This is a genomic window from Georgenia sunbinii, from assembly GCF_036421875.1.
GTDB lineage: Bacteria > Actinomycetota > Actinomycetes > Actinomycetales > Actinomycetaceae > Georgenia_B > Georgenia_B sunbinii.
In genome coordinates, this window is the sequence record NZ_JAZGOL010000003.1 from 570612 (window position 1) to 627632 (window position 57021).

The 57021-nt window shown below is 72.0% G+C and carries 54 protein-coding genes, 1 tRNA gene and 2 riboswitches (2 of these 57 running past the window's edge); of the genes, 18 read left to right on the plus strand and 37 right to left on the minus strand.

All coding sequences use genetic code 11. The annotated features are described in order from the left end of the window. From atpA to V2J52_RS10505, 8 genes are all read right to left on the minus strand, one after another. On the minus strand, window positions 1–398 hold the 5' portion of the coding sequence (gene atpA / locus V2J52_RS10470; RefSeq protein WP_331227628.1) for a F0F1 ATP synthase subunit alpha. It extends 1237 nt beyond the left edge of the window; 398 of the gene's 1635 nt are visible here — the first part of the coding sequence; its start codon is at window positions 396–398; its stop codon lies beyond the left edge, outside the window. 60 nt (window positions 399–458) lie between these two features. Continuing rightward, window positions 459–1274: a F0F1 ATP synthase subunit delta gene (locus V2J52_RS10475; RefSeq protein ID WP_331227629.1), complete on the minus strand. Its 816-nt coding sequence runs from the start codon at window positions 1272–1274 to the stop codon at window positions 459–461. Next, window positions 1274–1843 carry a F0F1 ATP synthase subunit B gene (locus tag V2J52_RS10480; RefSeq protein ID WP_331227630.1) on the minus strand — a complete coding sequence of 190 codons (570 nt, stop codon included), beginning with the start codon at window positions 1841–1843 and terminating at the stop codon, window positions 1274–1276. The genes V2J52_RS10475 and V2J52_RS10480 overlap by 1 nt, the downstream gene beginning before the upstream one ends. Next, window positions 1843–2046 (minus strand): ATP synthase F0 subunit C, encoded by a 204-nt coding sequence (gene atpE, locus V2J52_RS10485; RefSeq protein ID WP_491062088.1) that lies wholly within the window; start codon window positions 2044–2046, stop codon window positions 1843–1845. Before atpE ends, V2J52_RS10480 begins: the two co-directional genes overlap by 1 nt. A gap of 95 nt (window positions 2047–2141) precedes the next feature. Beyond that, window positions 2142–3008 (minus strand): F0F1 ATP synthase subunit A, encoded by an 867-nt coding sequence (gene atpB / locus V2J52_RS10490; protein WP_434056418.1) that lies wholly within the window; start codon window positions 3006–3008, stop codon window positions 2142–2144. Window positions 3009–3202: 194 nt separating this feature from the next. Further along, window positions 3203–3649: a Cg1360 family ATP-synthase-associated protein gene (locus tag V2J52_RS10495; protein WP_331227632.1), complete on the minus strand. Its 447-nt coding sequence runs from the start codon at window positions 3647–3649 to the stop codon at window positions 3203–3205. Next, complete coding sequence (locus tag V2J52_RS10500) at window positions 3646–4752, minus strand: MraY family glycosyltransferase (protein WP_331227633.1); 1107 nt, start codon at window positions 4750–4752, stop codon at window positions 3646–3648. Before V2J52_RS10500 ends, V2J52_RS10495 begins: the two co-directional genes overlap by 4 nt. Continuing rightward, window positions 4749–5567, minus strand: coding sequence for an L-threonylcarbamoyladenylate synthase (locus V2J52_RS10505; RefSeq protein WP_331227634.1), 819 nt, complete (start codon window positions 5565–5567; stop codon window positions 4749–4751). The genes V2J52_RS10500 and V2J52_RS10505 overlap by 4 nt, the downstream gene beginning before the upstream one ends. A 51-nt stretch (window positions 5568–5618) precedes the next feature. Between V2J52_RS10505 and V2J52_RS10510 the strand changes: the two genes are divergently transcribed. Next, the gene (locus V2J52_RS10510; protein ID WP_331227635.1) at window positions 5619–5993 is read left to right on the plus strand and encodes a VanZ family protein; all 375 of its coding nucleotides are present in this window, start codon (window positions 5619–5621) and stop codon (window positions 5991–5993) included. On the opposite strand, the gene prmC is transcribed toward V2J52_RS10510, so the two are convergent. From prmC to V2J52_RS10560, 10 genes are all read right to left on the minus strand, one after another. Beyond that, the gene (prmC, locus tag V2J52_RS10515) at window positions 5941–6921 is read right to left on the minus strand and encodes a peptide chain release factor N(5)-glutamine methyltransferase (protein WP_331227636.1); all 981 of its coding nucleotides are present in this window, start codon (window positions 6919–6921) and stop codon (window positions 5941–5943) included. The two genes, V2J52_RS10510 and prmC, sit on opposite strands and share 53 nt — an antisense overlap. Continuing rightward, window positions 6914–8011: a peptide chain release factor 1 gene (gene prfA / locus V2J52_RS10520; RefSeq protein WP_331227637.1), complete on the minus strand. Its 1098-nt coding sequence runs from the start codon at window positions 8009–8011 to the stop codon at window positions 6914–6916. The genes prmC and prfA overlap by 8 nt, the downstream gene beginning before the upstream one ends. Window positions 8012–8149: 138 nt before the next feature. Then, a complete protein-coding gene (rpmE, locus tag V2J52_RS10525) occupies window positions 8150–8368 on the minus strand; it encodes a 50S ribosomal protein L31 (protein WP_331227638.1) in 219 nt (72 codons plus the stop codon). A 153-nt stretch (window positions 8369–8521) separates the two neighbouring features. Beyond that, a complete protein-coding gene (gene rho / locus V2J52_RS10530) occupies window positions 8522–10627 on the minus strand; it encodes a transcription termination factor Rho (protein WP_331227639.1) in 2106 nt (701 codons plus the stop codon). 201 nt (window positions 10628–10828) lie between these two features. Beyond that, a complete protein-coding gene (thrB, locus tag V2J52_RS10535) occupies window positions 10829–11731 on the minus strand; it encodes a homoserine kinase (RefSeq protein ID WP_331227640.1) in 903 nt (300 codons plus the stop codon). A 1-nt stretch (window position 11732) separates the two neighbouring features. Further along, window positions 11733–12809 carry a threonine synthase gene (gene thrC / locus V2J52_RS10540; protein ID WP_331227641.1) on the minus strand — a complete coding sequence of 359 codons (1077 nt, stop codon included), beginning with the start codon at window positions 12807–12809 and terminating at the stop codon, window positions 11733–11735. Further along, on the minus strand, window positions 12809–14113 hold the full coding sequence (locus V2J52_RS10545; RefSeq protein WP_331227642.1) for a homoserine dehydrogenase: 1305 nt from the start codon (window positions 14111–14113) through the stop codon (window positions 12809–12811). Before V2J52_RS10545 ends, thrC begins: the two co-directional genes overlap by 1 nt. An 86-nt stretch (window positions 14114–14199) precedes the next feature. After that, window positions 14200–15570 carry a diaminopimelate decarboxylase gene (lysA, locus tag V2J52_RS10550; RefSeq protein WP_331227643.1) on the minus strand — a complete coding sequence of 457 codons (1371 nt, stop codon included), beginning with the start codon at window positions 15568–15570 and terminating at the stop codon, window positions 14200–14202. Continuing rightward, the gene (gene argS / locus V2J52_RS10555; RefSeq protein WP_331227644.1) at window positions 15567–17243 is read right to left on the minus strand and encodes an arginine--tRNA ligase; all 1677 of its coding nucleotides are present in this window, start codon (window positions 17241–17243) and stop codon (window positions 15567–15569) included. The genes lysA and argS overlap by 4 nt, the downstream gene beginning before the upstream one ends. A gap of 81 nt (window positions 17244–17324) precedes the next feature. Next, entirely contained in the window at window positions 17325–18233 is a 909-nt protein-coding gene (locus V2J52_RS10560) for a flagellar basal body-associated FliL family protein (RefSeq protein WP_331227645.1), read from the minus strand. A 212-nt stretch (window positions 18234–18445) separates the two neighbouring features. Between V2J52_RS10560 and V2J52_RS10565 the strand changes: the two genes are divergently transcribed. Continuing rightward, a tRNA-Arg gene (locus V2J52_RS10565) sits at window positions 18446–18518 on the plus strand. Between the two features lies 1 nt (window position 18519). Here V2J52_RS10565 and V2J52_RS10570 read toward each other — a convergent pair. The 6 genes from V2J52_RS10570 to V2J52_RS10595 form a co-directional block, all read right to left on the minus strand. Next, the gene (locus V2J52_RS10570; RefSeq protein ID WP_331227646.1) at window positions 18520–19110 is read right to left on the minus strand and encodes a TetR/AcrR family transcriptional regulator; all 591 of its coding nucleotides are present in this window, start codon (window positions 19108–19110) and stop codon (window positions 18520–18522) included. Window positions 19111–19183: 73 nt separating this feature from the next. Next, a complete protein-coding gene (locus V2J52_RS10575; RefSeq protein ID WP_331227647.1) occupies window positions 19184–19972 on the minus strand; it encodes a glycerophosphodiester phosphodiesterase family protein in 789 nt (262 codons plus the stop codon). Between the two features lie 47 nt (window positions 19973–20019). Further along, window positions 20020–21426: a peptidoglycan DD-metalloendopeptidase family protein gene (locus tag V2J52_RS10580; RefSeq protein ID WP_331227648.1), complete on the minus strand. Its 1407-nt coding sequence runs from the start codon at window positions 21424–21426 to the stop codon at window positions 20020–20022. Between the two features lie 157 nt (window positions 21427–21583). Continuing rightward, window positions 21584–22537 (minus strand): M23 family metallopeptidase, encoded by a 954-nt coding sequence (locus V2J52_RS10585; protein ID WP_331227649.1) that lies wholly within the window; start codon window positions 22535–22537, stop codon window positions 21584–21586. A gap of 120 nt (window positions 22538–22657) precedes the next feature. Beyond that, window positions 22658–23707, minus strand: a complete 1050-nt coding sequence (locus V2J52_RS10590) for a hemolysin family protein (protein WP_331227650.1) — start codon at window positions 23705–23707, stop codon at window positions 22658–22660. Continuing rightward, window positions 23704–25020 (minus strand): hemolysin family protein, encoded by a 1317-nt coding sequence (locus tag V2J52_RS10595; RefSeq protein ID WP_491062089.1) that lies wholly within the window; start codon window positions 25018–25020, stop codon window positions 23704–23706. Before V2J52_RS10595 ends, V2J52_RS10590 begins: the two co-directional genes overlap by 4 nt. Window positions 25021–25239: 219 nt before the next feature. On the opposite strand from V2J52_RS10595, the gene V2J52_RS10600 reads away from it, so the two are divergent. From V2J52_RS10600 to V2J52_RS10615, 4 genes are all read left to right on the plus strand, one after another. Next, window positions 25240–25977 carry a response regulator transcription factor gene (locus V2J52_RS10600; protein ID WP_331227652.1) on the plus strand — a complete coding sequence of 246 codons (738 nt, stop codon included), beginning with the start codon at window positions 25240–25242 and terminating at the stop codon, window positions 25975–25977. Between the two features lie 13 nt (window positions 25978–25990). Further along, a complete protein-coding gene (locus V2J52_RS10605) occupies window positions 25991–27106 on the plus strand; it encodes a sensor histidine kinase (protein WP_331227653.1) in 1116 nt (371 codons plus the stop codon). Window positions 27107–27283: 177 nt separating this feature from the next. After that, window positions 27284–31105: a multifunctional oxoglutarate decarboxylase/oxoglutarate dehydrogenase thiamine pyrophosphate-binding subunit/dihydrolipoyllysine-residue succinyltransferase subunit gene (locus V2J52_RS10610; protein WP_331227654.1), complete on the plus strand. Its 3822-nt coding sequence runs from the start codon at window positions 27284–27286 to the stop codon at window positions 31103–31105. 106 nt (window positions 31106–31211) lie between these two features. Then, the gene (locus V2J52_RS10615) at window positions 31212–31805 is read left to right on the plus strand and encodes a GDSL-type esterase/lipase family protein (RefSeq protein ID WP_331227655.1); all 594 of its coding nucleotides are present in this window, start codon (window positions 31212–31214) and stop codon (window positions 31803–31805) included. A gap of 227 nt (window positions 31806–32032) precedes the next feature. On the opposite strand, the gene V2J52_RS10620 is transcribed toward V2J52_RS10615, so the two are convergent. The 5 genes from V2J52_RS10620 to V2J52_RS10640 all read right to left on the minus strand — a co-directional run bounded on the left by V2J52_RS10620 (window position 32033) and on the right by V2J52_RS10640 (window position 38578). Beyond that, window positions 32033–34165, minus strand: a complete 2133-nt coding sequence (locus tag V2J52_RS10620) for an HNH endonuclease signature motif containing protein (protein ID WP_331227656.1) — start codon at window positions 34163–34165, stop codon at window positions 32033–32035. A gap of 300 nt (window positions 34166–34465) precedes the next feature. After that, window positions 34466–35737 (minus strand): MFS transporter, encoded by a 1272-nt coding sequence (locus V2J52_RS10625; protein WP_331227657.1) that lies wholly within the window; start codon window positions 35735–35737, stop codon window positions 34466–34468. Further along, window positions 35734–36609: a bifunctional methylenetetrahydrofolate dehydrogenase/methenyltetrahydrofolate cyclohydrolase gene (locus V2J52_RS10630; protein WP_331227658.1), complete on the minus strand. Its 876-nt coding sequence runs from the start codon at window positions 36607–36609 to the stop codon at window positions 35734–35736. Before V2J52_RS10630 ends, V2J52_RS10625 begins: the two co-directional genes overlap by 4 nt. Then, window positions 36606–37898 (minus strand): serine hydroxymethyltransferase, encoded by a 1293-nt coding sequence (glyA, locus tag V2J52_RS10635; RefSeq protein ID WP_331227659.1) that lies wholly within the window; start codon window positions 37896–37898, stop codon window positions 36606–36608. Before glyA ends, V2J52_RS10630 begins: the two co-directional genes overlap by 4 nt. A 57-nt stretch (window positions 37899–37955) precedes the next feature. After that, window positions 37956–38044, minus strand: a riboswitch (ZMP/ZTP riboswitch). A gap of 30 nt (window positions 38045–38074) precedes the next feature. Beyond that, complete coding sequence (locus tag V2J52_RS10640) at window positions 38075–38578, minus strand: GNAT family N-acetyltransferase (RefSeq protein WP_331227660.1); 504 nt, start codon at window positions 38576–38578, stop codon at window positions 38075–38077. Window positions 38579–38656: 78 nt separating this feature from the next. On the opposite strand from V2J52_RS10640, the gene purU reads away from it, so the two are divergent. The 7 genes from purU (at window position 38657) to V2J52_RS10675 (ending at window position 45018) form a co-directional block, all read left to right on the plus strand. Then, on the plus strand, window positions 38657–39508 hold the full coding sequence (gene purU / locus V2J52_RS10645) for a formyltetrahydrofolate deformylase (RefSeq protein WP_331227661.1): 852 nt from the start codon (window positions 38657–38659) through the stop codon (window positions 39506–39508). A 191-nt stretch (window positions 39509–39699) separates the two neighbouring features. After that, a complete protein-coding gene (locus V2J52_RS10650) occupies window positions 39700–40326 on the plus strand; it encodes a rhomboid family intramembrane serine protease (protein ID WP_331227662.1) in 627 nt (208 codons plus the stop codon). A 73-nt stretch (window positions 40327–40399) separates the two neighbouring features. Next, window positions 40400–41587: an ROK family transcriptional regulator gene (locus V2J52_RS10655; RefSeq protein WP_331227663.1), complete on the plus strand. Its 1188-nt coding sequence runs from the start codon at window positions 40400–40402 to the stop codon at window positions 41585–41587. 236 nt (window positions 41588–41823) lie between these two features. Continuing rightward, window positions 41824–41961 carry a hypothetical protein gene (locus V2J52_RS10660; protein WP_331227664.1) on the plus strand — a complete coding sequence of 46 codons (138 nt, stop codon included), beginning with the start codon at window positions 41824–41826 and terminating at the stop codon, window positions 41959–41961. Window positions 41962–41985: 24 nt separating this feature from the next. Further along, window positions 41986–43089, plus strand: a complete 1104-nt coding sequence (locus tag V2J52_RS10665) for an ABC transporter substrate-binding protein (RefSeq protein WP_331227771.1) — start codon at window positions 41986–41988, stop codon at window positions 43087–43089. Between the two features lie 173 nt (window positions 43090–43262). Beyond that, window positions 43263–44111, plus strand: a complete 849-nt coding sequence (locus tag V2J52_RS10670) for a carbohydrate ABC transporter permease (protein WP_491062182.1) — start codon at window positions 43263–43265, stop codon at window positions 44109–44111. Window position 44112: 1 nt separating this feature from the next. Beyond that, the gene (locus V2J52_RS10675) at window positions 44113–45018 is read left to right on the plus strand and encodes a carbohydrate ABC transporter permease (RefSeq protein ID WP_331227666.1); all 906 of its coding nucleotides are present in this window, start codon (window positions 44113–44115) and stop codon (window positions 45016–45018) included. On the opposite strand, the gene V2J52_RS10680 is transcribed toward V2J52_RS10675, so the two are convergent. Then, a complete protein-coding gene (locus tag V2J52_RS10680; protein WP_331227667.1) occupies window positions 45008–45223 on the minus strand; it encodes a hypothetical protein in 216 nt (71 codons plus the stop codon). The two genes, V2J52_RS10675 and V2J52_RS10680, sit on opposite strands and share 11 nt — an antisense overlap. Before the next feature lie 145 nt (window positions 45224–45368). On the opposite strand from V2J52_RS10680, the gene V2J52_RS10685 reads away from it, so the two are divergent. The 3 genes from V2J52_RS10685 (at window position 45369) to V2J52_RS10695 (ending at window position 48573) form a co-directional block, all read left to right on the plus strand. Next, window positions 45369–45890, plus strand: a complete 522-nt coding sequence (locus V2J52_RS10685) for a flavin reductase family protein (RefSeq protein WP_331227668.1) — start codon at window positions 45369–45371, stop codon at window positions 45888–45890. 545 nt (window positions 45891–46435) lie between these two features. Beyond that, on the plus strand, window positions 46436–47212 hold the full coding sequence (locus V2J52_RS10690) for an ABC transporter ATP-binding protein (RefSeq protein WP_491062082.1): 777 nt from the start codon (window positions 46436–46438) through the stop codon (window positions 47210–47212). Beyond that, window positions 47212–48573 carry an FtsX-like permease family protein gene (locus tag V2J52_RS10695; protein WP_331227669.1) on the plus strand — a complete coding sequence of 454 codons (1362 nt, stop codon included), beginning with the start codon at window positions 47212–47214 and terminating at the stop codon, window positions 48571–48573. Before V2J52_RS10690 ends, V2J52_RS10695 begins: the two co-directional genes overlap by 1 nt. A gap of 146 nt (window positions 48574–48719) precedes the next feature. Here V2J52_RS10695 and V2J52_RS10700 read toward each other — a convergent pair whose 3' ends face one another. The 4 genes from V2J52_RS10700 to V2J52_RS10715 form a co-directional block, all read right to left on the minus strand. Next, the gene (locus V2J52_RS10700; protein WP_331227670.1) at window positions 48720–49703 is read right to left on the minus strand and encodes a malate dehydrogenase; all 984 of its coding nucleotides are present in this window, start codon (window positions 49701–49703) and stop codon (window positions 48720–48722) included. 31 nt (window positions 49704–49734) lie between these two features. After that, window positions 49735–50952 carry an NADP-dependent isocitrate dehydrogenase gene (locus V2J52_RS10705; protein WP_331227671.1) on the minus strand — a complete coding sequence of 406 codons (1218 nt, stop codon included), beginning with the start codon at window positions 50950–50952 and terminating at the stop codon, window positions 49735–49737. 124 nt (window positions 50953–51076) lie between these two features. Then, window positions 51077–52378, minus strand: coding sequence for a hemolysin family protein (locus tag V2J52_RS10710; RefSeq protein WP_331227672.1), 1302 nt, complete (start codon window positions 52376–52378; stop codon window positions 51077–51079). Between the two features lie 26 nt (window positions 52379–52404). Further along, complete coding sequence (locus V2J52_RS10715) at window positions 52405–52671, minus strand: hypothetical protein (protein WP_331227673.1); 267 nt, start codon at window positions 52669–52671, stop codon at window positions 52405–52407. Between the two features lie 23 nt (window positions 52672–52694). Between V2J52_RS10715 and V2J52_RS10720 the strand changes: the two genes are divergently transcribed. After that, the gene (locus tag V2J52_RS10720; protein ID WP_331227674.1) at window positions 52695–53975 is read left to right on the plus strand and encodes an NAD(P)/FAD-dependent oxidoreductase; all 1281 of its coding nucleotides are present in this window, start codon (window positions 52695–52697) and stop codon (window positions 53973–53975) included. A gap of 20 nt (window positions 53976–53995) precedes the next feature. On the opposite strand, the gene purH is transcribed toward V2J52_RS10720, so the two are convergent. The 3 genes from purH to purN form a co-directional block, all read right to left on the minus strand. Next, window positions 53996–55630: a bifunctional phosphoribosylaminoimidazolecarboxamide formyltransferase/IMP cyclohydrolase gene (gene purH, locus V2J52_RS10725; protein ID WP_331227675.1), complete on the minus strand. Its 1635-nt coding sequence runs from the start codon at window positions 55628–55630 to the stop codon at window positions 53996–53998. A gap of 26 nt (window positions 55631–55656) precedes the next feature. Further along, window positions 55657–55750, minus strand: a riboswitch (ZMP/ZTP riboswitch). A 4-nt stretch (window positions 55751–55754) separates the two neighbouring features. Continuing rightward, window positions 55755–56357 carry a DUF6434 domain-containing protein gene (locus tag V2J52_RS10730; protein WP_331227676.1) on the minus strand — a complete coding sequence of 201 codons (603 nt, stop codon included), beginning with the start codon at window positions 56355–56357 and terminating at the stop codon, window positions 55755–55757. Continuing rightward, window positions 56350–56964, minus strand: a complete 615-nt coding sequence (purN, locus tag V2J52_RS10735) for a phosphoribosylglycinamide formyltransferase (protein ID WP_331227677.1) — start codon at window positions 56962–56964, stop codon at window positions 56350–56352. The genes V2J52_RS10730 and purN overlap by 8 nt, the downstream gene beginning before the upstream one ends. A 39-nt stretch (window positions 56965–57003) precedes the next feature. On the opposite strand from purN, the gene V2J52_RS10740 reads away from it, so the two are divergent. Further along, on the plus strand, window positions 57004–57021 hold the beginning of the coding sequence (locus V2J52_RS10740; protein ID WP_331227678.1) for a hypothetical protein. 420 nt of this gene lie beyond the right edge of the window; only the first 18 of its 438 coding nucleotides appear in the window; the start codon lies at window positions 57004–57006; its stop codon lies off the right edge, out of view.

Below are 57021 nucleotides of genomic sequence, written 5' to 3' on the forward strand. Positions count from 1 at the left end.
AGCGCGCGCCGTCCCTCGGCCTCGATCTCGCCAAGACCGTCGATCGGGACGCCGGTGGGGTCGACGACCCGGCCGAGGAACTTGTCACCGACGGGCGCGGAGAGCACCTCGCCGGTGCGGTGGACCGTCTGGCCCTCCTCGATCCCGGTGAACTCGCCGAGGACGACGACGCCGATCTCCCGGACATCGAGGTTGAGCGCCAGGCCCATCGTGCCGTCCTCGAAGCGGAGCAGCTCGTTGGCCATGGTGCCGGGCAGGCCCTCGACGCGGGCGATGCCGTCACCGGCCACGGTGACGCGGCCGACCTCTTCACCCACCGCCTCGGACGGCTGGTAGGAGTCGACGAAGCTGTCCAGCGCCGCCCTGATCTCCTCGGGCTTGATCGTCAGCTCGGCCATGTGTGGTTCCTTCTCCTTGGCGACCTGTGTCGCAGTTCGTCTGTGAGTGTCTGGTGAGGCTCAGCCGGAGAACCGGCGTCGGGCGTCCTGCAGGCGGGACAGCATGGTGGCGTCGATGATCTCGTCACCGATCTGCACCCGCAGCCCCCCGACGACCCGGGGGTCGATCGCCACGTTGACGTGGACCTCGCCGCCGTAGCTGCGGCCGAGGATCTGAGCCAGTCGCGCCTCCTGCGCCTGGCTCAGCGGCGACGCCGCGGTGACCGTGGCGACGCGCTGCTCGCGGCGTCGGGCAGCGATCTCGCCGATGCTCCGTAGTGCGCTGCCGAGGGTGCCGCGGTGCGGCGAGCTCACCTGGCGGTTGACGAGCAGCTGGGTCGCCGGCAGCGCGCGGCTGCCGATGAGCGACCCGATCAGGGCGATACGCCGCTCAGCGCTCGCCTCGGTGTCGGCAAGCGCCGCCCGAAGGTCTCGGCTCGAGGCGAGCAGCCGCTCGGTGCGGAACAGCTCCTCCTCCACCTGCAGCAGCGTGCCCTGCGACTGGGCGGCCGCGAGGATCGAGGTCGTGCCCAGCTCCTCCACCGCCGTCGCGAGGTCGCTCTCCTGGGACCAGCGCGACCGCACCATGCCGGACACGAGGTCGAGGACCTCGGCCGCCACCTTGCCCTCGAGGAGGGACCCGATGAGGCGGGCCTTGGCCTCGCCGTCCCGGGAGGGGTCGGACAGCGCCCGACGCAGCGAGCCAGAGCCACGCAGCGTGTCCGCGAGGCCGTACAGCTGCGTGCCGAACTCCTCGGCACGCGCACCGGCGTCCCGCAGGACAGGCTCGAAGCGCTCGCTCGCGGCGGTCAACGCCGCCTGGCTGCTCGCTCGCATCACGCCTCCGTCACCTCGGAGACCGCACCGACCACCGGGGTCTGGGCGTCGAGCTCGTCGAGGAAGCGGTCGATGACCCGACCACGACGCTCGTCGTCGGCGAGAGACTCGCCCACGATGCGCTCGGCCAGCGTGGTCGCCAGCGATCCGACGTCCCGACGCAGCGAGGCGGAGGCCTGCTGGCGGTCGGCCTCGATCTGCCGGTGGGCGCTCTCGAGCACCCGCGCGGCCTCGGCCTGAGCCTGGCCCCGCTTCTCGGCGATGATCGCCTTGCCGTCCTCCTGGGCCTGCTCGCGCACGCGCGACGCCTCGACCCGGGCGTCGGTGAGCTCGCGCTCGATCTCGCCGCGCAGGGTCGCGGCCTCGGCGCGGGCCGTCTCGCCCGCCTTGAGGCCACCCTCGATCTTCTCGGTCCGCTCGTCGAGGACCTTGGTGAAGGCCGGGATGACGAACTTGACGAAGACGAGCGCGACGACGGCGATGCTCACCGCCGACCAGATGATGTCGTAAACCGCGGGGATGAGGACATGGTTGTCCCCGGCCGCGTGGACGAGGGCCGTGGGGATCATCAGAAGACGAAGCCGGCGGCCAGACCGATGAGCCCGAGCGCCTCGACGAGGGCCATACCGATGAACATGTTGATCCGCAGGGGACCGGCGATCTCAGGCTGGCGTGCCGTCGCCTCCTGCGTCTTGGCCACGAGGATGCCCATGCCGATACCCGGGCCGATGGTGGCCAGGCCGTATCCGATGGTGGCGATGTTGCCGGTGATCTCCAAGGGGGTTCCTTCCGTTGGGGTCCCGGGCTACTTGCCCGGCACGTTCAGGGGGTGGGGCGGCCGCGTTGTGCGACCGCACCGCGATCAGGTCAGTGCGCTTCCTCCGAGAGCTGGATGTACACCGCGGTCAGCAGGGTGAAGACGTAGGCCTGCAGGACCGCGATGAAGATCTCGAAGAAGGTGAAGGCGACGCCGCCGACCAGGGTGATGACGCCCAGGCCCTTCATGGCGCCGGACGCCTCGAGGAAGAGGTAGTGCGTCGCCCCGAAGGCCAGCACGAGCAGCAGGTGGCCGGCGACCATGTTCGCCAGCAGACGGATGGTCAGCGTGGCCGGGCGCAGGATGAAGGTCGAGAGGAACTCGATCGGCGTCAGGATGATGTAGAGCACCTTCGGCACGCCCGGGGGGAACAGCGAGGCCTTCAGGTACCCGCCGACGCCCTGCGAACGGACCCCGGCCGCGATGAACGCGACGTAGGCGATGAGCGCGAACAGCAGCGGGATGCCGATGACCGACGAGCCGGCGATGTTGAGGCCCGGGATGACGCCGGTGATGTTCATCGCGAACACCCCGAAGAAGATCACGGTCAGCACGGGAGTGGCACGGCGGCCGCTCTCCTTGCCGAGCACCTCCTCACTGATCTGCACCCGGACGACGTCCAGCGCCATCTCGGCAGCGCCCTGGAAACGACCGGGGACGAGCTTGGCGCGACGGGCGGCCAGCCAGAAGACGGTCACCAGGACGAGCGTGGCGATGACCCGCACCAGCATGATCCGGTTGAACTCGAAGACCGTGCCTTCGAACAGGATCGCGGGCGGGAAGAACTCTCCGAGGGTCGGAGCGTGGAACCCCTCGCCCTCGGCGGTGGCGGTGCTAGCACCGGCAGCCAGGGGGAGGAGGGTCGCGACGGCAGACAGGACGAACCCCCAGGATGAGTAGTCAGGATCTCGACGGATTTCACTTGCTGGCTCCGACGGACCGCAATGTCAGGATCGGCACCAAGCCTAACGTATGGCGGGCCCAAGTCCCCACCACCGCCGACACCGGTGGTGTGCCCGCAGGCTCCGTCGACCGCTCACCGAGAGCCCGACGGCCTCGCGCCGTGACCACGCGGGCACGCGTCGTCGGGCGCTGGGGTGGCGCGATGCTCTCAGTCTTGCGGGTCCTGGCCCGGCGGCCGCGCCTGCGACGGGTCCACGTGCGGCACCCGCGCGTGCAGCGCGGCACTCATCTCGATCGCCAGCGACCCCATGATCGCCAGCGCCAGTGTGATGAAGAACACGAGCGGGTCGTAGAAGTCACGGTCGCGCACGACCACCAGCACGACGAACACGATGATGATCTTCAGCAGCCAGCTGCCGACGAACGCGGCGCTGGCGACGTGCAGCGGCCGGTCGGCCGTCAGCCGCATGACCACGGTCGTGGTGAGCGCGAAGAACGCGACGATCCCGGTACCCATGAGCCCGCCCCACAGCCCCGGCATGCCCGCGGAGAGGTAGCCCACCAGCCCCCCGCCGACGCCGAGGACGACGAGGAGGACCACGAGGTGCCGCAGCACGGTGGTGAACATGGCACGCAGTGGCGAGTCGATGGTCATGCGGGGTTCTCCTGTCGGCGGCGGCGCCGCGCGGGGTGGACGACGGTGATGAGCAGGGCGATGACGACGCCGCCGGCGGCGACCGGCAGCACGACGCGGGCCTCGGCGACCGCCAGCGCCGCAGCACTGAAGGCGATGACGGCGGTCCACAGGTACATGACGAGCACCGCGCGGCGGTGGCTGTGCCCCCACGCCAGCAGCCGGTGGTGCAGGTGCATCCGGTCCGGCTTGAACGGGGACTGCCCGGCACGCAGCCGCCGGAAGACGGCCAGCGTCATGTCGAGCAGCGGCAGGATGAGGACGGCGACCGGCAGCAGGATCGGCAGGAACGCGGGCAGCACCTGCCCGGCGGAGAAGGTGGCCGGGTCGATCTGGCCGGTCACCGTGATCGCCGCGGCCGCCACGGTGAGGCCGAGGAACATCGAGCCGGAGTCACCCATGAAGATCCGCGCCGGATGAAAGTTGTGCGGCAGGAAGCCGATACAGGCACCGACGACGGCAGCCATCATCACCGCGGCGAGGCTCGAGTAGTCCCCCGGTGTCGCGGTCCGCGTCAGCAGGTAGGTGTAGGCGAAGAACGCCAGCCCGCCGATGCCGATCATGCCCGCGGCCAGACCGTCGAGGCCGTCGACGAAGTTCACCGCGTTGATCGCGACGACGACGACGAGCACGGTGGCGACGAGGGAGAGCCGCGCGGAGCCGATCGTCAGCCCGAAGACGGGGAAGGTGATGAGCTGGACGCCCTGCCAGGCAATGAGCACCGCGGCGAGGATCTGGCCGGCGAGCTTGGTCATCCAGTCGAGGTCCCAGATATCGTCCGCGACGCCGAGCAGGCACACGAGGGCGGCGCCGCCGAGGATCGCCCACGGCTGTGCGGAGCTGAACACGCCGTCGAGGAAGGGCACGCGGGACGCGACGAGCAGCGCGACGGCGAAGCCGGCGAGCATCGCGACCCCGCCGAGCCGTGGGGTGGGGACGGTGTGCACGTCACGGCTGCGGACCGGGGTGAGCGCATTGCTCACCCGAGCGAGGAAGAGCGCCAGCGGGGTCGCGACGAACGTCACCGTGGCTGCGACGAGCATGACGAGCAGATAGACCCTCACCGGTCGTCGGCACCGCCCTGCCCTGGCAGGTCGGGGTGGGCCGATGGCTCGGCGGCGGAGCCACTCTCCGGCACGGCGGCGTCAGCCGCGGTCTCGTCGGGCGCGTCGGCCGCGGTCTCGTCGGGCGCGTCGGCCGCGGTCTCGTCGGGCGCGTCGGCTGCGGTCTCGTCGTCCTCGGTCGGCGCCAGCTCGGGAGCGACCTCGGCCAGCTGCGCCAGGCTCAGCGCTCCCTCGCGCACGATCCGCAGCACCTCTCCGGTCGCGTCGATGATGGTCGACGGCACCGAGCCCGAGGTGGGCCCGCCGTCGAGGTAGACCGAGACGGCGTCGCCGAGCGCGGTGGCCGCCTCGAGCACGGTGGTGGCGGCCGGCCGGCCGTTGCGGTTGGCGCTGGAGACGGCCAGCGGCCCGGTGCGCGCGAGCAGCGCCAGCGCGGTCTCCTCGTCCGGCATCCGCAGCGCGACCGTGCCACCGGTATCACCGAGGTCCCAGGCGAGCGTCGGCTGCGCGCGGCAGATGATCGTCAGCGGCCCGGGCCAGAACGCCTCGATGAGCCGGTGGACGACGTCGGGAAGGTCGGTCGCCAGTCCGGGCAACGTCGCCGAGGAGGCCACCAGCACCGGCGGCGGCTGGTGACGGCCGCGGCCCTTGGCAGCGAGCAGCGCCGCGACCGCTTCGGGGTCGAAGGCGCCGGCCGCGACGCCGTAGACGGTGTCGGTCGGCAGCACGACGAGGTCGCCGTGGGACAGCGCCGTGGCCGCCTCGTCGAGCCCCTGGTCACGGGTGTCGTCACTGGTGCAGTCGTACACGCTCACGTATCGGATCCTCCCACGCGCCACCCCCGGTGGGTGACATGCTCGTCTGCCATGCGGTCCATCACCCGTGGCGCCGTTCTCGTCGCCTCCGTCGTCGTCCATCTTGCCGTGCTGTACGCGCCGCGGGTACCGGCGACCGACGTCGCCGGCCTGCCGGGCGCGGACAAGGTCGGCCACGTCGTGGTGTTCGCGCTCGTCGTCACCGCCGCGCTGTGGGCCGAGATACCCGCGCGCATCGTACTGCCGGTGCTGCTGGGCCACGCGGTCGTCAGCGAGCTGCTGCAGCACCTGGTGCTGGCGGGCCGCTCCGGCGACCCGTGGGACGTCCTCGCCGACGTCGTCGGCGTCGCGCTGGGGTGGGTGGCGTGGCGGCTCATCTTGGCGGTGCGACGCGCCGGGCGAGGACCATCCGGTCCCGGCCGGTGAGGTCGCGCGCCGTCCGGACGTCCTCGAAGGCACCCGTCGCGAGGCACATCTCGCGCGCCTCGGCGGCCTGCACCTCGGCGTGCTCCATGACGAACGTGCCCCCGGGAACGAGCAGGCGGGCGGCGGTGGCGACGACGGCGCGTGGCACCTCGAGGCCGTCGCTGCCGCCGCCGTAGAGCGCGAGCTGCGGGTCATGGTCGCGAACCTCGGCCTCGCGTGGCACCGCCCCCGGCGGGATGTACGGGGGGTTGGCAACGACGACGTCGACGGTGCCGTCGAGCTCCGGCAGCGCGGTCCCCGCATCACCGAGCACGAGCGTGACCGCGGGCGCATGGTCGGCGACGTTGGCGGCAGCGACGGCGGCGGCCTCCTCGCTCAGCTCCACCGCCCACACCCGGGAGCCGGGGACCTCGGTCGCCACCGCGAGCGCGATCGCCCCGGAGCCGGTGCACAGGTCGACCACGCGCGGCGCCGTGGTGCGCCGGGCGGCGACGATGGCCTCCTCGGCGACGAGCTCGGTCTCCGGGCGGACGATGAACGCGCCGGGGGTGGCCCGCAGGCGCAGGTGCCGGAAGAACATCTCGCCGGTGATGTGCTGCAGCGGCTCCCGCCGCCGTCGGCGCTCGACGAGCTCGGCGTAGCCGGCGATCTGCGTCGGTGTCGGCCGACCGGCCGTCACGAGGTGCCGGCCGAGGAGGTGCTCGGCGAGGAGCCGTGCGTCGTGCTGCGGTGACGGCACCCCCGCCTCGGCAAGGAGGTCGCCCGCCCCCCGGACCACCCCCCGCCACGACACCCCCACCCCCGCCCCGGCCCCTGCCCCATCGCCGACAGCGGGGTTGTCCGCGACAGCGGGGTTGTCCGCGACAGCGGGGTTGTCCGCGACAGCGGGGTTGTCCGCGCTGGGGTGGCGGACCGAGGGGTCAGGCATTCTGGTCGGCGGCCGCGGCGAGCCGGTCCGCGGCGTCGAGCTCGACGGCGGAGGCAATGAGCGCGGCGAGGTCACCGTCGAGGACGTGGTCGAGGTTGTAGGCCTTGAACCCGGTGCGGTGGTCGGCGATCCGGTTCTCCGGATAGTTGTAGGTACGGATCCGCTCGGAGCGGTCCACGGTGCGCACCTGCAGCCGGCGGGACGCCGAGGCGGCCGCCTGGGCCTCCTCCTGGCGGGCGGCGAGCAACCTCGCACGCAGCACCCGCATCGCCTGCTCCCGGTTCTGCAGCTGGGACTTCTCGTTCTGCATCGACACCACGATCCCGGTGGGCTCGTGGGTGATACGGACCGCTGAGTCGGTGGTGTTGACGCTCTGACCGCCGGGCCCGGAGGACCGGTAGACGTCGATCCGCAGGTCGTTGGCGTCGATCTCGATCTCACCGGGATCGTCGACCTCTGGCAGCACGAGCACCCCGGCTGCCGAGGTGTGGATCCGCCCCTGGGACTCGGTCACCGGCACCCGCTGGACCCGATGGACCCCGCCCTCGTACTTGAGGTTGGCCCAGACGCCGTCGGCCGGGTCCTGCAACGCGCCGCGGGACTTCACCGCGACGGAGACGTCCTTGTAGCCGCCGAGGTCGGACGCGGTGGCGTCGAGCAGCTGGGTGCTCCAGCCCTGCCGCTCTGCGTAGCGCAGGTACATCCGCAGCAGGTCGCCGGCGAACAGCGCCGACTCCTCGCCGCCCTCCCCCGCCTTGATCTCCAGGATGACGTCGCGCGCGTCGTCCGGGTCGCGCGGCACGAGAACCTCACGCAGCTCGTCGGCGGCAGTCTGGACCACCTCGCGCAGCTGCGGCAGCTCGTCGGCGAAGGACTGGTCGACCTCCGCCAGCTCGGCCGCCGCCTCGGCGTCGTCGCTGGCGCGGCGCCAGGCAGCGAACGCCGCCACGATCCGGGACAGCTCGGCGTAGCGCCGCCCGAGCCGCTTGGCACGGCCGGCGTCGGCGTGGATGGCAGGGTCGGCGAGCTCCTCCTCGAGCTGCGCGTGCTCGGCGAGCAACGGCTCGACCGCACCGAAGTCCTCAGTCATGGCGACCGCTTCTCCCTGTCATGTCAGTCCGTCCGGAACCACCGTCGCACCGGTCCACCGGGCCGGGATGCAACAACGCCGGCGAGACCTGGACCTGACACTGGTGTCGGCCCGGTCCCGCCGGCGCTGTGAAGGTCGCTACTTGCTCGCGGCCCGCTTGCCGTAACGCTGCTCGAAGCGCGCCACGCGGCCACCGGTGTCGAGGATCTTCTGCTTGCCCGTGTAGAACGGGTGGCAGGCGCTGCACACGTCAGCGTGCATCTCGCCGCTGGTGACGGTCGACCGGGTCTCGAAGGTGTTTCCACAGGTACAGGTGACCGTGGTGGCCACGTACTCGGGGTGAATTCCCTGCTTCATGCTGTCTCCTTGGGGTGCTGTGCCGCCGGGTCGGACGTGATGACCACGCCCGTGAACCGGCGAGCCGACGGTCCATCTTGGCAGAACCACGCGCTGCCGGAAAATCTTCCCGGTCACGAGGGGCAGTGACGCTCCCCACTCCCGGCCGTGAGATCAGTCGCTGCCCATGCCGGGCGTCGTCTTCTGCACGGTGAGCAGGAACTCGGCGTTCGAGCTCGTGTCGCGCAGCTTGCCCATGAGCAGCTCGATCGCCTGCTGCTGGTCGAGCGCCGCCATCACTCGGCGGAGCTTCCACATGATCTTCAGCTCCTCGGCGGACAGCAACCACTCCTCGCGGCGGGTACCGGAGGCATTGATGTCCACCGCCGGGAAGATCCGCTTGTCCGCGAGCGAGCGGGACAGCCGCAGCTCCATGTTCCCGGTGCCCTTGAACTCCTCGAAGATGACCTCGTCCATCTTCGAGCCGGTCTCCACCAGCGCGGAGGCCAAGATCGTCAGCGAGCCGCCGTCCTCGATGTTGCGGGCCGCACCGAAGAACCGCTTGGGCGGGTAGAGCGCGGAGGCGTCCACCCCGCCGGAGAGGATCCGGCCCGACGCCGGCGCGGCGAGGTTGTAGGCCCGCGACAACCGGGTGATGGAGTCGAGGAGCACGACGACGTCCTGCCCGAGCTCGACCAGACGCTTGGCACGCTCGATGGCGAGCTCCGCGACGATGGTGTGGTCGGTGGCCGGCCGGTCGAAGGTGGAGGCGATGACCTCACCCTTGACCGTGCGCTCCATGTCGGTGACCTCCTCCGGCCGCTCGTCGACGAGTACGACCATGAGGTGGACCTCGGGGTTGTTCGTCGAGATGGCGTTGGCGATCTGCTGCATGATGATCGTCTTGCCCGCCTTGGGCGGCGCGACGATCAGGCCGCGCTGCCCCTTGCCGATGGGCGCGACGAGGTCGATGACCCGGGCGGCCGTGGCCGAGGCAGCCGTCTCCAGCCGCAGGTGCTCCTGCGGGTAGAGCGGGGTGAGCTTGGCGAACTCCGGGCGCTGCCGCATCCCGTCGACGGGTGCTCCGTTGACGGTGTCCAGGCGCACCAGCGCGTTGAACTTCTGGCGCTGCTGCTGCTGAGACTCGCCCTCCTGCGGCTGGCGGACCGCACCGCTGACGGCGTCACCGCGGCGCAGGCCGTACTTGCGGACCTGGTTGAGCGAGACGTAGACGTCGTTCGGCCCCGGGAGGTAGCCGCTGGTACGGACGAAGGCGTAGCTCTCGAGGACGTCGAGAATTCCGGCGACGGGCAGCAGGACGTCGTCCTCGCTGACCTCCGGCACCTCGTAGCCGGAGAACTCGCCGGTGCCGCGGCGCTTACGGTTGCGGTCGCGGCTGCGGCGACGGCCCCGTGCACGCTCGTCGGCGTCGCGGCCGCCGGCCTGGTCCTGGTTGGGCTGCGAGGACTGCGAGGACTGCGAGGACTGCTGCTGGCGGCCGTCGCGGCGGGCGGCCTGCTCGGCCTCGACCTCGTCCCGCGGGGCCGGCAGCTCGATGGCGTCGAGGGACCGCAGCGCGCGCTCCCGTCGCTCCGGCTGCTCGCGCTGCTCAGCCTGACCACCCTGCTCGGGCTGGTCACGCTGCTCGGTCTGGCGGCGCTGCTCAGCCTGACCACGCTGCTCAGCCTGACCACGCTGCTCAGCCTGGTCACGCCTCGGCGCGCGCTCGCGGCGCTCCGGCTGCTCACGCTGCTCGGACTGGTCGCGTTGCTCGCGCCGGGGGGCACGCTCGGGGGCGGCAGCCGGCTCGGCGACGGCGACCGGCTCGGCGGCGTCGTCGATCGCCGACGCCCGTCCGGCGGTGTCGGGGCTGCCGGCGGCTGCCGACACCCGGCGTCGCCTCGGGCGGCCGCCGTTCCCGGCGGGTGCCGTGTCCGACGACGACGCGTCTGACGCCGACGCGTCCGACGACGGCGTCGACGTGGGCTCGTCGACCACGGCCGGTGCCGGGGCGTCGGCGGCCGTCGTGGGGGCGGCGCTCGGCGACTTCTTCGCCCGCGGCCGCTCGGCCGGCGGCGTCGTGCCCGGCGGCTGCGCCGCTGCGGGGCCACCGGCACGAGCCTCGCGGATGGCGGTGACGAGGTCACTCTTGCGAAGCCGGCCGGTGCCCTTGAGACCGAGCTGTGAGGCCATCGCCTGGAGCTCGGGGAGGCGCAGCGCGCTCAGCGAACCGGTGCTCGCCCCATCGCGGGCCACGGTGGCATCAAGCTGTTCTGTCACGAGGTTCCTTCCCTCGGGAGTCGGTCCACAGACCGGGTGAACCCGGCGCAGGGGCGCCGGGGCGAGGATGTCCGCGCTGCCGCGACCGAAGACACGGCACGGGATCGGGGAGGCGCTTCAGCACGACGTCGAATCGAGAGGATCCCGCTGGCACCGAAGCACCAGCCACTGTAGCAGCATGCTCGCACGTGCCGCGGCCGGTCAGGCAGGAGCGACGATCTGGGCCCCGTGCGTCGCCACCGTCGGGACGTGCACCTGCCAGCCGTGACGGACGAAGGTCGCCACCTGGGCCTCGCTCGTACGGGTGAGCACCAGCACGCTGGGGCCGGCGCCGGACACCACCGCCGGCAGCCCGAGCTCGCGCATCGTGTCGACCACCTGGAGCGACTCGGCCATGACGGCGGCTCGCTGACGCTGGTGGATCCGGTCCTCGGTGGCCGCGAGCAGCAGGTCGGGCCGGCGGCCGAGGGCGACGACGAGCAGCGCGGCCCGGCCCGCGTTGAACGCCGCGTCGGCGTGGCTGACCCGGTGCGGCAGCACCGAGCGGGCCTCGTGGGTGAGCAACGCACCGGGCGGCACGAGCACCGTCGGCTGGATGAACGTGCCGACGTCGATGGAAGCGGCGGCCGGGCCGTCGGCGCCGGTCCACGCGACGGTCGCACCGCCGTGGAGCGCGGGAGCGGCGTTGTCGGGGTGGCCCTCGATCTCGGTCGCCAGCGCGAGCACCGCACGGTCGTCGAGCGCCTCGGGCTCGTCGACCAGTCCCCGGGCCGCGACGAGGCCGGCGACCACCGCGGCGGCCGAGGACCCGAGCCCTCGCCCGTGCGGGATGCGGTTGCGGCAGCTGAGCTCGAGCCCTGCCTGCGGTGCCCCGACGTGGTCGAGCCCGATGCGGATGGCACGCACCACCAGGTGGTCCTCGCCGTCGGGCAGGGTGCCGGCCCCGCTGCCGGTGACGGTCACCCGGGTGGCACCGGTGGTGGCCCGCACCTCGATGCGGTCGGTGATGTCGAGGGCCAGGCCGAGGGCGTCGAAGCCGGGCCCGAGGTTGGCACTGGTGGCCGGCACGGTCACCGCGACGTGGTCCCGGGCGAGGCGAGCCACCTCAGTCCAGCCCGAGGGCGCGGGCGGCGGTGGCGAGGTCCGCCGGGATCACCTCGGGCTCGACCGAGGTCGCCCCGAGCGCGGTGGCGGTGTCCTTGAGACCGTTGCCGGTGACGGTGCACACGATGGTGGCGCCGGCGGGGACCGCCCCGCGCTCGGCGGCCTGGAGCAGCCCCGCGACGCTCGCCGCGGACGCCGGCTCGACGAACACGCCGACCTCGCGGGCCAGCAGTGCCTGGGCGTCGAGGATCTGGGCGTCGCTCACCGCGTCGATCCAGCCGCCGGACTCGTCGCGGGCCGCGATGGCGAGGTCCCACGAGGCCGGGTTGCCGATCCGGATGGCGGTCGCGACGGTCTCCGGGTTCTCCACGGGCGCGCCCTTGACGAGCGGCGCCGCACCGTCGGCCTGCACGCCCCACATCTGCGGGGTACGGGTGGCCACGGCCGCCAGCCCCGGCGCCGCGGTGGCGTACTCCTTGTAGCCCATCCAGTAGGCGGAGATGTTCCCGGCGTTGCCCACCGGCAGCACGTGGATGTCCGGGGCGTCGCCGAGCGCGTCGACGACCTCGAAGGCGGCCGTCTTCTGGCCCTGGAGCCGGAACGGGTTGACCGAGTTCACCAGCGCGACCGGGTACCGCTCGGCGAGGCCGCGCACGATGGTCAGGCAGTCATCGAAGTTGCCGTCGACGGCGAGCAGCGTGGCCCCGTGGACGATCGCCTGGGCGAGCTTGCCGGCGGCGATCTTCCCGGCGGGCAGCACGACGGCGCAGCCGAGGCCGGCGTGGGCGGCGTAGGCCGCCGCGGACGCCGAGGTGTTCCCGGTCGAGGCGCACACCACCATCTCGGTGTCGGTCGCGGCGACCTTCGACATCGCCATCGTCATGCCACGGTCCTTGAACGAGCCCGTGGGGTTGGCCCCCTCGACCTTGACGTAGACCCGGGCGCCGACCCGGCTGCTCAGCGCCGGTGCCTCGACGAGAGGGGTCCCGCCCTCCCCCAGCGTGACGACCGGGTCGCCGTCGCCGACCGGCAGCCGGTCGGCGTACTCGGTGATGATGCCGCGCCAGTGGTGCGCCATTACTCGTCCTCCACCCTCGTGACGGCCAGCACACGCTTGACCGCCGGAATACGTGCCACGGAGTCGGCCGTGGCCGCCAGTGCTGCTTCGTTGCCGCGGTGGGTGACGACGACGAGCTCGGCGCCCCCCGGCGACGGCGTCGACGTCTGGGCCACGGTCTGGATCGACACGCCGTGCTCGCCGAAGGCCCCGGCGATGCTCGCGAGCACGCCCGGGACGTCGTCGACCTCGAGCCGGAGCTGGAACTGCGTCGTCACCGCGGCGCTGCCGAGCACCGGCAGGTCCGCGTACCGCGACTCCGCCGGGCCCAGTCCGCCGTCCACCCGGTTGCGGATGGCCGCGACCATGTCGCCGAGCACCGCGGAGGCCGTGGGGGCCCCGCCGGCGCCCTGGCCGTAGAACATCAGCCGGCCGGCGGCCGCGGCGTCGACGACGACGGCGTTGAACGCGCCGTGCACCGTGGCCAGCGGGTGGTCGAGGGGCAGCAGTGTCGGGTGGACCCGCACCGTGATGCCCTCGCCGTCGTCGTGCTGGCGCCGCTCGGCGATCGCGAGCAGCTTGATCACGTGGTTGCTGTCCGCGGCGGCGGCGACGTCACCGGCGGTGACGTAGCGGATGCCCTCGACGGGCACGTCGTCGATGCTCACCCGGGTGTGGAAGGCCAGCGACGCGAGGATCGCGATCTTGGCGGCGGCGTCGTGGCCGTCGATGTCGGCGGTCGGGTCGGCCTCTGCGTAGCCCAGTGCCTGGGCGTCCGCCAGCGCCTCGCCGAAGCCCACCCCGCGGGTGGTCATCTCGTCGAGGATGAAGTTCGTCGTGCCGTTGACGATGCCGAGCACCCGGTCGACCCGGTCCCCGGCAAGCGCCTCGCGCACCCCGCGGACCACCGGGACGGCACCGGCGACGGCGGCCTCGTAATAGACGTCCACGCCCCGCTCCTCGGCGGCGCCGTAGATCTCCGGGCCGTGCGCGGCGAGCAGCGCCTTGTTGGCGGTGACGACGCTCGCGCCGGCCGCGATGGCGGCGAGCACGAGCGTCCGGGCCGGCTCGATGCCGCCGATGAGCTCGACGACGAGGTCGCTGCGACGCACCAGGCCCTCGGCGTCGGTGGTGAGCAGCTCTCCCGGCACCACCGGGTCGCGCGGCGCGTCGACGTCGCGCACCGCGATGCCGACGAGCTCGATGCGTGCGCGGGTGCGCGGGCCGAGGTCGTCGGCCTGTTCGTGCAGCAGGCGGACGACCTCGGTCCCCACGGTGCCGCACCCAAGGACGGCAACACGCACCGTCTGGAGCTCCTGCGTCATCGACTTCCTTCCGCTCGTGGTCTGGCGCCAGGATAGGCGCGTGCCCGGCGATGCCTCGCCGGGCGTCCACCCACCGGGTGGCGTCATCAGCCGACGTCGAGGCCGAGGACGTCGTCCTCGGTCTCCGGGCGGACGATGAACCGGGCGCTGCCGGCGGTGACGGCGAGCACGCCCGGCCGCGGGACGTGGTTGTAGTTCGACGCCATCGACCGGCCGTAGGCGCCGGTGGCCGGCACCGCGAGGAGGTCACCCCGGCGGATGTCACCGGGCAGCGCGACGTCGTGGACCACGATGTCACCGCTCTCGCAGTGCTTGCCGACGACGCGTGCGGGAACGGTCGACGCCACGCTCCGGCGGCCGGCGAGCGCCGCGGTGTAGTCGGCGCCGTAGAGCGCCGGCCGGATGTTGTCGCTCATCCCGCCGTCGACGGAGACGTACAGCCGGCTGCCGCCGTCCTCGAGGACGACCGGCTTGACGGTGCCGACCCGGTACAGCGTGAGCGCGGCCGGCCCGACGACGGCGCGGCCGGGCTCCACCGAGATCCGTGGCGCGGTGGTGCCCAGCTCCTCGCAGGTGGCGCGCACGACGGTGGCGAGCATGGTGGCGATCGCCGCCGGCTCCGGCGGGGTGTCGGTCCCGGTGTAGGAGATGCCGTAGCCACCACCGAGGTCGAGCTCGGGCATGTCCTGGCCGTGGTCGACCGCGACGTCGCGACGCAGCGTCAGCAGCGCCCGGGCGGCGACCTCGAAGCCGGCGAGGTCGAGGATCTGGGAGCCGATGTGGGAATGGAGGCCCAGCAGGGTGAGCTCGGGCCGGGCGAGGACGGCGTCGACGGCGGCGCGCGCGGCGCCGCTGGCCAGCGAGAGGCCGAACTTCTGGTCCTCGTGCGCGGTGGCGATGAAGTCGTGGCCGCCGGCGTGGACACCGGTGGTCACCCGGACCATCACCGGGGCGGGCAGCCCGAGCCGGCCGGCGATGCCGGCGAGCCGGTCGATCTCCTCGAGGGAGTCGACCACGACGCGGCCGACCCCGGCACGCAGCGCGCGCTCGAGCTCGTCGTCGGACTTGTTGTTGCCGTGCAGCGCGAGGTCTCCGCCGGGCACCTGTGCGCGGAGGGCGGCCGCGAGCTCACCGCCGGTGGAGACGTCGACCCGCATGCCCTCGTCGCGGACCCAGCGCAGCAGCGCCACCGAGGAGAACGCCTTGCTGGCGTAGTAGACGTCCGCGCCGGCGAGTGGCGCGAAGGCTTCCTCGAAGGCGGCCACGAAGGCCCGTGCCCGGGCTCGCACGTCGTCCTCGTCGAGCACGAACACCGGGGTGCCGAACTCCTCGGCAACCTGCCGCAGGTCGAGCCCGCCGGCCTCGAGCGCGCCGTCCCCGGTGCGCCGCACCGAGGATGACCACGGCGTGCGCGGGTCTCCCGGGGTCGGCTCCGGGGCGGCTGCCGGCCGACTCACATCCGCTCCGGGGCGCTGACGCCGATCATGTCGAGCCCGGTGGCGAGCACCTGGGTGGTGGCGTCGTTGAGCCACAGCCGGGTGCGGTGGGCATCGGTGACCGGCTCGTCGCCACGGGGTGTGACTCGGCACTGGTCGTACCACTTGTGGTAGGTCGCGGCGACGTGCTCGAGGTAGCGCGCGACCCGGTGCGGCTCTCGCATCTCGGCCGCCTGCTCGACGACGGTGGGCAGCTGGGCGAGCACCGCGAGCAGCGCACCGTCGGCCGGGTGGTCGAGCGTCGCGGGGTCGAACGCGTCCTCCCGGCGCACCTCGTGGCTGCCGGCGTTGCGGGCGACGTTGCGGGTGCGTGCGTGCGCGTACTGGACGTAGAAGACCGGGTTGTCGTTCGAGTTCTGGACGAGCAGGTCGAGGTCGATGTCGAGCATCGAGTCGCTCGACGACCGGGTGAGCGCGTAACGGGCGGCGTCCACCCCCACCGCCCCGACGAGATCGTCGATGGTGAGCACGTTGCCGGCACGCTTGGACATCCGCAGCGGCTCACCGTTCTTCAGCAGGTTGACCAGCTGGCCGATGAGGATCTGCAGGTTGACTCCGGGGGTGTCGCCGAACGCGGCGCACACCGCCATCATCCGGCCGATGTACCCGTGGTGGTCGGCGCCGAGCATGATGATGACCTCGTCGAAGCCGCGCTCGCGCTTGTCCAGGTAGTAGGCGATGTCGCCGGCGATGTAGGCCGCCTCGCCGTCGGACTTGATGACGACGCGGTCCTTGTCGTCACCGAACTCGGTGGTCCGCAGCCAGGTCGCGCCGTCGGCGTCGTAGACGTGTCCTCCCTGCCGCAGCCGCTCGACGGCACGCTCGACGGCGCCGGAGGCGTGCAGGGAGTCCTCATGGAAGTAGACGTCGAACTCGACGCCGAAGTCGTCCAGCGCCGTCCTGATCTCACCGAACATCCGCGCGACGCCACGGGCGCGGAAGACCTCCTGGGCCTCGGCGTCGGGCAGCGTACGGGGGTCGGGGTCACCGTCGGCGGCCGCGTCCTCGACGACCGCCGCGGCGATGTCGCTAATGTACTGCCCGCCGTAGCCGTCCTCGGGGGCGTCCAGGAACCGGGCGCGGGCGAGCAGCGAGCGGGCGAACCGGTCGATCTGCGCGCCGTGGTCGTTGAAGTAGTACTCGCGCACGACCTCCGCGCCGGTCGCCTGCAGGATCCGGGCGAGCGCGTCGCCGACGGCGGCCCACCGCACGCCGCCGATGTGGATCGGGCCGGTGGGGTTGGCGGAGACGAACTCGAGGTTGACCCGGGTTCCCGAGCGGGCGCCGCTGCGCCCGTACCCGGCCCCGGTGTCGACGATGGTGCGGGCCAGCTCACCGGCAGCCGCGGTGTCCAGCCGGACGTTGAGGAAACCCGGGCCGGCGATGTCGACGGCGGCGATCCCCGGCTGCTGGGAGAGGCGCGCGGCGAGGATCTCGGCCAGCGCACGAGGGTTGGTGCCGGCCGGCTTGGCGAGCTGCATCGCCACGTTCGTGGCCCAGTCGCCGTGCTCCCGCGAGCGTGGGCGCTCCACCTTGACCTCACCGATGGCGTCCGGGGGCATCGCGATGTCCCCGGCGTCGACGGCCTCGAGGAGGCAGGAGCGGATGAGCGCGGCGAGTTCGGTCGGAGTCACGCGTGCCAGCGTAGTGCGAGCACCCGACCGGGCCGAACTCACCGCTCACCGGTGGCCCACCTCATCGGGTGGGCCGGCTGCTCACAGCGGGAAGTTGGAGAAGAACTGCCCGACGTAGTCGGTGCTGCCGGTCACCTGGAAGGCGTGGCCACGGTCGGTGGTCCACACGTAGCTGCCGCGGCCATCCTCGAGGAGGAACGCCCAGTACGTGCCGTCGCCGTTGGTGTAGGTGTCCCCGGTCTCGACCTGCTCGGCACCGTCGAGGCCGTCGACGACCGTCTGCGCGAAGCCGTCCGCCGCGTCGTTGTCCGCCCACAGCGTGGCGAGCATCTCGATCTCCTCGTCGTCGCCGTTGCCGAACAGCCCGTCGTAGGCCTCGAGCGCGCCATCCTCCAGCACGGCCTCCGAGGGCACCCAGCCGTCGCTGTTGAGCGTGAAGGTCACGTCACCGACGCTCACCGTGTCATCGAGGTCCTCGAGCAGCTCGCCGGCGGGCGGCTCCTCGGTCGGCTCCTCCGACGTCGGCTCCTCCGACGTGGGCTCCTCGGACGAGGGCTCCTCCGACGTCGGTTCCTCCGACGTCGGCTCCTCGCTGGCCGTCTCTGTCGCCGTGGGAGCCGGTGCCGGCTCGTCGTCGTCGCCGCCGAGCAGCAGGACCGCAGCCACACCGGCCGCAATGAGCAGGATGACCAGGACGATCACCGGCACCAGCCACTTGCGGCGGCCGGGCGCAGGCTCGTCGTCATCGGCCGGATCGGCGGACGTGGTCTGGGAGTAGATGGTGCGGCCGGGGTCCGGCGCCTGGCCGTAGGACCCGGCGTAGCCCGCCGGAACCTCTTCGGTCGGCGCCTCCGGCACGTCGTACGGGGACTGGTCGAACGCCTGCGTCTCGTCGGCGGCCAGGTCGGGGGTGCTCGAGCCCGGGGCGTCGTCCGGGGAGCCGGCCTCGTTGGCCGGGTCGGTCGGGTCGGTCGGCGGCTGCTGCCTCATGGTGTCTCCTCCTGCGTCCCGTGCCGTCCCCGCGCGGGCGCGGCTGAGTTCGGCGGTGCGGCGTCTACCCTAGGACGTCGCACCGGCGTTGTCGCTCGGCAGGAGCGGTACCAGGCGCCTGCGGTGACCAGCGTCACGCACCCGATGTCAGGATCACCCGCCCGTCCTGATATCATCGGCTGGCGTCGTTCCCCCGGAAGTTCGGGGGATTGGCCCCTGTAGCTCAGTGGATAGAGCGTCTGCCTCCGGAGCAGAAGGTCGCTGGTTCGAATCCAGTCGGGGGTACTTATGCGTGAGGCCACCAGGACGGCAACGCCGCCATCACCTGGTCGGCGCGGGTGGCTGAGTCCGTCTCCTCCTGGGCCGACCACTCCCCCAGCGCCGCCGCGCAGGCAGCGCCGACCATCCGGGCCGCGGTCGGCGCGTCGAGGTCGATGACGGCGCCTCGATCGACGAGGAGCCGGTGCGCCTGCTCGGCGCGCGCCGACAACGCATCGATGACGACCCGCTGGAAGAAGTGGTCGCCGTCAGCGGCGAACATCCGGCGGTAGCGCAAGCGGTTCTCGGCGATGTGGTCGAGGAGCGCGACGAGAGCGTCGCGGTAGGCGGTAGCCATCGCCACTCGCCCCTCGGGCAGCTGCTCCTCGCTCACCACGGCGATGTCGTCGAGGAGCGAGGAGTAGAAGTCAGCCGTGAAGACGGTCACCGAGGAGAAGTGCTTGTAGAACGTGGTCCGGTGCACACCGGCGAGCCGGCACAGCTCCGAGACGTTGATGTCGGCCAGCGACTGGGTGCGCAGCAGCTCGTCCATCGCGTCGGTGAGCTGCGCCAGGGTACGCCGCGTGCGAGGGTCGCGCGCCATCGATCGGACCGTCATAGCCACAGTGTGCCACCGCCCTTCACATCGCGGGCAAGAATGCCGGACACGCGTGGCGCCGCGACGGGAGGCGTCAGCCGGCGGTTCCGGCCGGACCTGCAGGCCACTGGCCGCGCTCGCGCAGCACGTCGCGCAGCAGCGTCGGGCGGTCGGTGACCAGCCCGTCGACGCCGAGGTCGAGGAGCCGCGTCATCTCGGCCCGGTCGTCGATGGTCCACACGTGAACGTCGAGCCCCAGCGCGTGCGCCACGGCGACGAAGCCGGGGGTGACCACGGGGACCCCGCGGTGCTCGACGGGTACCTGGACGCAGTGGGCGCGCTGACCATCGGTGCGTCCCGGGTGCGGCACGCCGATCGCGCGGGCCGTCGCGGCACCGAGCCGTGCCGGCAGCGCGGCGGCGACGACGAGCCGTCGGATCTCGTCGGGGCCCATGCTCGTACGGGCCCGTCCGCCGGTGAGTCGGCGTACCGAACGCAGGCGGGCGTCGGAGAACGAGGAGAAGACGACCCGGTCGAGCGCCTCGTGCTCCGCGAGCACGCGCATCGTCGGGCCGACGACGGCGTCCTCCTTGAGGTCGATGTTCAGCAGCAGCGACGGGAAGTCCCGCAGCGCCTCGTCGAGCCGTACCAACCGGCCGCCGGAGCGGTCGCGCAGCAGCGCGGCCTGGTCCCAGCGCAGCGCTCCGAGCGGGCCCCGCCCATCGGTCGTGCGGTCGAGGGTGTCGTCGTGCAGCAGGACGACGACGTCGTCGACGGTGCGGTGGAGGTCGGTCTCGAGGTACTGGTAGCCCAGCGCGACGGTGTGCTCGAGGGCCGTCCGGGAGTTCTCCGGGACCTCGAGCCCGCCACCGCGGTGTGCCATGGCGATCGGCACGGACCGCCGACCGGGCGGCGTCGAGGTGCTGGGCGTCATCCGGCCCGGGGGCTGAAGCAGCTCGACGGCGCGACCATCGTCAGGCCGAGCGAGGCGAGGAAGGCCACCGGCTCGACCGTCGTGCCGTAGGCGCGGGTCGGGAAGGGGCTGTGGCTCTCGCCCGGCTCCTCCTCGTCCTCCTCGTCCGTGGGCGTCTCGCTCGCCTCGGCGCTGGGCGTCTCGCTCGGGCTGGGCGTCGGGGACTCCGTCGGTGAGGGCGTCTCGGTCGGCGGCTCGGTGGGGTCGGGGGTCTCGCCGGGGGTGGGCGTCTCGCCGTCACCGGGCGTCTCGCCGTCACCAGGCGTCTCGCCGTCACCCGGTGTCTCGCCGTCGCCAGGTGTCTCGCCGTCGCCCGGCGTCTCGCCGTCGCCAGGTGTCTCGCCGTCACCGGGCGTCTCGCCGTCACCCGGTGTCTCGCCGTCGCCAGGCGTCTCGCCGTCGCCCGGTGTCTCGCCGTCGCCAGGCGTCTCGCCGTCACCGGGTGTCTCGTCATCACCAGGTGTCTCGTCGTCACCAGGTGTCTCGTCATCGCCGGGCGTCTCATCGTCACCCGGCGTCTCGTCGTCACCCGGTGTCTCGTCGTCGCTAGGCGTCTCGGTCGCCGACGGCGTCATCGAGGTCAGCAGCGACGTGGTCGTCGTCGCCGGGCGCGTCTTCTGCAGGCCGAGACCGAGGCCGGCGTCAGAGGTGTGGATCTCGAAGTGCAGGTGCGGACCCGTGGAGTTGCCGTTGTTCCCGACCTCGGCGATGACCTCGCCCGCCTTGACGTCCTGACCCGGCTCGACGAACACGCCGTCGCGGTACATGTGCACGTACCAGCTGAAGAAGGTGGTGCCCTCGACCTCGTGCTCGACAATGACGAGCTCGCTGGACCGGCCCAGCCGGCCGGCGCCGGTGTAGACGACGGTGCCGTCGGCCACGGAGTGGATCGGCGTGCCGAGGGGCGCGGCGAAGTCGGTGCCGGTGTGCATCGTGTACGTGCCGAAGATCGGGTGGATCCGGTAGCCGTACGGCGAGGTCAGCCGGTAGCTGCCCGGGGCGACCGGGAACGAGACGCACACCGGTGACTCGTCGGCTGCCTCCTGCTCGAACGGGTTGCTGGACGCCGTCTTCGTCGTGGCGACACTTCGCGAGACGAGTGCGACCCCGGACCCCAACCCGTGGGCGCCGCTGGCGCTGACCGCCGCGGCAGCAGCCGTCGCATCGGCCTCCAGCGTGAGGTCAGCGGTGACGAATGCCCCCTGGCCGCCCTTGTGGGGCGACGGCGTGACGGCCGCGCCGCCGGAGAGGGCCATTGCCGCGATCAGCCCGACCGAGGAGGCGGCGACCACGGCACGTCGCCACCGGGAGGCTGGGAACGGGTACGGCAGGGCGTCGTTCGACGTCCCGTCACGCTCCGACATCAGCCGTCTCCCTCAACGCAGCGTCACGCAGGCACGTGACCGACCTCAGCGTAACGGAGGTCACAGCCCAGGGTCCATCTGGCGTCCGCCCGATGGACAGCGCGGCCGTCCGGTACGCGATCGCTGCCGCCCGGCGGACGATCGCGCGCCGGACGGGTCAGCAGGCGGCGGAGCCGCTCTCGAGCAGCCGTGCGTCATGGTCGGCCAGGAAGGCACCGGGGTCGGTCGTCGTGCCCTCGTCGTCGACATGGATCTCGAGGTGCAGGTGCGGGCCGGTGGAGTTGCCGTTGCTGCCGACCGCGCCGATGACCTCGCCGGCGCGGACCTCCTGGCCCTCCTCCACGTAGACGCCGTCGGCGTACATGTGGACGTACCAGCTGTCGAAGGTGACGCCCTCGATCTCGTGGCGGACGATGACGAGCATGCTGGACCGGCCGTCGATCCCGTTCCCGGCGTGGGTGACGACGCCGTCGGCGATGCCGTGGATCGGCGTGCCCGCCGGTGCGGCGAAGTCGGTACCGGTGTGCATCGAGTAGGTGCCGGCGATCGGGTGGACCCGGTTGCCGTAGAGCGAGCTCTGCGTGTAGGTGCCGGCAGCGAGCGGCATGACCACGCTCTCCCCGACGAACGCGGCACGGGCACCATTGGCGCCGGGCCCTCCGCTGTAGGTGCACATCGCCGCGTCGCGGTCGATCCCGCGCGAGGAGTGGACCAGGGCGCGGGCCGCGGCGTCGCCGTCGGACCTCAGCGCCGCGAGGTCACCCTCGTCCGACACCCGCAGCCGCAGGGCGGCGGCGTCGAGGTAGTTGAGCGCACTGTCGTCCTCCGGCACCGCGTCGACCACGACGGCCGGCGCGGGGGCAGCGTCGTCGCCACCGGTGAAGCCCACGAGCGGCGCGACGATGGTGGCCGCGCCCAGCGCGCCGAGGACGGCTGCCCGCGGCAGCCACCGCGGCGCCCAGGACCGCTGCGCGCGCTCCTCGCCGACAGCCGGGGTGGTGACTGACGCCGTCGCGCGCGAGCGAGCGAGGCGCGGAGCCTGGCGCTCGGCCTCACGGATCTGGCGTCGCGTCGTCGGTGCCGTTGGAGGCATCGAGGCGCGCACGGGCATAGAAGACCTTTCACAGGAAGCTGGGGAGGGCATCGACGACAGGGGCCGACGTGTCACGAAACCATAACGACCGGAACGTGGCATCGTCTATGACCGCGTCGAAACCTGTTCACAACCGGTTCACGCGGGCGTGCTGTGGCGCTGCATCGAGTCCGAGACCTCACCCACGAGCTCCTCGAGGATGTCCTCGAGGAAGACCACGCCAAGGGTAGGACCACCCTCCTCACGCACTGCGGCGAGATGCGTGCCGGTCCGTTGCATCGCGGTGAGGACGTCCTCGATCTCCGCGCCAGGCCGCACATTCACCAGCCTGCGGACCCGCCAGCTGGGCACCGGCACCGTCCGCGCGTCACCGTCGGCGTAGAGCACGTCCTTGACGTGGAGGTACCCCTCGATGAAGCCGTCCGGTCGCGCCACCGGGAACCGCGAGAAACCTGTTCGCGCCACGGCCTGCTCGAAGTCCTCCGGGGAGCAACCGGCCGGAAGTGTGGTCAACCCCACTCGCGGGATCATCACCTCGCGGGCGTCCTTCTCGGAGAACTCGAGGGCCCCGCTCAGCAGGCCGAGGTCGTCGTGGAGCAGCCCCTCGGCCATCGACCGCTCGACGATCGCGGCGACCTCCTCGGCGGTGAAGGCGGACGTGACCTCGGCCTTGGGCTGCACCCCGAACACCCGCAGCAGCAGGTTGGCCAGCCCGTTCATCGCGCGGATCACCGGCGACAGTGCACGGCTGACGACGACCAGCGGCGGGCCGAACCACATCGCGGCCCGCTCCGGCGTGGTCACCGCGAGGTTCTTCGGGACCATCTCGCCGATGACGACATGGAGGTAGATGACCACCGCCAGCGCCACCGTGAAGCCGACGACGTGCGACGACGCGGCGGGCAGCCCCAGGCCGATGAGCGGCACCTCGACGAGGCGGGCGATCGCCGGCTCAGCGATCGCGCCGAGGCTGGTCGAGCACACCGTGATGCCGAGCTGGGCGCAGGCCATCATGGTCGTGGCGTGCTCCATCGCCCACAGCACGGTACGGGCACGGCGCGACCCGGCCGCGGCGAGCGGCTCGATGCGGCTGCGGCGCGCGGACATGATCGCGAACTCCGCACCGACGAAGAACGCGTTGACCGCGAGCAGCAGCACCCCGATGAGGAGCGCGGCGCCGATACTCATCGTGCCTCCTGTGACTCACGCACGCTGCACCGCAGGCGCTCGACGCGCCGACCGTCCATGACCTCGACGCGCAGCACCACCGACGGCAGCTCGACCGTGTCGCCGACCCGCGGGATACGTCCTAGCCGCGCCATGACGAGGCCGCCGAGCGTCTCGTAGGGACCGTCGTCGGGCGCCGCGAGCTGTGTCTGGAGGGCGAGCTCGTCGGGGCGCAGCACGCCCGGGACCATCCAGCTGCCGTCGGGGGTCTGGTGGGCGCCGGCACGACGTCGGTCGTGCTCGTCGGCCACCTCGCCGACGATCTCCTCGACGACGTCCTCGAGGGTGACGATGCCCGAGGTGCCGCCGTACTCGTCGACGACGACCGCCATCTGCATGCCGTCGTCGCGCAGCGACACGAGCAGCCTGGCGAGCTGCACCGTCTCGGGCACCCGGGGTGCGGTGATCATCAGGCTCGACGCCGTCACCGGGACCTCCCCGCGGCGCTCGTGCGGCACCGCGATGGCCCGTCGCAGGTTGACGAGGCCCACGACGTCGTCGTCGTCGTCCCCGATGACGGGGAACCGGGAGTGGCCGGTGGCGCGGGCGGTGGCGACGATGTCGGCCGCTGTGGCGCCGCGCGGCAGCGTGACCATCCGGCCCCGGTCGGTCATGACGTCGACCGCGGTGAGCGCGCCGATGCCGATCGACCGCGTAAGGAGGGTCGCGGTCCGCAGGTCGAGCGTGCCCTTCTCCGCCGAGCGCCGCACCAGGGCCGCGAGCTCGCTCGCCGAGCGGCCGCCGGACAGCTCGTCGACGGCCTCGACGCCGAACCACCGCAGGATCGAGTTCGCGTTGCCGTTGAGCAGCGAGATGACCGGCCGCAGCACCGTGGTGAAGGCTCGCTGGAGCGGGGCCACGAACCCGGCGGTGGCGAACGGCTCGGCGAGCGCGAGGTTCTTCGGCACGAGCTCGCCGAAGATCATCGAGAACGCGTTGACGATGATGAGGGAGACCACGACGGCGACCGGGACCGCAGCAGCCTCGGCGAGCCCGGCAGAGCCGAGCGGGCCGGTGAGCATGTCCGCGAGCGCGGACTGCGTCGTGTAGCCGAGCAGGATCGTGGTCAGCGTGATGCCGACCTGTGCGCCGGACAGCTCCATCGAGAGCTGGCGCAGCGAGCGCTGGACGCCGACGGCGCGGCGGTCACCGCCGGCGACGCGGCGGTCGACGGTCGCCGGGTCGAGGGCGACGAGGGAGAACTCCGCCGCGACGAACAACGCCGTCCCCGCGGTCAGGACCACTCCGAGCAGAAGCATGAGCCAGTCGATCAGCACCGGGGTGACTCACTCCCCGAGGTTGCGGCAGCTACGGGATCTCTCCCGTAGTCGGGACTTCGTCCCGGTGGCTCCTCACGTGCCGCGCTGCCGCCGGCGGGACGTCGTCCCCGAGCGGTAGATCGTCGGCCGGTATGTCGTTCACCCATAGTGGCCACACGATACCGGGTCGGGGCGGTGCTCCACACCGGAGGCCACCTGTGCCAAGGTGGCGCCATGGCAACGAACCCGGACGACGTGGTCACCAAGGTCCTCGTGGTCGAGGACGAGCCGGAGATCGCCGCCCAGATCGCCCACCGGCTGACCGCCGAGGGGTGGCGTGTGGAGATCGCCGGCGACGGCCTCGGCGGGGTCGCGGCCGCCCGCACCTTCCTGCCCGACGTCGTCGTGCTCGACGTCATGCTCCCGGGGATCGACGGGCTGGAGGTGTGCCGACGGATCCAGGCCGAGCGCGAGGTGCCGGTCCTCATGCTCACTGCCAGGGACGACGAGACCGACATCCTCGTCGGCCTCGGGGTCGGTGCCGACGACTACATGACCAAGCCGTTCTCGATGCGCGAGCTGCTCGCGCGCCTCAAGGCGCTGCTGCGCCGGGCGGAGCGGGCGCACCGGACGGCGGCAGCCCCGGGGACCGAGCCGGTCGAGCCGCCGCTCGTGCTCGGCGACCTCGAGATCGACCGCAACCAGCGACGGGTCCGGCGCGGCGGTGAGGAGGCGCACCTGACGCCGACCGAGTTCGACCTCCTCGTCTGCCTGGCGGTGCGGCCCCGCACCGTCCACTCCCGTGAGCGGCTGCTCGCCGACGTGTGGGACTGGGCCGACGCGTCTGGCACCCGGACCGTCGACTCCCACGTGAAGGCCCTGCGCCGCAAGCTCGGCGCCGACCTCGTGCGCACCGTGCACGGTGTCGGCTACGCGCTCGAGCCGGTCGAGGGGACGGCCGAGCAGGCATGACCGGCGGCGCCCGGTGACGCCTCCCGACCAGTCGGTGCGCCACGCCCGCAGCGGGCTGCGCGCGGCGCGGTGGCGCCCGCTCGACGGGCTGCGCTCCATCAAGACCAAGCTCGGTGTGCTCGTCGCGGTCACCGTCACCGCGGCCGCCTTCATCACCTGGCTCGGGCTGCACAACCAGCTGGGGCCGACCCGGACCTTCCCGCTCGCCATCGTGGCCTCATTGATCGTCACCCAGCTGCTCGCCCACGGCATGACCTCCCCGCTACGGGAGATGACCGCAGCGGCCCGGGCGATGGCGCGCGGCGACTACTCACGACGGGTGACCGCGACCAGCAAGGACGAGGTCGGCGAGCTCGCGCGCGCGTTCAACCAGATGGCCGACGACCTCGCCTCCGTCGACAACGCCCACCGGGAGATCGTCGCCAACGTCTCCCACGAGCTGCGGACCCCGCTCTCCGCGCTCCAGGCCCAGCTGGAGAACCTCGCCGACGGCGTGACCGCCCCGGACCCGGCCACCTTCGAGCGAGCGCTGCGCCAGACCGAACGGCTGGGCAAGCTCGTCGAGTACCTGCTCGACCTGTCCCGGGTCGAGGCCGGTGTCGTCGGGCTGGAGCTGGCCGACGTGTCGGTCCGCGAGATCGTCGACGACGCCGTCGCCGAGGCGGAGTCGGCGACCGAGGCGGCCGGCCGCGACGTGCGGTGGCAGGTCAGCGTGGACCCGCCGGACCTGCGGTTCCGGGTGGACCCGGTCCGCCTCGCGCAGGTGCTCGCCAACCTGCTCGGCAACGCCGCCCGCCACACGCCGGCCGGCACCCTCGTGCGGGTGCGGGCCGGTGCGACGCTGCTGCGCGGGGAGGTGGTCATCGACGTCGTCGACTCCGGCGAGGGGATCCCGGTGGCCGACCGCGAGCGGATCTTCGAACGCTTCCAGCGCGGCGACGCCGCCCTCCACCGGGGCGCGACCAGCTCCGGCGGCACCGGGCTGGGGCTGGCGATCTCCCGCTGGGCGGTGGAGCTCCACGGCGGTCGGATCAGCGTCGTCGACTCAGCTGCCGGCGAGGGGGCCACGATCCGGATGCGGCTTCCCACGCGAGGGCCGCGGCAACCCCGCCCGGAGCGTGGACATTGAATGCCGCGGACTGACGGACAGTTGACCGGGCGTTGGGACTGACGGCCCGGTCACGCCGGTGATGGTGATGTTGCACGCCGGATCGGCCGCTGGGCCCGGTGTGTGAGGTGTTGATCACCTAGGCTGGAAGGGCAGTTCTCCTCCCACCACCAGATCTCAGAAGAGGGCGATCCCCGAGTGTCCACCCAGGAACTTCCTGACCCCGTCGCAGCGACTTTCGGTGCGAACGAATGGCTCATCGAAGAGCTGTACGAGCAGTACCAGCAGGACCGGTCACTGGTCGATCCGGCATGGTGGGACTTCTTCCGGGACTACGAGCCCGGCAGTGCCAACGGCGGGGCCGCCGATGCGCCGGCCAAGCCCGCGCCGGCGCAATCGTCGACACCGCAGGCACCGTCCTCGCCGTCGCCCGCGCGAGCGGTCCCCGGCAGCGACACCACCGCCAACGGTCCGGCGCCGAGCCCGGTCGCGAGGCCCAACGGCGGCACCGTCACCTCCTCCACCACACAGGCACGGGCGGAGTCCCCGCTGCCGACGCCGCCGGTCCCGGCAGCACCGCAGGCCACCGCCCAGCCCGCGGTCGCCACCTACACCGACCGGCCGTCCGCGCGCCAGCCGGCGGCCGCGCCGTCCGTCGACGGCACCGAGCGGCTGCGCGGCGCGGCCGCCCGCGTGGTGAAGAACATGGAGGCGAGCCTGGAGATCCCGACCGCGACCAGCGTGCGGGCGATCCCGGCCAAGCTGCTCGTCGACAACCGGATCGTCATCAACAACCACCTCGCCCGCGGCCGCGGCGGCAAGATCTCCTTCACCCACCTCATCGGGTATGCCGTCGTCGAGGCGCTCGGCAAGCTGCCCGAGATGAACGCGGCGTACGTCGAGGTCGACGGCAAGCCCGGCATCTCGCAGCCCGCCCACGTGAACTTCGGGCTGGCGATCGACCTGCCCAAGCCCGACGGCACCCGGCAGCTGCTGGTGCCGTCCGTCAAGGGCGCCGAGGAGATGGACTTCGGTCAGTTCCGGGTGGCCTACGAGGACGTCGTGCGGCGGGCCCGCAGCGGCTCCCTCGAGGTCTCGGACTTCGCCGACACGACCATTACGCTGACCAACCCGGGCACCATCGGGACCGTCCACTCGATGCCGCGGCTGATGGCCGGCCAGGGCACGATCGTCGGCGTCGGTGCGATGGACTACCCGGCCGAGTACCGCGGTGCGGCTCCCGAGACGCTCGCGCGCTCCGGGATCTCCAAGGTCCTCACGCTGACGTCGACCTACGACCACCGGATCATCCAGGGCGCGGCCTCCGGTGAGTTCCTGCGGGTGCTCGAGCAGAAGCTGCTCGGCGAGGACGGCTTCTACGACCGGGTCTTCGCGGCGCTGCGCGTCCCCTACGAGCCGATCCGCTGGCAGCGCGACAACTACGTCGACCCGGACGTCGAGATGGGCAAGCCGGCACGGATCGCCGAGCTCATCCACGCCTACCGGTCGCGCGGTCACCTCATGGCCGACACCGACCCGCTGACCTACCGGCAGCGGCACCACGCGGACCTCGACATCACCAACCACGGCCTGACGCTGTGGGACCTCGACCGCACCTTCCCCACCGGCGGCTTCGCCGGGACCACCCGGCTGCCGCTGCGCGACATCCTGGGGATCCTGCGCGAGACCTACTGCCGCACGGTGGGTATCGAGTACATGCACATGCAGGACCCGGTGGAGCGCCGGTGGATGCAGGCCCGCCTGGAGACGCCCTACCAGAAGCCCAGCGCGGAGCAGCAGCTGCAGATCCTGCACAAGCTCGGCCAGGCCGAGGCCTTCGAGACCTTCCTGCAGACCAAGTACGTCGGCCAGAAGCGGTTCAGCCTCGAGGGTGGGGAGTCGCTCATCCCGTTGCTGGACACCGTGCTCACCGGCGCTGCCCGCGACGGGCTCGACGAGGTCGGCATCGGGATGGCGCACCGTGGCCGGCTCAACGTGCTGGCCAACATCGCCGGCAAGTCCTACGCGCAGGTCTTCTCCGAGTTCGAGGGCAACCAAGACCCGCGCACCGTCCAGGGCTCCGGAGACGTCAAGTACCACCTGGGCACCGTCGGGCAGTTCACCGCTCCCACCGGCGAGCAGACCAAGGTGTACCTGGCCGCCAACCCGTCCCACCTCGAGGCCGTCAACGGCGTTCTCGAGGGGGTGGTCCGCGCCAAGCAGGACCGCATCGACCTCGGCCAGCAGGGCTACTCGGTGCTGCCCGTGCTCATCCACGGCGACGCCGCGTTCGCCGGGCAGGGTGTGGTCACCGAGACCCTCCAGCTCGCCCAGCTGCGTGGCTACCGCACCGGTGGCACCGTGCACATCCTCGTGAACAACCAGATCGGGTTCACCACCGGGCCGTGGAGCTCACGCTCGACGCTGTACCCCACGGACATCGCCAAGGGTCTGCAGATCCCGATCCTCCACGTCAACGGGGACGACCCGGAGGCCGTGGCACGGGTGGCGGAGCTGGCGTACGCCTACCGCCAGGAGTTCCACAAGGACGTCATCATCGACCTCGTCTGCTACCGGCTGCGCGGTCACAACGAGGGCGACGACCCGTCGATGACGCAGCCGGTGATGTACTCGCTCATCGAGAACAAGCGCAGCGCCCGCAAGCTGTACACCGAGGCGCTCGTCGGTCGCGGTGACATCACCAAGGAGCAGGCCGAGGAGGCGCTGCACGACTTCCAGACCGAGCTGGAGAAGGCGTTCACCGAGACCCGCGAGGTCGGGTGGCGCCCGCCGGTGCGCGACGACGAGCAGGTCGCCGGCCTGGAGCTGCCGGAGTCCCAGCAGCTCGACGCCGGGACCATGGTCGGCTGGCAGACCGCCGTCCCGCCGCAGGTGCTCGACCGCATCGGTGCCGCGCACACCCGCCCGCCGGAGGGCTTCACGGTCCACTCCAAGCTTGCCCAGCTGCTCGAGCGGCGCGAGGCGATGTCGCGCGACGGCGGCATCGACTGGGGCTTCGGTGAGCTGCTCGCCTTCGGCTCGCTGCTCATGGAGGGCACCCCGGTGCGGCTCGCCGGCCAGGACTCGCGCCGTGGCACCTTCGTCCAGCGCCACGCCGTCTTCCACGACCGCCGCACCGGCGCGGAGTGGACCCCGCTGATGTACCTGTCGGCGGAGCAGGCGAAGTTCTGGGTGTACGACTCGTCGCTGTCGGAGTACGCCGCGATGGCCTTCGAGTACGGCTACTCCGTCGAGCGCCCCGATGCGCTCGTGCTGTGGGAGGCGCAGTTCGGCGACTTCGCCAACGGTGCGCAGACCGTCATCGACGAGTTCATCTCGTCCTCGGAGCAGAAGTGGAGCCAGCGGTCCTCGCTGGTGCTGCTGCTGCCGCACGGTTACGAGGGGCAGGGTCCCGACCACTCGTCGGCGCGGATCGAGCGCTTCCTGCAGATGTGCGCCGAGGACAACATGATCGCGGCGCAGCCGAGCACCCCGGCGAACCACTTCCACCTGCTGCGGCGCCAGGCGTACGACCGGCCGCGCAAGCCGCTCATCGTGTTCTCGCCCAAGCAGCTGCTGCGGCTGCGGGCGGCGGCCTCCGCGGTGGAGGACTTCACCAGCGGCACGTTCCAGACCGTCATCGGCGACCAGGGCGCCACCGGGGACGTCAGCCGCGTGCTGCTGTGCTCCGGACGGGTCTACTACGACCTTGCCGCACACCGTGAGAAGAACGGCCTGACCGGTACCGCGATCATCCGTCTCGAGCAGCTCTACCCGCTCGACGACGACGCGATCAAGGCCGAGCTCGACCGCTTCCCGGGCGCCGAGCTCGTCTGGGTGCAGGACGAGCCCGCCAACCAGGGTCCGTGGCCGTTCCTGGCCGCCAACCTCGGCGAGGACACCCTCGGGGGCCGGTCGCTCGGGGTCGTCTCGCGGGCGGCGGCAGCCTCCCCCGCCACCGGCGCCGGCAAGATCCACAAGCTGCAGCAGGCCGAGCTCATCGAGCGCGCCTTCGGCTGACGCCGCTCACCGCTGCGGGGCCGGTCCGTCACCTGGACCGGCCCCGCGGCCGTAGGGTCATGACTGCGGCGCTCCTCACGGGGCGTCATCGACGAGAGGACACAGGGTGAGCGAGCGCGAGCTGCGGATCTGCGTGATCGGTGACGAGATCGCCGCCGGCATGGGAGACGCCCGCGGTCTCGGCTGGACCGGCCGGGTGGTCGCCCGGACCGAGCTCGAGCGGCCCTTCTTCGTCACCCAGCTGGCGGTGCCCGGCGAGACGTCCACGGCGCTGTCGGCCCGCTGGGAGAGCGAGACGCAGCGCCGGTTCTCTGCGGAGAGCGAGAACCGCCTGGTGGTGGCGCTCGGCTCGGCCGACATCGCGGCGGGGCTGTCCATCGCCCGCAGCCGTCTCAACCTCGCCAACATCCTCGACGGTGCCCAGGCGCAGCAAGTGGCGACGTTCGTCGTCGGCCCGCCGCCGCGGCCGGACGTCGACGGTGACGCTCTCGCGGCACTCTCGACAGCGTTCGCCGACGTCTCGACGCGCCGGCAGGTGACCTACGTCGAGACCTTCGCGCCGCTCTACCGCCACGACCAGTGGAACGCCGACATCGCCGGCGGCGACGGTGTCCATCCGGGTCAGGCCGGCTACGGCCTGCTCGCCTGGCTGGTGCTCCACAACGGCTGGCACCAGTGGCTGGGCGTGCCGCAGGCGTAGGCCCGCGGCCGTACCGCGGGCGTGAGCCGGCGGCCGTACCGCGGGCATGAGCCGGCGGCGCGGCGGCATCGCGACAGCCGCCGACATCTCCCCATGCCCGGTCAGCCCCGACAGGACCATCCTGCCGATGGCGTCGGGAGCGGCGGACGTCGGGGCGAACAACCGACCTCGGTCGTCGGTCGCCGGGCCAGTCAGGGCTGGACGACCGGTCGAGCCCGGCGCGCAAGTCAGAACGGCGACGGCCCGGTGTCCGGCAACCGCGACGGTACGGCGCCTTGGAAGGTGACCCGTCCGCCGCGGTGCCGGCGGTAGACGTGGCCGGTGGGGGTCGTCCACTCGAAGGCGCCGCCGCCGAGGTGCTTGAGCTGGAAGGCACCGCTGGTCTTGACGAGGTGGTCACGGACGCACAGGTCGCCGAGGTTGATCAGCGCGGTGGTCCCGTTGTTGCTCCATGCGACGGTGTGGTCGAGCTCGCAGACCCGGGCGGGGCTGGAGCAGCCAGGGCGTACGCAGACCTTGTCGCGAAGCCGGACCAGCTCGGCGAGGTCGGCCGGGGGCCGGTAGCGGGTGCGGCCGTGGTCCAGCACGATGCCGGTCAACGGGTCGGTGACGATCCGACGCCAGGTGCCGCCGAGCGCCGCGGCGCGGGCGACGGCCGGCGATATCGGGCCGTACCCGTCGAGCTCAGCGACCTCGACCGGGTCCCGCTCGAGGAAGGCGAGGAGTTCGTCCTCCTCGGGCAGCGGCACGAGCTCGGCGCGGGCGGCTGTCGGCTCGGGGCGTGGGTGGTCATCGTCGGGTGATTCGGCGGGCGTACCGGCGGTGCCGGTCGGCGGTGGGTCTGCCGTGCCGGTCGGCGGTGGGTCTCCGGTGGCGGTTGCCGGCAAGCCGAGCTGGTGGGCAATGTCCGGCGGTAGCAGCACCGACAGCGGCACGGTGATGCTGATCCGGGCGCGGCCGCCGCCGATCTGGCCCAACGGCATGAATGGCGAGCCCGGATCGGTCCCGTTGGGTGGGTTCGGTGGTCGGCCGGCGCCATCGACGGCATCGTCCGGGGCGACAGCCGGCTCCCCAGCGTCACGAGTGGTCGTAAGTACGCCCGCGGAGCCGGAACCGGGCGCAACTGTCCCCTCGGAGCCGGTCTCGGGCGTAGCTGGCCCCTCGGAGCCGAGGACGATCCTGCTCTCGTGGTGAGGGGTGTTGCCCTCGCGGACGGGGCCTGTTGTCTCAGCGGGCGGTGCGGACGGCTCGGGCGACTCTGGTGGTGCGGGCGGTGCGGAGGGCTCGGGCGACTCTGGTGGTGCGGGCGGTGCGGACGGCTCGGGCCGTGCGGGTTGAGGTGGTGCTGGGCGGGTGGCCGGCGGTAGGCCGACGTAGCCGTTCTCAAGCGCCGCGTGGCCCATCAGCGCGAGGATGTCGGCACGCAGCTGGTCCAGGGTGCGCCGGTCACCGCTCTGGCGCGCGGTACGGGCTGCGGTCTCCAGCGCGAGGTCCAGGCCGGCGGCGTCGGTGGCGGGCAGGATCGCCAGGATCGAGGCCATTCCGTCGGGCAGCTGGCGCGGATGGTCGACCCGGCGCTTGGCGCGAGCCTTGGCGTGCAGGTGGTCGGCGTCGTCGTGGGCCAGGGCGATCACGGCCCGCCGGATCGCGGCGACGAGCTGGGAGTGGGTCTGCAGACCGGCGTCGGGCAGCACCTCCTGCTGCACCCGGTAGGCCATCTCCGGGGAGTAGTCCTCGAGCATCGACACGATGGTCGACGCCTTCTGCACATCGATGTCACCGGTCGCCAGCGCCTCGCCCGTCTCGACGAACGTGCTGCCGAAGCAGCGGGCGTTGCGCACCATGCGGCGCGCCGCCCAGCGTGAGATGCCGAGCCGGGGAGCGAGCTCGTCGGCCGCCATGTTCCCGGCGTCGACCGGGTTCGGCAGCGCGCCCCGGCCGTTGACGATGGGCCGCCGCGCGAGCTCGCCGGCGACGCTGGTGAGCCCGGCGTTCGCCCACGCGACCAGCCGCTGGTAGGCGGCCGCCATCTCGACCAGCGTGTACTCGTCGACCTCGGTGGCGTCGATCGCCGCCAGCTCGGCCGCCAGCGCCGCGTCCGGTGCCAGAGCGGCGAGCGAATCGGCCATCGCCAGCGGCGCGGGCCGGGCGCCGGGCTGACCAATGCCCTCGGGCTCCGCGCCCCGCGTAGCCTCGGACGCACCGGCAAGATCGTCGTCGTACTCGTCGTGCCCGGCGTCGAGCATGGCGTTGAGCACGCGGAAGTACGCGGCCAGCTCGTCGGCGCTGAAGTCCTCGAAGGCAGGGGGCGTGACGACCCAGGTAACATCCTGGCCCGGCCCATCATCCAGGAGAGTCATCACCCCTCCTTCCCGACCGCGGTGCCGTGGTCCCGTCCTGTTCTCACGCTATCGGTGAGCAGTGACATCGACCGCGAGACCTGCTCTTCCCGCTGCTCGACACGCTACCGGGGAGCAATGACATCCGGATCTCCGGCACCCGGCGACAACCGCCACGAGGGTGCGACCGGCAACCGACAGGTCACGCCTCCGGGCGGGGGTGTCTTCGTCGGAAGCAACCAGGCAGGGGCCCGACAACGAGCCGCCTCAGTTCGAAGTCCCGCGATGAACGATCCACCTCTCACCGCGAGGTGGGGTCAGCTACCCCCGCTGGACGTACCCCGGCCGGGCGGCCCACAGCCCGATGACCGCCTGGCTCACGGCGAAGGCCACGATGAGTCCGAGCACCGGGGTCCATGACCCGGTCCAGTCCCGGACCGACCCGGCGAGCACCGGGCCGGCGGCGGCGATGAGGTAGCCGATGGACTGCGCCATCCCCGACAGCTGCGCCGTCTCGGCGGCGGTCCTCGTCCGCAGCCCGAACAGGCTGAGCGCCACCACCAGGGAGGACCCCGAGCCCATCGCGACGAGCGGCACCCAGAGCCCGCTCAGCGCGGGTACCAGGGCGATCCCGGTGGCGCCGACGACGATGAGCGCGCTGATCCCCACCGCCACCGCCCGCAGGTCGGTGCGGCGGCGCATCAACCGGGTGACCGCCAGGCCCGACGGGATGCCGACGAGGTGGTAGAGGAACAGCGTCCAGCCGGCGGTCGCCGGCGCGGTGCCGGCGGCGATGAGGACACTCGGCAGCCAGTTGGCCATGATGTAGAACGTCGCAGACTGCACGCCCATGAACACGGTGACCTGCCAGGCGCCGGCCGACCGCCACACGGAGCGCGTCGCTGCCCGGCCGCCGCCGGCCACGGGGGCAGCCACCGGTACGTCGGCCAGGCCACGGGTCCCTCGGCTGCGCACCACCCATACCGTGGCGACCAACGCCACCGGCACCGCCCAGGCGCCCAGCGGGATCCGCCAGCCGCCACCGGTGGCGTCCGACAACGGCACCGAGAGTCCCGACGCCAGTGCCGCGAAGCTCCCCCTGGTCGCGGTGAAGCACGCGGTCACCAGGGCGATGCGGCCCGGCTGGTCGCGCTTGATGATGGCGGGGGCCAGCACGTTCCCGACGGCGATCCCGCAGCCGACGAGCGCCGTGCCGATCCACAGGCCGGCAGGCACCGGCGCCGACCGCAGCACGATCCCCGCCGTCAGTACCAGCAGTGCCGCAGCGACGACCCGCTCGGGCCCGATCCGCGCGGCGGGCGCGTGGATGAGCGGCGAGACGAGGGCGAAGCCGAGCAGCGGCATCGCACCGAGCAGCCCGAGGAGCCCGTTGCCGAGCCCGGTGTCCTCGCCGATGAGGCCGAGCAGCGGGCCGACGCTGGTGATCGGGGCCCGCAGGCAGGCGCCCAGCAGCAGGACGACGACGACCGCGAGGACGACACGCCGCCCGGCGTGCCGGTCCGGTGGCACGCCGGCGGACCGGGTCGCCGCGGCGGAGCCGGAACCCGGCCCTCGCCGCGGCACCCAGGTCACCGGTGCTCGGCCGAGTCCACCACGTTCGCCAGCAGCATCGCCCGGGTCATCGGGCCGACGCCGCCCGGGTTGGGCGACAGCCAGCCGGCGACCTCGGCGACCTCGGGCGCCACGTCACCGCGCAGCCGGGCCTTGCCGGTCTCCGGGTCGGTCACCCGGCTCACCCCGACGTCGAGGACGACGGCACCGGGCCGAACCATGTCGGCGGTGACGATGCCGGGCACGCCGGCGGCCGCGACGACGACATCCGCCTGGCGCACGAGGCCGGCGAGGTCACGGGTCCCGGTGTGGGTGAGCGTGACGGTCGCGTTGATCTCGCGCCGGGTCAGCAGCAGCCCGATGCTGCGACCGACCGTGGTGCCCCGCCCGACGACGACGACGTGCGCGCCGTCGAGGTCGATGCCGTTGCGGTCGAGCAGCTCGAGGATGCCGCGCGGGGTGCACGGCAGCGCGGACGTCACCGGCTCCTTGACCCGCAGCACGAGGCGCCCGAGGTTGGTCGGGTGCAGCCCGTCGGCGTCCTTGGCCGGGTCGATCATCTCCAGCAGCGCGTTGGTGTCCACGCCGGCCGGCAGCGGCAGCTGCACGATGTACCCGGTGCAGGCCGGGTCGTCGTTGAGCCGCTCGATGGCCTCGGCGATCTCCTGCTGGGTCGCGGTGGCCGGCAGGTCCACCCGGATCGACTCGATGCCCACCTCCGCGCAGTCGCGGTGCTTGCCCGCGACGTAGCTGCGGGAGCCCGGGTCGTCACCGACCAGCACCGTGCCCAGCCCCGGGACGACGCCGCGCTCGCGCAGCGCAGCGACCCGGCCCGCGAGCTCGGCCTTGATGGTCGCTGCCGCAGCCTTGCCGTCAAGGACGCGGGCAGTCACTGCTGCAGGCCCTCGTACAGCGGGAACGCGTCGGTGAGCTTCGCAACGCGACCGCGCAGCGTCTCGAGGTCGGCGCCGTGGCCGTCGACGAGCGCGGTGGCGATGATGTCGGCGACCTCGGTGAACTCCGCCGCGCCGAATCCGCGGGTCGCGAGCGCCGGGGTGCCGATGCGCAGGCCCGAGGTGACCCGCGGCGGGCGCGGGTCGAACGGGACGGCGTTGCGGTTGACGGTGATCCCGGCGCCATGGAGGAGGTCCTCGGCCTGCTGGCCGTCGAGCTCGGAGTGGCGCAGGTCCACCAGCACGAGGTGGACGTCGGTGCCGCCGGTGACCACCGACACCCCCGCCTCACGCACGGCCGGGGCGAGGAGCCGCTCGGCGATGATGCGGGCGCCCTCGAGCGTGCGGCGCTGCCGGTCGGCGAACTCCTCGCCGGCGGCAACCTTGAGCGCCACCGCCTTGGCGGCGATCACGTGCATGAGCGGGCCGCCCTGCTGGCCGGGGAACACCGCGGAGTTCAGCTTCTTGCCGAGATCGGTGTCACGGCTGAGGATCATGCCGGAACGGGGGCCGCCGAGCGTCTTGTGGATCGTCGTCGAGACGACGTCGGAGTCCGCCACCGGGTTGGGGTGCAGCCCCGCGGCGACCAGACCGGCGAAGTGCGCCATGTCGGTCCACAGGTAGGCCCCGACCTCGTCGGCGATCGCCCGGAACGCGGCGAAGTCGAGGTGACGCGGGTAAGCCGACCAGCCGGCGATGATCACCTTGGGTCGGGCCTCGAGGGCCTTCTCCCGCACCTGGTCCATGTCGATGCGGTGGGTCTGCTCGTCGACGCCGTAAGCGGCGACCTTGTAGAGCTTGCCGGAGAAGTTGATCTTCATGCCGTGCGTCAGGTGCCCGCCGTGGGGCAGCGAGAGACCGAGGATGCCGTCACCGGGGTTGGCGATCGCGTGCAGCACCGCGGCGTTGGCGGTGGCGCCGGAGTGCGGCTGGACGTTGGCGTACGCCGCGCCGAACAGGCTCTTGGCACGCTCGATGGCCAGCGACTCAGCGATGTCGACCTGCTCGCAGCCGCCGTAGTACCGGCGGCCGGGGTACCCCTCGGCGTACTTGTTGGTCAGCACCGAACCCTGTGCCTGCAGCACCGCCCGCGGCACGAAGTTCTCGCTGGCGATCATCTCGAGGGTGTCGCGCTGGCGGACCAGCTCCCCCTCGAGGACGGCGGCGATGTCGGGATCGAGCTCGGCCAACGACAGGTCGGCGACCGAGTGGTGGGGACTCTGGCTCATGGTTCCTCCGCAGCGTTCTTCACAGGTGGGCGCGCTGTGGGCGCGCCGTGTCCGGTGACCCTCGGCCCAGGCGGACGACCTCGAGGTCTGCTTCTTCGTCGCTCCCCGGTGGTCATCCACCTACGGCGCCAGTCGCGACAGAGCCACACCCTACCGGTTCTGCGGCAGCGCCCCGCTCAGCCCTCGTCGTCGTCACCCTCGTCGTCGTCCTCGCCGAGGATGCGACGCAGGTAGGCGTAGGTGAGGTCGCCGGTGTGCTGGTCGTACTGGTGCTCGTAGCCCTGCTTGGCGTACAACGACAGGTTCTGCTTGGAGTCCTGGCCGGTGAACACCCAGACCTCCTTGGTCTGCTCGGGCAGGTACTGCAGGACGGCCATGAGCAGCTGGGTGCCCAGGCCCTTGCTCTGCAGGTCCGGCACGACGGCGAGGCGTCCGAGGTTGGCACGCTCGGCCTCGAGCTCCACCCGGATCGAGCCGACCATCCGCGGGCCGATCCATGCCGCCAGCGTCACGACGTCGGCGCGCTGGAGGTCCGCGCGCAGCTCGTCGAGCGACTGGGTGAGCGCTGGGATGTTCGGGTCGCCGTACAGCTGGGCCTCGGTCACGAACGCCGCCCGGCGCACGGTGAGCAGCTCACCGGCGGCGTCGTCGTCCACCACATCGATTCGCACATCGTCCATGGCGCCATCCTTGCACCGACGACGGGCGCTCGCGGCCGTGTCCACCGGCAGGTCTCGCGGTCGACTAGCCTCGTGCGGGTGACCGACAACCTCCACCTCGTGCTGTCCCTGTCCTGCCCCGACCGGCCCGGCATCGTCAGCGCCGTCGCCGGCCTGCTCGCGTCGCACCGTGGCAACATCACCGAGTCGCAGCAGTTCGGTGATCCCTCGACGGGGCTGTTCTTCATGCGCGTGCAGGCCGAGGTCGGTGACTCCCGCGAGGCACTCGAGGCGGCGATGACCGAGCTCGCCGCCGAGTTCTCGATGAGCTGGCACCTCGACGTCGTCGGACGTCCGCTGCGCACCCTCGTGCTCGTCTCCAAGGCGGCGCACTGCCTCAACGACCTCGCCTACCGCCAGCGCAGCGACCGGCTGCCCATCGACGTCGTCGGGGTGGTCTCCAACCACACCGCGCTCCAGCCGATGGCCGAGTTCTACGGCTACGACTTCCAGCACGTACCGGTCACCGCAGACACCAAGCCCGCCGCGGAGGCCGAGCTGCTCCGGCTCATCGAGGAGCGCGACGTGGAGCTCGTCGTCCTCGCCCGCTACATGCAGGTGCTCTCCGACGACCTCTGCCGGCGCCTCGAGGGACGGATCATCAACATCCACCACTCCTTCCTGCCGAGCTTCAAGGGCGCCCGTCCCTACGCCCAGGCGCACCACCGTGGCGTCAAGCTCATCGGCGCGACCGCCCATTACGTCACCGCCGCCCTGGACGAGGGCCCGATCATCGAGCAGGACGTCGAACGGGTGGACCACAGCGACGACGAGCGCGAGATGGTCTCCCTCGGCGAGGACGTCGAGCGGCGGGTGCTCGCCCGGGCCGTGCGCTGGCACGCCGAGCACCGCGTGCTCCTCGACGGCGCCCGCACCGTCATCTTCCGGTAGTCCGCCGCTGCGCCTCGCGGCGCGGTCGCCCTGGTCGCGGCGCACAGGCCTGCCCCGCGGCGCTCCTCGCCGGACGAGATCGGCCAAGCTTCCAACCGCTGAGCCAGGCATCGACCAGCCTCACCACTGGCACCGTCGCGTTCCCCTTGGTGGAGCGCCACACTGGGAGATAGCGCCAGGGAGGGGAAGTCGTGGAAAGTCTCCTGCTCGGAATCATCATTACCACGATCGTCGTCGGCACCGTGTTGTATCTACGCGGCACCGATGGCCGGTTCCGACTACCGACGGCAACCCTCGCCATGGCGGCGGTCACGCTAGTCGTCAGCATCGTCGGCAACCTCAATCCGGATGTTCTGGAGCTGCTTGGTCGCGATCGGTCGCTGCTGCAGAGTGGTCAATGGTGGCGGCTGGTCGCACCCCTGTTCGTGCAGGACGGCGGCTGGGCGGGCACGATCTTCAACATCACTTCTCTCATCGCGATCGGTCTCTGTGCGGAGTCGCTGCACCGCTCCGCCACCTTCCTTGTCACGTACTCCGCCGCCGGACTCGTCAGCGAAGTGTTCGGGTACACCCTCATGCAGCACCAAGGCTTTGCCGGCAATTCGGTCGCGAACATGGGGGCGGCGGGCCTGTGCCTGGTCGGCCTCTGCGCTGCCCGGATCCTTCCGGCGAGGATCGTCGCGATCATCGGTGTGCTCGCCGGCATCGTCCTGATCGTCAACGCAAACCTGCATGGAGTCGGGTTCGCCGTCGGCGCGCTCATCGGTCTCGCTGTGGTGTGGACACGAAGCGCCACAGCTGCGCCCAGTGATTCCTGACCACCCAGCGTCTTGACGAATATGGTCGCTCTGCGTCACGATTTACCCCGGCCAGTGAAGAAACGGGGACCTCATGGACAGCGTCCGACCAGCACGAGGTGCCCAGCGCCTTCGTCAGGCGAATCGCCGCGACATACTCGAACTTCTCCGAACAACGGGCGTCATGTCGCGGGCCGACCTCGCCCGCGAGCTGGGCCTGTCCCCCACGACGTCGTCGAGCATCGTCTCCGACCTCATCGTCGACGGGTTCGCCGAGGAGTCCGAGCCCACCGCCCGCGGCGGCCGGGGCAGGCCCGGGCGCCTCGTCCGGCTCATCACCCCGCCGGGCGTCATCGTCGGCATCGACGTCGGCCGCCGGCACCTGCAGGTCGCCGTCGCCCAGCGCGACGGAGTCGTGCTGGCCGAGCGGTTCGGCGACATCCCCCAGGGCCAGGACCGGGCCACCACGACGCGCACCGTGCTCGCCGTGGTCGACGAGCTGTTGGCCGGCTGCGCACGGGAGCGCAGCGAGCTGCTCGCGGTGGGGATCGGCCTGCCGGGCCCGATCGAGCAGGAGACACACTTCATCGCGACCGGGACGATCCTGCCCGAGTGGGTCGGCTACGACGTCGTCGCGGTGCTCCGCGAGGAGCTGGGTGTGCCGGTCGCGCTCGACAACGACGCGAACCTCGGCATCCTCGGCGAGGCCAGCGAGGGCGCGGCACGCGGCTTCCGCCACGCGATCTACGTCAAGGTGTCCACCGGCGTCGGCGCCGGCCTGCTCCTCGGCGGTGACCTCCACCGGGGCGCCGGCGGGACCGCCGGCGAGCTGGGGCACACCTCGATCCAGGGCGACGGCCCGGTGTGCCGGTGCGGCAGCCGAGGATGCCTCGAGACGCTCGCCTCGGTGCCTGCGCTGCTCGAGATGCTCGCCCCGACCCTCGGCGAGGACGTCGACCTGCCACGCGTGCTCGAGCTGGCGGCCCAGGGCAACCGGGCGTGCCTGCGGGCCATCACCGACGTCGGCCACAGCGTCGGCCGAGCACTGGCGACCGTGTGCAACCTGCTCAACCCGGAGGTCATCGTCATCGGCGGCCCGCTGGTCGCCGTCGCGGAGCCGTTCCTCGACGCCGTCAGCGACGCCGTCGGCCGAGGCTCCATCGCCTCCAACAGCACCGGGCTGGAGATCCGGCCGGCCGAGCTGGGGCGGCGGGCCGAGCTCATCGGCGCCCTCACGCTGGCCGGCGACGCAGTGCCCAAAGTCGAACATCAGGCGCACTGACTGCACCCGGCCAGCCGCGCGTCGGCGTCCGAAGATGAGCGGTTCTGCCTAGTTTCGGCGCCCTCCTCATCGCCGGTGCGTTGCGACGTAGGTCATGATAGGGTGTCAATTAACTCCAGTTGTTGACGCCCCGTAGGTGTGGCGGAGCAGACTGGCACCACCACGGCGCTGGCACCGCCAGCGGCAGGCCGCGACACCGTCCCGGCCGGAGACAACGTAGTTTCGAAGGAGTGGCAATGCGACGGACGACCTTTGTTGCGGCACTGGCGGTTGCCGGCCTCACGCTGGCTGCCTGCGGCAGCGACGCGGACCCCGGTGACGGCAACGGCGACGGAGACGGCGGCGGCAGCGAGGTCGAGGTCTTCACCTGGTGAGCCGCCGGGTCGGAGAAGCTCGGCCTGGACGCCCTCGTCGAGGTGTTCAACGAGCAGCACCCGGACATCGAGTTCATCAACGGCGCGGTGGCCGGTGGCGCCGGCTCCGCCGCCAAGGACCTGCTCCAGTCCAACCTCCAGGCCAACAACCCGCCGGACACCTTCCAGGGCCACGCCGGCGAGGAGCTCAAGGACTACATCGAGGCCGGCCAGCTCGAGGACGTCTCCGACCTCTACGACGAGTTCGGTCTCAACGACGTGTTCCCGCAGGACCTCATCGACCTCGTCACCGTCGACGGCGCCATCTACTCGGTGCCCTCCAACATCCACCGCTCGAACGTCGTGTGGGGCAACCCGACCGTCCTCGCCGACGCCGGCATCGACACCGCCACCCCGCCGGCCTCGATGGACGAGTTCATCGAACAGCTCGAGACCCTCGACGCCGCCGGCGTCACCCCGCTGTCCGTGGCGACCACCTGGACCCAGGTCAACCTGCTCGAGACGGTCCTCATGGCCGAGCTCGGCGCGGACGCCTACATCGGCCTGTGGGACGGTTCCACCGACTGGGCCGGGGCAGAGATGACCTCGGCGCTCGAGGTCTTCGAGACGCTGATGTCCTTCACCAACTCCGACCGTGACGGGCTCGACTGGCCCGAGGCAACCCAGATGGTCATCGACGGCACCGCCGGCTACAACATCATGGGCGACTGGGCGGTCGCGGCCTTCGAGGAGCAGGACGCCGAGTACATCCAGTTCCCGGTCCCCGGCTCCGACGACCAGTTCGGCTTCCTCGCCGACTCCTTCACCCTGCCGGTCGGCGCCCCGCATCCCGACGGCGCGAAGGCATGGCTCGAGACGGTCGGCTCGCTCGAGGGCCAGACCGCCTTCAACCAGGCCAAGGGGTCCATCCCGGCCCGCACCGACGCCGACCCGGCGGACTTCTCCGAGTACCAGCAGGCCGCGATCGAGTCGTACGCCAACGACACCATCGTGCCGTCCCTCGCTCACGGCGCCGCGAGCTCCATCTCGGTGCTCAACGCGATCTCGGACGCCACCAGCAAGTACACGACCGGCGCCTCCGACCTCGCCACCTACCAGAGTGAGCTCGCCGCGGCAGCAGCCGGCTGACCCACCGAGGTACCGCGCTGTGGGGGGGGGGCGCCCAGCNTACCGCGCTGTGCGGGCCGGCCTCCCGGCCGGCCCGCACGGTCGCGGCACCCCTGCGAACCACTCCCGGAGGTCATCTCGTGTTCCGGTCCATCCGACGATGGGGACCACCAGTCCTGCTGCTGGCCCCCTCCATGGTCCTCGTCGCCGTCTTCGTCTACGGCCTCATCTTCGTCAACTTTCAGACGTCGATGACCGACTCCCACACCGCACCGCAGGCCACCGGCCAGGCGCCGGTGAGCTTCGTCGGTCTGGACAACTACGTCGCGCTGCTGGGCAACGAGGCCTTCCAGCACTCACTGAAGAACCTCCTGCTCTACACCGTGGTGTTCCTCGTCGGCACCATGGTGCTCGGCTTCCTCTGGGCATGGCCGCTCGACAAGCCGCTCAAGGGCGAGGGCATCTTCCGGTCCATCTACCTGTTCCCGATGGCCGTCTCCTTCGTCGCCTCCGGTGTCGTGTGGCGTTGGCTGCTCAACTCGAACGAGGGCGACAACGCCAGCGGCCTCAACCGGCTGTTCCAGATCATCGGGCTCGACTTCCTGCAGAACCCGTGGTGGAACAACGTCACCTGGGGCATCATCGCCATCGCGCTGCCGGCCGTCTGGCAGCTGTCCGGGTACGTCATGGCGCTCTTCCTGGCCGGGTTCCGCGGTATCCCGGAGGAGCTGCGCGAGGCCGGGCGGATCGACGGCGCCTCGGAGTGGAAGCTCTACCGGCACGTACTGTTCCCCCAGCTGTCGCCGGTGGTGCTCAGCGCCCTGGTGATCATCGGCCACATGTCGCTGAAGTCGTTCGACCTCATCATGTCGATCTCCAAGCCGGCGAACTACCAGACCAAGGTGCCGGCGATCGACATGTATGTGTTCAAGTCGAGCTTCGACTACGCCAACAGTGCGACCGCCGGGGCGATCCTGCTCCTCATCGTCGCGGTGGTCATCGTCCCGTACCTCATCCACAACGCCCGGGCGGAGAAGCGCTGACATGACCTCGACCTCCGCAACCCTGCCGGTACCGCCCACCCACGCCGGTGGCTCCCCCGGCCCGCTCCCCGTGCGCAAGGCCGCGGGCGGCTTCACCGTCGGCCGGACCGTGCGCTACGCGCTGCTGCTGTTCTTCCTGCTCATCGTCCTCGTGCCGGTCTACGTCCTCATCATCACGAGCTTCAAGGGCGCGGGCGACGCCGCCCCGAGCCGTGCCTGGGCGCTGCCGACGACATGGACCACCGAGAACTGGGTGGCGGCGTGGGACGCGCTCGCCCCCGCCATCTGGCGCACCCTGCAGATGGTGGTGCCGGCGTCGCTCATCGCCGCGATGTTCGGCTCGATGAACGGCTTCGTGCTGTCCCGCTGGACCTTCCGCGGCGCGAACCTCATCTTCACGCTCATCCTGTTCGGGATGTTCATCCCCTACCAAGCGGTGATGATCCCGCTGCTGCAGCTCATGCTCGGGGCCGGGGTGCCCTCCGGGATCCCGTCGCTGATCCTCGTGCACGTGGTCTACGGCATCCCGATCACCACGCTGATCTTCCGGAACTACTACCAGTCGGTGCCGAACGAGCTCATCGAGGCCGCCCGGGTCGACGGCGCGGGCATGCTGCGTACGTACGCCTCGGTAATCCTGCCGCTCTCCGCGCCCGGCTTCGTCGTCGTCCTCATCTGGCAGTTCACGTCGGCGTGGAACGACTTCCTGTTCGCGGTGTTCTTCTCCTCGAGCTCGAACGGCCCGGTGACCCTCGCGCTGAACAACCTCGCCAACGGCGCGCTGCTGCAGAACTACGGCGTCTCGATGGCCGGTGCGCTGTTCGCCTCGCTGCCCACGCTCGTGGTCTACATCGTGCTCGGCAAGTACTTCATCGGCGGCCTGATGTCCGGTTCCGTCAAAGGCTGACCCCCGCCCCACCCCCACTCCCCCCACCCACCCACCCACCCACCGACAGCAGGATTGTCACCGACAGCAGGGTTGTCACCGACAGCAGGGTTGTCACCGACAGCAGGGTTGTCACCGACAGCAGCGTTGTCACCGACAGCAGCGTTGTCACCGACAGCCGACTTATCCGCGACAGCAGGATTGTCATCACCTGCCCGGGCCTCACGCCGGGCACGAGATCTCACGATTCGGGCAGGCAGGTCTGGATCGAGGGGCGGCTCTCGGATGTCGAGACAGCTGCCACGCCGAGGGCACGGCTCCGCGCGTCCTCGTAGGTTGACGTCCTCAAGCTCATTCCCGCGGAGGCACAGATGACGGCGGTGCTCGGCATCACGGCAGCCGGGGTGAGCCCGGAACACTTCAAGGCCGTGTTCCGCCACCACCCCGGGGGCGTCGCCGTCATCACGCTGCGGACCGCGGCGGGGCCGGTGGGCTTCACCGCGACGTCGGTCATCTCGGTGTCAGCCGATCCACCCGTGCTGGCGTTCTCATTGGCCGCGACGTCCTCATCGCGTGACGCCGTCGAGACCGCGGAGAGCCTCGTCGTCAACTTCCTCGGCCCGGACCAGCAGTACGTCGCGACGCAGTTCGCGCGCCGCGGCGTCGACCGATTCGACGGCGTCGACTGGTGCCCCCTGACGACCGGCGAGCCGGTGCTGCGTGGCACCTCGGCGTGGATCCGTGCCGAGATCGACAACCGGATACCGGTGGGCGACAGCCTGCTCGTCACGCTCCGCGCCCGGCTGGCGCACCAGTGCGAGGACCCCGCCCCGCTCGTCTACGTCGACCGCGCCTACCACCACCTCGGCGACGACACTCGCGTCAACCCGTAGCTCACCTCCCACGGCCCACGGCCCACGGCCCACGGCCCACGGCCCTCGGCCCTCGGCCCTCGGCCCTCGCCGACAGCAGGATTGTCTGCGACAGCAGAGTTGTCTACGCGCTGCGCATCATGATGGCGCTGGGTGCCCACAAGCATCCGCGGCTGCCCTATCCGCCAGGGCCACCGGCCAGGACAACCACGACGTTGTCGAGGCGCGTCACGGAGCGGCTGAACCGACTCGCTCCTCAAGTATCGGCCCGGATTCTCTTCAGGTACGCGGATAAGTCTGCTCTCGCAGACAATCCTGCTCTCGCGGACAATCCCGCTGTCGCGGACAATCCCGCTGTCGCGGACAAGTCTGCTCTCGCAGACAACCCTGCTGTCGCGGACAATCCAGCTCTCGCGGACAAGTCTGCTCTCGCGGGGAAGGCTGCTGTCGCGGGTTGGGTCCACCGGGCGTCGTAGGGCCGCCTCCCCCGAGGAGGGGATACCGCCGGCACACGATCAACCCGTCACCCGATGCGGCCGGCTCGGGCCCGGCGCGATGCTCGAGGCATGAGCACTCCTCCCCCGCCCACGACATCCGTCCTCGCCGCCAGCACACCGCACCCGGCCCTGCCGCACCCAGCACCACCGCACCCGGTGCTCAGCGCCCGGGCGCTGACCAAGTCCTACGGCATGACCACGGCACTGGCGGGGGTCGACCTCGATCTCGCCGCCGGTGAGTCGGTCGCCGTCATGGGCGCCTCCGGCTCGGGCAAGACCACCCTGCTGCACTGCCTCGCCGGCATCGTGCCACCGACCACCGGGCAGGTGCACCTGCTCACCGGCCAGGGGCCGGTGAGCGTCGGCGCACTGTCCGACGCCGAGCGCTCCCGGCTGCGGCGTGAGCAGTTCGGCTTCGTCTTCCAGGAGGGCATGCTCATCCCCGAGCTCACCGCGCTGGAGAACGTCGCCCTTGCCCTCATGCTCGGCGGCGTCGCCCGCGGCCCGGCGGAGCAGCACGCCGCCGGCTGGCTGGCCCAGCTGGGTCTCGGCGGGCTGGAGCAGCGGCGCATCGGGCAGCTCTCCGGTGGTCAGGCGCAACGCGTGGCGATCGCACGGGCTCAGGTGACCGGCGCCCGTGTGGTGTTCGCCGACGAGCCGACCGGCGCGCTCGACTCTCAGACCTCGGCCGAGATCATGGGCGTGCTGCTGCAGGCGACCGCCGCCGCGGGACGAACCCTCGTCGTCGTCACCCACGACCACTCGGTCGCGTCGATGTGCGCCCGCGTCATCACGCTGCGCGACGGCCGCGTCGTCGCCGACTCGGCCAGCGGAGGTGGCCGCTGATGGACGCCGCCCTGCTCACGCCGCCCAGCGGCGGTCGCTCCGGCACCACTCTCCGTATCGGCCTGCTGCTGGCCCGCCGCGGCGGCATGCGCTCGTCGGTGCTCCTGCTCCCCGCCGTCGCCTTCGCGACGACGACCACCCTCGTCCTGACCGTCCTCGCCGGCGCCTGGTCCTTCCTGCGGTGGGACGACGAGCTCGCCGGCAGCTACCAGATCCTCGCCGGGCTGGCGCTGGCGCTGCTCGTCCCGCCGCTGCTCTCGCTCGGCGGCGCCGCTGCCCGCCTCTCGGCACGACGACGCGACGACCGGCTCGCCGGTCTGCGCCTGCTCGGCGCCACCACCGCCATGGTCACCCGGCTGACCGTCCTCGAGTCGGCGGTGGTTGCGCTCCTCGGCGGCTGCGCCGGGGTCATCGGCTACCTCGCGCTCGGACCGCTCGTCCAGCTCGTCCACTTCCGTGGGGAGCCGATCGGCAGCGCCTTCTGGCTCCCGGCGTGGCTCGTCGTGTGCGTGGTCCTCGCGATCGTGCTGCTGGCGGCCGTCAGCGCCGTGCTCGGGCTGCGCCAGGTGCGCATCTCCCCGCTCGGCGTCCGGCGCCGTCAGGACCCGCCGCGGATCTCGTGGCTGTGGCCGGCCGGTGGCGGCGCCGTCATGGTCCTCGCCGTCGTCGCGTTCCAGGGCAGCTACGCGGACCTCGCGGTGTTCGTCGCCGTCATCGTCGGCGGGTTCGCCGCGTGCCTGGCAGTCCTCGGGCTCGTCGGGCCGTGGGTCGTCTCGGTCGTTGCCCGACGGCGGGTGCGCCGCGCGCAGCGCCCGGACCAGCTGCTCGCGGCGCGCGCGATGGCCGAGAACCCCAAGGCGGTCTGGCGGCAGATCAGCGGCGTGGTGATGACGTGCTTCATCGCGGTGGTCGCCGGCAGCGGGGTCGCGCTCATGGGCACCGCGCAGGGCGGGGGCATGGCCGAGGCGGACCGGCTGCTCGTCGCCGACATCCGGACCGGGATCCTCATCACGATCGCCGTGTCGTTCCTCATGGTCGCGTGCTCGACCGGGGTCACCCAGGCCGCCGAGGTCCTCGACCGGGCCGAGCTCTACCGAAACCTCGACCGGCTGGGCATGCCCAGAAGGACCATGACGACGGCGCAGACCGCCACCGTCATGACGCCCCTGCTCGTCATCGCGACCGGCACGGTGCTGCTCTCCGGGCTGCTCGTGGCCCCGCTCGCGGGCATGGCAGTTCTCCTGGCACCGACGAGCGTGGCGATGATCCTCGCTGCCCTCGTCCTCGGTGTGCTCCTCGTGCGGCTCGCCGTCCTCGCCACCCGCCCGCTGCTCACCGCCACCCTGCGCGAGGCAGCCTGACGATCGCTTCCACCGGTGGCTACGGAAACCGCCCCACGACCAACCCGTCGTGCGCCGCAGCCGTAGTACCGCCGCCGGCTGGATGCGAGGCCGGACGACGACGGGGCCGGGAGAGGTCACCCTCTCCCGGCCCCGCCACTGCAGACTCAGATGAGGCCGAGCGTCTCCACGGCCTCGCGCTCGCCGGTGAGCTCGGCGACGGACGCGTCGATCCGCTCACGGGAGAACTCGTTGATCTCCAGGCCCTGGACGATCTCCCACGCACCGTTCCGGGAACGCACCGGGAAGGAGGAGATGAGCCCCTCGGGCACCCCGTAGGAGCCGTCCGACGGGATCGCCGCGGAGGTCCAGGAGCTGCCGGTGCCGCCCACCCAGTCGTGGACGTGGTCGATCGCGGCGTTGGCCGCCGAGGCCGCCGACGACGCCCCGCGGGCGTCGATGATGGCGGCGCCCCGCTTGGCGACGGTCGGGATGAAGTCGTCCGTCAGCCAGGTCTCGTCGACGAGCTCGGTCGCCGGCCGGCCGTCGACCGTCGCGTGGAACACGTCCGGGTACTGGGTCGCCGAGTGGTTGCCCCAGATGGTGAGGTTCTCGAGCTGGCGCACCGGGGTGCCGGTCTTGGCGGCCAGCTGGCTCAGCGCCCGGTTGTGGTCGAGCCGGGTCATCGCGTTGAAGCGGTCGGCCGGGACGTCCGGCGCGTTGCGCTGCGCGATGAGCGCGTTGGTGTTGGCCGGGTTGCCCACGACGAGCACCCGGATGTCCTCGGCGCCGTGGGCGTTGATCGCCTTGCCCTGCGGTCCGAAGATCCCGCCGTTGGCCTCGAGGAGGTCGCCGCGCTCCATGCCCGGGCCGCGCGGCCGGGCACCGACGAGCAGCCCGATGTTGGCGCCGTCGAAGGCGGCGTTCGGGTCGTCGAAGATGTCGGTGCCGGCGAGCAGCGGGAAGGCGCAGTCGTCGAGCTCCATCGCGGTGCCCTCGGCGGCCTTGACCGCCTGCGGGATCTCCAGGAGCCGCAGCCGGACCGGGACGTCGGGGCCGAGCAGCTGCCCGGAGGCGATCCGGAACAGCAGCGCGTAGCCGATCTGGCCGGCCGCTCCGGTGACGGTGACGTTGACGGGGGTGGTGGTCATGCGCAGTCTCCTTCTGGCTCCGGGCGCCGGCTCAGCCGAGTCGGGCAGCGAGGTTCTCGTCGAGCGACGCGAGGAACGCCTCGGTGGTCTGCCACTCCTGGTCCGGGCCGACGAGCAGCGCGAGGTCCTTGGTCATCTTGCCGGACTCGACGGTCTTGATGACGACGTCCTCGAGGGTCTGGGCGAAGCCGGTGACCTCCGGGGTGGAGTCGAGCTTGCCGCGGTGGGCCAGCCCACGGGTCCAGGCGAAGATGGACGCGATCGGGTTGGTCGACGTCGGGTTGCCGGCCTGGTGCTGGCGGTAGTGCCGGGTGACCGTGCCGTGGGCGGCCTCGGCCTCGACGGTGCGGCCGTCCGGCGTCATGAGCACCGACGTCATCAGGCCCAGCGAGCCGAAGCCCTGAGCCACGGTGTCGGACTGGACGTCGCCGTCGTAGTTCTTGGCAGCCCAGACGTAGCCGCCCTCCCACTTCATCGCCGCGGCGACCATGTCGTCGATGAGGCGGTGCTCGTAGGTGATGCCGGCAGCGTCGAACTGGTCCTTGAACTCGGCCTCGAAGATGTCGGCGAAGATGTCCTTGAACGCGCCGTCGTAGGCCTTGAGGATGGTGTTCTTCGTCGACAGGTACACCGGGTAGCCGCGCTGCAGGCCGTAGGAGAACGAGGCGCGGGCGAAGTCGGCGATCGACTTGTTGTAGTTGAACATCCCCATCGCGACGCCGCCGTCCTCGGGGAACTTGGCGACCTCGAGCTCGAGCGGCTGGCTGCCGTCGTCGGGGGTGTAGGTGATGGTCACGGTGCCGGGGCCGGGGACCTTGAAGTTCTGCGCCTTGTACTGGTCGCCGTGGGCGTGGCGGCCGATGATGATCGGCTTGGTCCAGCCCGGGACGAGCCGCGGCACGTTGGAGATGATGATCGGCTCGCGGAAGATGACGCCACCGAGGATGTTGCGGATGGTGCCGTTCGGCGAGCGCCACATGTTCTTCAGGCCGAACTCGGCGACGCGGTCCTCGTCGGGGGTGATGGTGGCGCACTTGACGCCGACGCCGTGCTCCTGGATCGCGTGCGCCGCGTCGATCGTCACCTGGTCGTCGGTGGCGTCACGGTGCTGGATGCCGAGGTCGTAGTACTTGAGGTCGACGTCGAGGTAGGGGTGGATCAGCCGATCCTTGATGAAGGACCAGATGATTCGCGTCATCTCGTCACCGTCGAGCTCGACGACGGGATTGGTGACCTTGATCTTCGCCATGCGTGAATCTCTCCTGACCACCCTCGCGGGTGTTCCTCGGCATCGGGGAGGCGCCGGCCGACCGGCACCCCGACCAGATTACTCGACATCGAGATAATTCGTCAGTGGTGGCGGTCTCGGCTTCTCAGGTCGCGTCCTCCGCCACCTCAGGTGCGTCCGCCGTCACCCGGCTCACGTCGATCCGGTCGACGCGCAGCCCGTCGAGCCGCCTGACGGTGAGCGTGAGCCCGTGCCAGCCGACCGAGTCGCCGACAACGGGCATCCGGCCGAGCTCGGCGACGACGAAGCCGGCCAGCGTGTCGAACGGTCCCTCGGGCAGCGCGCGGTGGAGCACCTTGACCACCTCTGCCCGGCTGAGCAGCCCGGAGACCTCGCCGCCCGAGGGCCGGCTGACGACGTCGGGCGTCTCCTGGTCGTACTCGTCGTGGATCTCGCCGACGAACTCCTCGACGACGTCCTCGAGCGTGACGATCCCGTCGGTGCCGCCGTACTCGTCGACGACGATCGCCAGGTGCACGTTCTGCGTACGCATCTCGGTCATCGCGGCGAGGCACCGGGTGCCGGTCGGGAAGAACAGCACCTGCCGGACGAGCTCGGCCACCGTCCGGACCTCCGCCGGGACCGCGATGAGGTCACGGACGTGGACGAACCCGACGACGTCGTCGTCGTTGGTGCCCCGGACCGGGTAGCGGGAGTGCACCAGCCGGCTGGCCAGCCGCTGCGCCTCGGTGATTGTGGTTCCGGCGTCGAAGAACTCCACCTCGGTGCGCGGGGTCATGATCTCCTCGACGCCCCGCTCGCCGACCGCGAGCAGGTCCATCACCATCGCCCGCTCGACGACGCCGAGCGACTCGTGCTCGGCGACCAGCGCCCGCAGCTCCTCGGCACCGATCTCCTCGCGCTGGGCGTCCGGGTCGCGGCCGAGCAGCCGCATGACGGCGTTCGTCGACGCACCGAGCAGCCAGATCACAGGTCGCAGCAGCGTGGCGATCCAGTCGAGCGGGGTGGCGACGACCATCGAGAACCGCTCCGCGCTCTGCATCGCCAGCCGCTTGGGCACCAGCTCGCCGAACACCAGCGAGAGGTAGGAGATCACCACGGTGGTGCCGATGAACGCGACGGTGGCGGCCAAGCCTTCGCCCAGCCCCCACGAGGTGAGCGTCGGCGCGATCTGCGGGGCGATCTGCGCGGCGCCGAAGGACGCCGAGAAGAACCCGGCGAGAGTCACCCCGACCTGCACCGAGGACAGGAACCGGTTGGAGCTGCCGATGAGCCGGGCCACCCGGGCGCCAGCGCGCCCGGTGCTCGCCATCGCCCGGACCTGGCTCTCCCGCAGCGAAACCAGCGCGATCTCGGAGGCCGCGAAGACCCCGCCGACGAGGATGAAGAGGAAGACGAGACCGATGTTCAGCAGGAGGTCTGGCATCTGCGTAGTGTTTCAGACGCCCCGCGTTAGGTGAGGTTGCCGGCCGGGGCGAGGGCCAGGAGGGCGACCGCGGCGGCGACGAGCAGGACGACGTCCACCGCCGTTGAGCGGGCCATGAATGCCGGCGGCCGGCGGCGGTCGGCGACCCGCACCACCGCGAGCGCGATGCAGAGCGCAGCCAGCACGAGCGCGGCCGCAGGGGCACCGATGACCACCGCCGCCGCGCAGGCCGCGAGGAGGCCGGCAGCGACAAGCCAGAGCGCCGGCGAGCGCGCCATCTCCCGTGCCGTCATGGGGGCGAGACTACCGTGGGCGGGTGACCGTTCATCCGACCGCCCGCCCTCCGGTCCGCCGCGTCGTCGTCGTCGGCTCCGGGCTCGCCGGCCTGCGCACCGCCGCCGAGCTGCGCGGCCAGGGTTTCGACGGCGAGCTGACCGTCGTGTCCGCCGAGCTGCTCGCGCCGTACGACCGCCCGCCGCTGTCCAAGGAGCTGTTGAGCCGGCCCGAACCGCTGTGGCTGGCCGGAGAGGGGTACGGCGAACTCGCCGACCTCGCCGACCACTGGCTGCGCGGCCACGAGGCCGTCGCCCTCGACGCCGACGACGACGGCGCCCGCCTCGAGGTCCGGGCGCCCGACGACGGGAGGACGAGCACGCTGGCGGCCGACGCCGTCGTCGTGGCGACCGGGGCCCGTCCCGTCCGGCGGCCCACCTGGCACGGCGCGCTGCACCTGCACGACGCCGGGGACGCCGCGCGGCTGCGCGAGGAGCTGGCGCCGGGCCGCCGGCTCACCGTCATCGGTGCCGGCTGGATCGGGGGGGAGCTTGCCACCGTGGCGAGCGCCGCCGGGGTCGAGGTGACCGTGCTGGAGGCAGCGCCCGGGCCGCTGGCCCACGTGCTCGGCACCGAGGTCTCGCGGCTGGTCGCGCCGTGGTACCCGTCGGCCGGCATCACGCTGTGCTGCACCGCGCTGGTGACGGCGACCGGCCCCGAGGGGGTGCAGCTCGACGACGGGAGCCGGGTCGCGGCCGACGTCGTGGTCGCGGCGGCCGGCGTCCGGCCGGCCACCGCGTGGCTCGGGGGGACGCTGCCGCTCACCGCGCGCGGTGCGGTGCCGGTGGACCTCGCCGGCCGGGTGCGCGGCGGGCCGGCGACCGTGCGGGCGGTCGGGGACGTCACCGACCGGTGGTCGCCCCGCGACGGCGAGCTGCCCGGGGCGCACTGGGACGGCGCGCTTTCCTACCCGGCGGCGCTGGTGGCCGACCTCCTCGGCGGGGACGGCCCGGCCGGCCGGCAGGCCGACCCCGCCCCCTACGTGTTCTCCACCCAGCTGGGGCACGAGCTGACCGTCGTCGGCCGGGTGCCGACCGCCGGTGAGGTCGTGCTGCGCGGCGACCCCGCCTCCGGGGAGGGCTGGACCGCGCTCTACGTGGCGCCGGACGACGCCGGCGAGGTCCGGCTGCGCGCCGGCTTCACCGTCGACCGGCCCCGTGACGTCGGCGCGCTGCGCCGGGCGCTGTCGGCACCCGAGCACTCGGCGCTGGACCCGGTGGCGGCCGCCGACCCGGGCCTGCCGCTGCGCAAGGCGCTGCGGTAGCCGGAGTCCGCGGCCTGCGGTCAGTGCGCGAAGTGGCGGGTGCCGGTGAAGTACATCGTCACGCCGGCAGCCTGCGCCGCGGCGACGACCTCCTCGTCGCGGATCGAGCCGCCGGGCTGCACGACGGCGCGCACGCCGGCGTCGAGCAGCACCTGGAGGCCGTCGGCGAACGGGAAGAACGCGTCGGAGGCCGCGACCGCGCCGCAGGCCCGCTCGGGGGCGGTCCGCCGGGCGGCGTCGTCGGCGTTCTGCGCGCCGCCGGCCCCCTCGACGTCGGAGTCGACCGGGGCGCCGAGGGTGTTGGCGCGCTCGACCGCGAGCCGGCAGGAGTCCACCCGGTTGACCTGGCCCATCCCGACGCCGACGCTCGCGCCGTCGTGCGCGAGCAGGATGGCGTTGGACTTCGCCGCCCGCACCGACCGCCAGGCGAAGGCGAGGTCGGCGAGCGTGGCGTCGTCGGCGGCCGGCCCGGCGGCGAGGGTCCAGCCGGCCGGGTCGTCACCGTCGGCGTCGATCCGATCGGCGCCCTGCACCAGCAGGCCGCCGCTGATCGGCCGCATCTCAGTCACGGCGCGGGCCGTCTCGGGCAGCGTGAGCAGGCGGATGTTCTTCTTCGCGGTGAGGATCGCCAGCGCGTCGTCGTCGAACGCCGGGGCGATGACCACCTCCGTGAACACCGGGGCGAGCTGCGCGGCGAGCTCGGCGGTGACCGTCCGGTTGGCGGCCACGACACCGCCGTAGGCGGAGACCGGGTCGCAGGCGTGCGCCTTGGCGTGGGCGGTCGCGATCGTCTCCCCGACGCCGATGCCGCACGGGTTGGCGTGCTTGATGATCGCCACCGCCGGCGCGGTGTGGTCCTGGGCGGCGCGCCACGCGGCGTCGGCGTCGACGTAGTTGTTGTAGCTCATCGCCTTGCCGTGCAGCTGCTGCGCCTGCGCGACGCCGGGCCGCCCGGAGCTGTACAGCGCCGCGGGCTGGTGCGGGTTCTCGCCGTAGCGCAGCACCTCGCGGCGCTGCCAGGTGGCGCCGAGCCACGCCGGCAGCGGGCCGCCGTCGGCGTCGGGTGCGACGACGTCGCCCAGCCAGGAGGCGACGGCGACGTCGTACTCGGCGGTGTGCCGGAAGGCCGCGGCGGCGAGCCGCTGGCGCTGCGCGAGGCTGAAGCCTTCGCCGCCCACCGCGGTGACGACGTCGTCGTACCCGGCCGGATCGACGACGACGGCCACGCTCGGGTGGTTCTTCGCCGCGGCGCGCACCATCGTGGGCCCGCCGATGTCGATCTGCTCGATGCACTCGTCAGGGCTCGCGCCGGAGGCGACGGTGTCGGTGAACGGGTAGAGGTTGACGACCACGAGGTCGAACGGCGCGACGTCGAGCTGCTCGAGCTCGGCGCGGTGGGCGTCCTTGCGGCGGTCGGCGAGGATGCCGGCGTGCACCCGCGGGTGCAGGGTCTTGACGCGGCCGTCGAGGCACTCGGGGAAGCCGGTGACCTCCTCGACCGGTGTCACCGGGACGCCGGCGGCGGCGATGGTGCGGGCGGTGGAGCCGGTGGAGACGATCTCCACGCCGGCGTCGTGCAGGGCGCGGGCGAGCGGCTCGAGGCCGGTCTTGTCGTAGACCGAGACGAGCGCGCGGCGGATGGCAAGGATGGTCATGGGGTCACTCCTGGGATCGGTTCGGACCCGGGCACCCAGGCGTGCGGCACCCTGCAGGGGACTTCCGGCCGCTCCCCGGTGGTATGGCTCCACCTCGGTTCGCCAGTTACGGCCGCGCCCGAGTCTACCGCCCGCCGGGCACCGGCGGGCGCCGGTCCACCGGCAGCGCCCGGTGCACCTGCCAGGCCGCCACGCACTCCTGCCGGCTGCCGTCGGGGGTGCCGGCGAACCACTGCCGGGTGAACCGGTTGTACTCGAACTGCTCGCCGATCGGGCCGATGGCCGCGCCGCGGGTGCGGTGCCAGTGGTCGACCGCCTCGGCGAGCGTGCGGCCCGCGCCGTGGGCGATGAAGTCCCGCATGTGCTCGTCGAACCGGAAGGCGGGGCCGACCTCGGCCGCGAAGAAGCGCCGCAGCACCTGGCTGCAGCGCTGGCCGGGCGGTAGCACGGTCGCCGGTCCGACCGGCTCGGCGAGCTGTCGGGTGGCGGCCCGTCGTGGTGGCGGCCGTGCGGGGGCGGGCGCGCCGTCGAGCGCCGCGGCCAGCCGGTCGAGCAGCTCGGTCTTGCTGCCGTGGCGCGCCACGCCCAGCTGCCGGGCGCGGTCGACGAGCTCCGAGCGGAGCCAGTACCAGCGGCGCAGCTCGGCGCCGCTCGCGACGCTCGCCACCGGGGGCCGTGCCTCGTCCGGCGCGCTCGCCGCGACGGGCGAGGTCGGCGGCTCAGCCATCCCTGACGACCCGCCGGCCCTCGACCCGCCACGGGTCCCGGGCCAGCCGACCGACCTGGTCAACCAGCTGCACGCGCTCGGCGACCTTGATCCGCTCGGTGAGCGTCTCGACGGTGTCGTCGTCGTGGACGGGGACCGCCACCTGCGCGATGATCGCGCCGGTGTCCACCCCCTCGTCGACGACGAACAGCGTGGCCCCGGCGATCTTCACCCCGTACTCCAGGGCGTCGCGCGGGCCGTTGATGCCGGCGAAGGCCGGCAGCAGCGAGTTGTGGGTGTTGACGTACCGCCCGCCGAAGCGCTCGAGGAACCGCGGGCCGCACAGCTTGAGGAAGCCGGCCGAGACCACGAGGTCCGGCTCGGCGGCGGCGACCGCGTCGGTCAGCGCCCGGTCCCAGGCGTCCCGGTCCGGGTGGTCCCCCACCCGTGCGACGAAGGTCGCGATGCCGGCCTGCCGGGCCAGCTCGAGGCCGGCCGCCGAGGGCCGGTCCGCGCCGACCGCGACGATCTGGACGCCGTAGTCCGGGTCTGCGCTCGCAGCGAGGATCGCGGCGAGGTTGGAGCCTCCGCCGGAGATGAGGACGACGACGCGGCATGGGTTCGGCACGCCGCCGAGGATATCGCTCCAGGATGGGAGACTTCGTCCATGCCCACTGATCGCCAG

Coding starts and splice junctions, on each gene's coding strand:
- V2J52_RS10670 (WP_491062182.1), top strand. CDS start 43,263: ATGGTCCTCGTCGCCGTCTTCGTCTACGGCCTCATCTTCGTCAACTTT.
- V2J52_RS10480 (WP_331227630.1), bottom strand. CDS start 1,843: ATGATCCCCACGGCCCTCGTCCACGCGGCCGGGGACAACCATGTCCTC.
- rpmE (WP_331227638.1), bottom strand. CDS start 8,368: ATGAAGCAGGGAATTCACCCCGAGTACGTGGCCACCACGGTCACCTGT.
- V2J52_RS10705 (WP_331227671.1), bottom strand. CDS start 50,952: ATGGCGAAGATCAAGGTCACCAATCCCGTCGTCGAGCTCGACGGTGAC.
- glyA (WP_331227659.1), bottom strand. CDS start 37,898: ATGAGCCAGAGTCCCCACCACTCGGTCGCCGACCTGTCGTTGGCCGAG.
- V2J52_RS10585 (WP_331227649.1), bottom strand. CDS start 22,537: ATGCCCGTGCGCGCCTCGATGCCTCCAACGGCACCGACGACGCGACGC.
- V2J52_RS10620 (WP_331227656.1), bottom strand. CDS start 34,165: ATGACTCTCCTGGATGATGGGCCGGGCCAGGATGTTACCTGGGTCGTC.
- V2J52_RS10685 (WP_331227668.1), top strand. CDS start 45,369: ATGACGGCGGTGCTCGGCATCACGGCAGCCGGGGTGAGCCCGGAACAC.
- prmC (WP_331227636.1), bottom strand. CDS start 6,921: ATGCCTGACCCCTCGGTCCGCCACCCCAGCGCGGACAACCCCGCTGTC.
- V2J52_RS10580 (WP_331227648.1), bottom strand. CDS start 21,426: ATGTCGGAGCGTGACGGGACGTCGAACGACGCCCTGCCGTACCCGTTC.
- V2J52_RS10700 (WP_331227670.1), bottom strand. CDS start 49,703: ATGACCACCACCCCCGTCAACGTCACCGTCACCGGAGCGGCCGGCCAG.
- V2J52_RS10510 (WP_331227635.1), top strand. CDS start 5,619: ATGCGGTCCATCACCCGTGGCGCCGTTCTCGTCGCCTCCGTCGTCGTC.
- V2J52_RS10675 (WP_331227666.1), top strand. CDS start 44,113: ATGACCTCGACCTCCGCAACCCTGCCGGTACCGCCCACCCACGCCGGT.
- V2J52_RS10575 (WP_331227647.1), bottom strand. CDS start 19,972: ATGGCACACCGCGGTGGCGGGCTCGAGGTCCCGGAGAACTCCCGGACG.
- V2J52_RS10715 (WP_331227673.1), bottom strand. CDS start 52,671: ATGACGGCACGGGAGATGGCGCGCTCGCCGGCGCTCTGGCTTGTCGCT.
- V2J52_RS10710 (WP_331227672.1), bottom strand. CDS start 52,378: ATGCCAGACCTCCTGCTGAACATCGGTCTCGTCTTCCTCTTCATCCTC.
- V2J52_RS10545 (WP_331227642.1), bottom strand. CDS start 14,113: ATGACGCAGGAGCTCCAGACGGTGCGTGTTGCCGTCCTTGGGTGCGGC.
- purH (WP_331227675.1), bottom strand. CDS start 55,630: ATGACCATCCTTGCCATCCGCCGCGCGCTCGTCTCGGTCTACGACAAG.
- thrC (WP_331227641.1), bottom strand. CDS start 12,809: ATGGCGCACCACTGGCGCGGCATCATCACCGAGTACGCCGACCGGCTG.
- V2J52_RS10600 (WP_331227652.1), top strand. CDS start 25,240: ATGGCAACGAACCCGGACGACGTGGTCACCAAGGTCCTCGTGGTCGAG.
- V2J52_RS10660 (WP_331227664.1), top strand. CDS start 41,824: ATGCGACGGACGACCTTTGTTGCGGCACTGGCGGTTGCCGGCCTCACG.
- V2J52_RS10495 (WP_331227632.1), bottom strand. CDS start 3,649: ATGACCATCGACTCGCCACTGCGTGCCATGTTCACCACCGTGCTGCGG.
- V2J52_RS10560 (WP_331227645.1), bottom strand. CDS start 18,233: ATGAGGCAGCAGCCGCCGACCGACCCGACCGACCCGGCCAACGAGGCC.
- V2J52_RS10730 (WP_331227676.1), bottom strand. CDS start 56,357: ATGGCTGAGCCGCCGACCTCGCCCGTCGCGGCGAGCGCGCCGGACGAG.
- V2J52_RS10570 (WP_331227646.1), bottom strand. CDS start 19,110: ATGACGGTCCGATCGATGGCGCGCGACCCTCGCACGCGGCGTACCCTG.
- V2J52_RS10590 (WP_331227650.1), bottom strand. CDS start 23,707: ATGAGTATCGGCGCCGCGCTCCTCATCGGGGTGCTGCTGCTCGCGGTC.
- prfA (WP_331227637.1), bottom strand. CDS start 8,011: ATGACTGAGGACTTCGGTGCGGTCGAGCCGTTGCTCGCCGAGCACGCG.
- V2J52_RS10695 (WP_331227669.1), top strand. CDS start 47,212: ATGGACGCCGCCCTGCTCACGCCGCCCAGCGGCGGTCGCTCCGGCACC.
- V2J52_RS10690 (WP_491062082.1), top strand. CDS start 46,436: ATGAGCACTCCTCCCCCGCCCACGACATCCGTCCTCGCCGCCAGCACA.
- V2J52_RS10475 (WP_331227629.1), bottom strand. CDS start 1,274: ATGCGAGCGAGCAGCCAGGCGGCGTTGACCGCCGCGAGCGAGCGCTTC.
- V2J52_RS10655 (WP_331227663.1), top strand. CDS start 40,400: ATGGACAGCGTCCGACCAGCACGAGGTGCCCAGCGCCTTCGTCAGGCG.
- V2J52_RS10640 (WP_331227660.1), bottom strand. CDS start 38,578: ATGGACGATGTGCGAATCGATGTGGTGGACGACGACGCCGCCGGTGAG.